Here is a 55,385-nt window from a genome sequence, read left to right on the forward strand (position 1 = left end):
ATTCGGCGGCGGGTCGGCCGGTAGCGGGTCGAGTCGGTCGGCGCTGGCTGGTGCTTCGGCGGTGGCTTTGACTGGGCTGGCGGAGGCTTACCGGCCTCGGCCGGTCACGCCGCTGATGCCGTGGCGGTTCACCGGCCGACTGGTGAAGCCGTACGTGATCACCGCGCGCGGCCGGTCCTGGGACGACCAGATGGTGGCGGTGGCGCGGACCGCCGCCACCCGCCAACTCGAGTTCGACGACGCGATGGGCGCGATCGGGCTGGCCGTGGTGGTGCTGCACCTGAATGACGCCGGGATCAACCTGGTCGTACAGAGCTGGGCGAAGGACTTCCAGTCCCGGCTGAGTATCTTCCGCGGCATCGACGTCGACGATTTGCGTCCGGCCCCGATCGGGGTAGCTCCCTGCGTCTGGGAGCAAGAGGTGCTCAGCCACGAGCGAGCGTCGTACGTCAACCACATCCTGAACGCCGAGGTCGACGTCGACACCTGGCTCGACGACTGCCTGGACACCCGCCCCGCCCCTCGCGCCAACGGCATCCCTTCCGGCACCTGACGGCCCGCGAATCCGTACCGTGGTAGGGCGAACGCTACCCGTGATGAGCCGACCGGAATCGGCAGCGGATAGTCTCGAGCCGACCGCAGCGCGCAATCGCTTGATTCAAAAAGAGATTCTCAGCACTTGAGTGCTACTCACTTTTCTCTGCGATCGGTTTAAGCTGACCCCGGTATTCGCGCGGACGAACTGGGGAGGGCCTTTGTCGTGACACACGTCGATGACCGGAAAGGGCCGACCAGGGCACGACGTGCCGGTGGCCGGTCGGGCAGTCATGCCTCCGGGCCGACGGTGCCGAGCCGGGGCGACAGCCGGGTGACCGCCCGGGCCGGTGGCGGTGTGCCGCAGATCGACCTCGTCGCCGCTCAGGCCGAGACCTTCGCGAACCACCACGACGGCTCCCACGCGAGCGGTCGGGCCGCCGGCCGGCCCCGAAAGAAACCGAACAGGTCCCACAGCGCGGTCGGAGCCGCGATCGTCGCGGGCGCCGCGATGGTCGCGACCTTTGCGTTCATCCTCACCAACGGCAACTCGTCACCGCCGACGAGCGAGGCCAACCTGCCCCCGGCGGTGGTGCCCGAGTCGTCGGCCCCGTCGGCCCCCGCGGAGCAGCCGAGCGCCAATCCGGCGCCGGCGGCCAGCACCGGCAAGGCAGACCGGCAACCGCCCAGCACCGAGCCGACCACCGTGGCCGCGCCGAACACCGGGCAGCAGTCCCCCGCCTTCAAGCGTGGCCAGTGGATCGCCGTGCTCGACACCTACCCGACGGATGCCGGACTTGAAGCCGACCAACTCGCCAAGGAACTCGCCGGCAAGCTGATCAAGGCCGGTGTCCCAGCCAGGGCCATGCTCGCCGACGGCCAGTACCCGGGGATCACCAACAGCACCCTGGAGCCGGTCACCGGCACCTGGATCGTGTACCTCGGCCCGGTCACCTCCGCCGAGATCGCACTCACCACCTGCCAGTCACCCAAGACCCAGCGGGCCTACGCCAGCCTGGCTTGTCCGACCTACGAGCCGGCTGCCGGCTGATCCGTCGCCAGCCGGGCGTGCAGGTGGGAGTCGTGCCGCCGCCCGTCCAACTCGACGTAGTACTCGCGCATGGTCCCTTCCAGCAGGAAGCCGGCCCGAGTGGCGACCCGGCACGACCCGACGTTCACCAGCGCGTGGTCGAGCGACAGCCTGTGCAGCCCCAGCCCGCCCTCGGCACGCGGCTGGAACGACCACCTCGCGGCGGCGTCCAGGGCCCGCGCCGCGATTCCCCGACCTCGCGCGACCGGACTGACCCAGTACGCGACGACCGCCTGGTCCGGAACCCGGTAGACGTCCCGCACGCTGACAGACCCGAGCAGTACGTCGGTGGTCGCCTCCGCGATCGCGAAGACCGCGTTGTTCCGCGACCAGCCGTCGATGCGTGTCTCGAGCCACTTCAGCGCGCGCTTCTCGGAGGGAGTGCGTAGTACGGCGGTGCCGGCGGTCCAGCGCAGTACATCCGGGTCGGTGAGTGCCTGAGCGACCGCTGGTTCGTCAGCGACGGTCAGCGGTCGCAGGACGAGCTCGTCGACCTCGATCCGAGCGGGGGTCAGCGCCACTTACTGCTTGTGGGGCTCGTTGACGTGCAGGAGCGGTGCCTGGTGGGCGTGGTCGCCCAACTGCTGGACGCCGGTGACCAGGCCGCCGGTCAGGTCGCCCGCGGCGAAGGAGGTCTGCATGGCCAGCGCGGCCAGACCGGCCGAGCTGTCCGACAGCTGGCGCTTGGCGTTGGCCCCGGTGACGATCTCCAGCCGGCGCCCGGCCGGGTCGACGTACACCAGCACGCTGTTGTCCGGGTCGTCCAGCTCGTTCAGCAGCTCGAGCGCGAACGGCCGCGACTCGGAGTCGGCGCCGCCGACGTAGACGGAGAAGTGCAGCCCCGAGGACGTCTCGGCGTGCCGGACGGCCCGCTCGAGGTCGTGGAGCTGCTCAGGGGTGAACGCGTCACCAGCTGGCACTTGCGCCTCCGGTCGTACGGGCGACGCCGGTGCCGGCGGTCGCGGAGTTGGGGCCGGCGGGGAGCTCGGGCAGGTTGGCCGGGTCCGGTTTGGTCGCCGTCGGTCCACCGATCCAGACCGGCGGCGCCCACCAGGACAAGCCCGGCCGGTACCGCGGGCCCTGCGCGATCGAGGGCGCGAACACGAGCAGCGCCAGCACCGCCACGACCAGCGCCGGAATGCCGACGAACACCAGCAAGGTGTGGCCGGAAAGCTGAATGATCACGTGCCGAAGCCTAGCTGGTACGCCGCCTCCGGCTGACGGAAGCCCAGGCCGAACCCGTGAGGTCCGGCCTGGGCTCCGGAGTTTCACCAGCTGTTGTTCGACATGTCCTGGCCGAGGATGACCTGGTCGAACGTGTTGCCGTCGTTATCGTCGGTGTAGGCGACGGCCACCTCCGACCACGGGGACACCGCGACCGTCATCTGCTCCTGGCGCCCGGCCGTGAGCTGGCTGAGCTGCTGGCCCGACAACCTGCCCGCATCCGAGCCGTCGGTGCCGAATCCCCGGACCCAGACATCGAGGTCCGTTGCCTGCACCGTCCAGCCGACGACGGTGTTCGCCTGGTCGTCCACTCCCACCACCGGGCCCTTACCCCCGGCAGCTACTTGCACCTCGGAGAAGCGCGGTGTTCCGACCGAGCCGAACGTGCGCGTCCAGGCGCCCGCAGTACCGGTGTGGTCGGACTCCCAGGCGACGGCGAAGTCGCCGTTGAAGTTGGCAGCCACTGTCGCGTGCGTTTGCTGACCGTCCACGTTGGCGTTCGCAGTACGGCGGGAGAGGCTGGCTGCTCCGTTGGTGCGGGCCAAGCGGATCAAGCCGACGTTGTACGAGGCGTTGGCGTCGCCGTCCTCGTCCCACACAACGACCGCGTCACCCGATGCCGAGACGGCCACATCCGGGTTGTGGTGCTGACCTGTGGTCTGGGAAGCCGTGACCTCCCAGGCACGGGTCGTCGGACCGGTATACCCCGCTGCCTTGACCGTGGCCGGAGTACCGGTCTGGATGTCCTCCCACGCCACGGTGAAGGCGACAGCGCCACCAGCGGGTGCGCCGTCCGGGTCGACGGCTACTCGCGGGTTGATCTGTTGCCCGGTCGCGCTGCTGTTGGCGCTGCCCGAAGCGGTGACCGTGCCTGCTGTGTTCACCACCCGGTACGGGACGTTGTAGTAGCCGTTGCCGTCCGGGTCGTCGGACCACACCACGACCGCGTTGCCCTTGTCGTCCAGGCCCACATCCGGGTTGAGGTGGCGCCAGGTGGTCACGCCGCTGCCGCCCCCGGCGGAGAGCTTGACCTCGTACACGGCCGCGCCGTTGCGGAACAGCCGTAGGTAGATCTCGCTGTGTGCGTTGTCCGGCGCGTTGGTGCTGTCGCGGTCGTCCTCCCACACCACGGCTACGTAGCCCGTGCGGTTGGAGGCGATCGAGGGTGCGTCCTGGTCGCCGGTGGCCACACTGTTCGCGGTCAGCCAGGTGGGTGTCGCGATGGCGGCACTCGCGCCGGCAGCGCTGAACACGAAGGACGACGCGACCACCACGACGGTTGCGAGGAGCTTCTTCATCGGTCTGTTCCCCTCATACCGTCTGGAGGCCGGGCCGGCCCTCTTCGATCACGAACGACCGGGCGGTCGTCGCGGCGGCACCGTGCTCGGACACCTTCGCCACGGCCCGGAAGTCGGCGCGCAACTGGGCCGGGCTGATCGTCGTCCGGACGTAGCCGCGGCGGTTGTTGTAGAACTTCAGCCACGGGTTGGTGCCGACGTCGGGAATGGTGGTGGCGCCGTCGCCGTCTCCACTGGAACTGACCGAACTGGTGACCAGTTCGCTGCCGATGACGGCGGAGTTGGCGTTGTTGTAGTCGGCCATCAGGTTGCTCGCCCACGCGCGGTGCACATCGCCGGTGAGGACGACGGGGTTCCGTACCGCGCGGTCGACCCAGCCCTGCTGGATCCGGGCCCGGGACGCGCGGTAGCCGTCCCACGAGTCCATGCTGGCGCCGCTGGCGTTGAAGCGCCGGGCGAAGAACACCTGCTGCCCGATGATGTCCCAGGTGCCACTGTGCTGACCGAGACCATCGAGGAGCCAGCTTTCCTGAGCATTGCCCGGCAGGCTCCGCGTCGCCAGGTCCGCATCCGAGCAGACCTTCCACCCGTCGCCGCAGGCCTGGTCGCTGCGGTACTGCCGGGTGTCGAGCATGTGGAAGGTGGCAAGGTTCCCCCAGGTCAGCCGGCGGAACAGCGGGATGCTGGCGCCGTTGCTGGCCTGCGCCGGGCGCAGCGGCATGTTCTCGTAGTACGCCTGGTAGGCCGCTGTCCTTCGCGCGGTCCACTGGGCGGCGGTCAGCGCCGGAGTACTGTCCGCTCGGATGTTGCCGGCGTGGTTGTTCTCCACCTCATGGTCGTCGGGTACGACGATCCACGGCGCGACCGCGTGCGCCGCCTGGAGATCAGGATCCGACTTGTACTGCGCATAGCGGCGCCGGTAGTCCGCCAGCGTCACGATCTCCGTGGTACCGGCGTGAGTCCGGGGCCGGCCGGTCGCGGCGCCGTACTCGTAGATGTAGTCGCCCAAGTGCAGGATGACGCCCGGGTTGTCCTCGGCGATCCGGCGGTAGACGGTGAAGTAGCCCTCCTCGTAGTGCGAGCAGGAGGTGAAGGCCATCACCAGGTTGCGCCCGGTGGTGCCGAGCGCGGGAGCGGTACGGGTCCTACCGACGGGCGAGAGGTGGCCCTGGGCACGGAATCGGTAGTAGTAGTCCGAGTCGGCGTTGAGGCCGCTCGCGATCACGTGGACCGAGTGGGCGGCCGCGTAGGTGGCAGTGACGGAGCCGGACGCGACGAGAGTGGTGAAGCGGTCGTCGGTCGACACCTGCCAGTCGACGACCACATCGGCGTTCGCCATGCCGCCATGGCCGTCGGCGTTCAGCGGCGCGTTGGCCAGCCTGGTCCACAGCACGACACTGCCGGCGTCGGGTTCACCTGAGGCGATCCCGAGTTGGAAGGGGTACGGCACCGCGGCGGTGGCGGCGATCACGGTTGAGCGGACGGGCAGCGCGGTAGCACCGGCTGCGGCGAGTCCGCCGAGGACGAGAGTCCTGCGGCTGATGGGTTGCATGGGGCATCACCTTCGGAAGTGTGAGGGGCGGGAGACGGCGGAGGATGCTCAGCAGCCGCCGCAGTTGTAATAGGTGATGTCCCAGTGGTTGCCTTCGTTGGCGTAGATGTTGCCCGCGCCGGACCGCCACTGCTGGGCGCCGTCGCCGCGGTCGGCGATCCGGGTGAAGGTGTTCCGGATGTAGTTGCTGACGCAGGTGTAGACGGAGATGTCGACCTTGTAGCCGTTGCGGTGGCTGTAGGTGCCGCTGGCATGGCCGACCTCGGTGCCACCGGTGATGTTCACCGCGCAGCCACTGGCCTGCTTGAGGGTCCGTACGCCGTACACGGTGGTGTCGTTGATGTTCGTGAACGACGTGCAGGTGGAGACGTTCCAGTCGGAGCAGTTGCCGGTGGACGACCAGGTGATGCCCGCGGCCCGGAAGATCGAGGCGGCTTGCGAGTGGGTCATCTTGGTGACGGCCGAGGCCTGATCGACCGCGATCACGCCGGGCAGCAACCCGGCGATGACGGCGACCAGGGGTACGAGGACGCGGCGTACCAGCGTTTTCATGGCGACTCCTTGAAACTCGGGGCGGAAGGTTTCAAGGAGGGCAACTCCCCGGAAAGATACTAACGAAACGTGAACACTTGACCACTCAGAGGAGCCGGCCGGGGGCAGCCGGCCCGGCTCCACGATCGGGGACGTCAGCAGGATCAGAACCGGACGTCAGAGCACTGGTAGAACGCGTTCGCGGTGTCGTTGATGGTCCAGACGGCCAGGATCATGTGCCGCCCGGTCCGGTTCGGCACCCGGCCGGTGTGCGCGATGTCGTTGGCGGGGCGGCCGCCGTTCATCGGCACGGTCAGGAACGGCGCCAGTTCGAGCGCCGAGCGGGTCAACGGGGCGCTCTGGTTCCAGCCCGCCTTGGTGATGTAGTACTTGAAATCGGTGGTGCTGTGCGGTGCGGTCAGGCGCCAGCGGAAGGTGTAGGTCGCGCCGCTGGTCAACTGCGTCGTCGGCCACGCGCCGCCGCGCTGGTCGTCCAACTGAGCGAACTGGGACAAGCCCGCGGAGCAGAGCTTGCCGTCGGCCGGCCCGCTGCCCGGGAAGCCCTTCGGCCCCTCGGTGCTCTGCGGTTCCCATTGGATCTGACCGCAGTTCTGCACGGTGCCGTTCGCGCAGTGCTTGGCGCGACTGGTCGGTGCGGTGGTGTAGCCGTGGCCATAGGCCAGCGGCACTGACGTGGAGACGGTCAGAGCCAGCGCTCCGACAGCGACTCCGGCCAGGCTGAGTTTTCGTGCTCGCAGCATGCGGACACTCCTTCTGATTCCCGGTGAAAGTGGGGGCGGCAGGGAAAGAAGGAAGGCGCCTTCGTTGACATTAGATAACAACCATTCAAATCTATTGTCAACGGTTCGTGAGGGGTTGCTTACGGAAAGCTAGGACGAGAGCGAGCCGATCAGTCGGCGCAGGCGGTTGTTGGTGGGCAGGTCCTCGATCAGCACCGGTACGCCGTCCGGTCCGCCGAGCGGCACCCGCCAGTTCGGGTACTCGTCGGTGGTGCCCGGCTGGTTCTGCGTCCGGCGCTCGCCCACCGCGTCGGTGAGGGCGACCCCGACGAGCTTGGCCGGCGTGTGCGCGACGTACCGGTGCAGGGCTTCCACGATCCGCTCGACGTCGCCGTCCGCGTTGCCCAGCAGGTGCCGCTCGCGCAGCGCGTTCAGCCACGAGTCGCGATCGGCCTCGTCCACCGCGAGTTCCTCGGCGACCGGACGGGTCAGCAGACCCAGCCGATCGCGCAGGTCGACATGGTCGCCGGCCAGGTATCCCGCGGTCGGCGGCAGGTCGTGCGTCGTCACCGTGGCCAGGCACAGCTCGCGCCACCTCTCGGGTGGCAACGGGTTGCCCTGCGCGTCCCGCTCGAACCACAGCACCGAAGTACCGAGTACTCCGCGCTCGGTGAGGTAGTCCCGCACCCACGGCTCGACCGTGCCGAGGTCCTCCCCCACCACGACCACACCCGCACGCGCCGCCTCCAGGACGAGGATCCCGATCAGGGCCTCGTGGTCGTAGCGCACGTACGTGCCCTCCGTCGGCCGCTCCGGCGACGTCACCCACCAGAGCCGGAACAGCCCGAGGATGTGGTCGATCCGCAGCCCACCGCCGTGCCGGATCACCGCGCGGACGAGATCCCGCCACGCGGCATACCCCGTCTCGGCCAAGGCGTCGGGTCGCCACGGCGGCTGCGACCAGTCCTGCCCCTGCTGGTTGAACGCGTCCGGCGGTGCGCCGACGTGGATGCCCGCCGCGAGCACCCGCTGCAGGGCCCACGCGTCAGCGCCGTCGGGATGGACGCCGACGGCCAGGTCGTGCAGCACGCCGAGCGACATGCCGGCCGCCGTGGCCCGCGCCTGGGTCCGGGCCAGTTGCTCGTCGAGCTGCCACTGCAGCCAGCAGTGGAACTCCACCGCGTCCGGGTTGTCGTTGCGGAAGGCAACAACAGCCGGGGCGGCCGGATCGCGCAGCTCGGCCGGCCACTTGCTCCACTCGGGCCCGTGCACGTCGGCGATCGCGGCCCAGGTGGCGAAGTCGACCAGCCCCTGGCCCTCGCGGTCGCAGTACGCGCCGTACTCCGCGATCCGGCCGATCGACGGGCGGACCCCGAACAGCAGTTGCAGGGCTTCGCGTTTGGCGGCCCAGACGGTGTCCCGGTCGAGCGCGGTGGCGTCCTCGCTCAGCGCGCGGGTCTGCAGCGCCAGCGTCCGGACCCGGTCGCGCTCGGCCGGCGCCAGGTCGCCGTACTCGTCGATGTCCTCGATCCGCAGGTACAGCGGGTTCGCGAACCGGCGGGAGGCCGGCAGGTACGGCGACGGCTCCATCCGCCCGGCGGTCTCGGCGGCGTGCAAGGGGTTCACCAGGACGAAGCCCGCGCCCAGGTCGGTCGCGGACCAGGCGGCGAGGTCGGCCAGGTCGTGCAGGTCCCCGATCCCCCACGACCTGCGGGAGCGTACGGAGTACAGCTGCAGGACCCAGCCCCAGGTGCGCTGCAGCTTCTGCGGCTCGAGCCGCTGCGGGGTCACGATCACCGTGCCGGTGAAGACCTCCGGGTTGCCACCGATCCGCGCGCACAGGCGGTGGTAGCCGAGCGGCAGGTCGCCCGGCAACTGGTACGTCGCCTCGCCGACCTGTACGCCGTCAACCCACTCGGGCTCGACCCAGTGCTCCTGCTGCGGGATGTCGCGGCGCTGGCCACCGTCCTCCAGGTCGACCCACACCTCGGCCGTGGAACCGTGCGGCAGATGTACTGCGAACCAGGGCGTCCATCCCTCGCGCATCACCAGCGTGGGCGGCAGTGTCCGGCGCCAACGGGCCAACTGGTACTCAGCCAGGGCGTTCGCGGCACGGTCGGGTGTGGACGCGTCGACGCCGAGCGCGGCCAGTACGGCGGAGACGACCTCGGTCGAGACCAGTACGTGTTTCCCTTGCCAGTCCCAGTACTCGGTCGCCACTCCGTGCGCGACGGCAAGCTCGACAAGGGCTGGAGTGGGAGCAGTCACGCGTGCGAGTCTGCCGTATCCCGGCCCGTACGGCCGAACGCAGCGCGCCGCGAGGCTCGCGGAAGTCACCGCCCGCAGGCGCCCGGGCACTGGCCGTTCCGTTGCGTCAAGTCCTGGCATAGGGGGCTGCCGGACCGCGCCCGGATGCCCTTACTCTTCGGTGAACGCATCGCGCATGGGGGAAACTTGCGCCGCCACGAGGGGGATATCCATGCACGAACCGCTGCCGCGCGGAATCAGTCGCCGTACGACGCTGGGCTGGCTGGGCGCGCTCGCCATCGGTTCTGTCGCCACGGGGTGCCGGGGTAGTGCTGCCGACAGTGGTCCGCAGCTAGGCGACTACACCCTCTCCGACTGGGTCGCTGACCGCGGCGACAGCTACCTGGTCGGCCACCGCGGCGCGGGCGACGTGTTCCCCGAGCACTCGATGGAGTCCTACCAGGCAGCAGTGGACTGGGGTGCCCAGGCGATGGAGATCAGCGTCGGCATCACCTCCGACGACGTGCTGGTCTGCATGCACGACCTCACCCTCGAGCGGACCACCAACCTGACCGGCGACCTGCGCACCGTCAGCTACGCCCAACTGAAGGAGGCCTGGCTCGAGGTACCGCGGCTCGGCCCGCGCTGGGAGATCGACAAGACCAGGGTGCCGCTGTTCGAGGACGTACTGCGCAAGTTCGGCGGCCGGGTGATCCTGGCCGTCGAGGCCAAGGACGACCAGGCGCACGCACCGATGATGGCGATGATCGCCAAGTACCGGCTGGAGCGGTCGGTACTGGTGAAGACCTATTACAAGAGCCGGCGCATCGCTGAGGCGAAGGCGCACGGACTCGGCGTCTTCGCGTACTTCACCACACCCGACGAGATGACCATCGAGTCGATCCAGGCACTGGCCGCCCAGTTGTCGCCGCGCACGGACGCCATCGTGGTCCCGAACTCCGGACCTGGCGGCTACCTGGCGGCATCGCTCGCCGAGACCGCCGTGTCGACCGGCATCCCGATCTGGCCCTATCCGCTGCACCGCCGGGCCGACGTCAAGCACTACCAGGCCCTCGGGATGCCCGGCGCGGTCACCTCGAACATCGGCTACCTGCTCGGCAGGACAGAGCCCGCAGTGACCGATCAATGGTCAAGCGGCGCCCTCGTGTCCGGCGAACTCACCCGGGATCCCTACAACGACCGGTTCGCGGTCAGTTGGGCCCGGGGCGGCGTGATCGTGCTGCCCGCCCGGAAGACGCAGCACTTCCTGACCCTCGGCAACCTCGGCGAGATCACCTCACCGGTCTACTCGGTCGAGTTCGAGGCCTCGTACTCGATCCTGCCCGCCGACCCGACCGCGAACCTCACGCTCGCCTTCGGCCACGCCGACGACTCGTACTACGAACACCGACTGGCCGCCTCCAACGGCTACCACGCGATCCTGCAGGCCAACGGCGAACTCGGGCTCTACGCGCACAAGGTCGGCGAGCCGGCCGGGACCAAGTTGGCCACCAAGAAGACGGCATCACCGTTCCGGGGCGAGTGGCTGAAGTTCCGCCTGGACGTGACACCGACCCGGCTCACCTTCAGCCGGCTGGACCTCAACCAGCCCGCCTTGGTCACGGCGCTGGACAAGTCGTACCGCGGCGGCTACCTGCACCTCGGCCGGGCATCCACCGACGGCAGCCTGGCACTGCGCGGTCTGAAGGTCACTCGCACGCCTTGACGGCGTCCTCGGCGCAGCCCCAGCCCAAGGTAATCCCGCTGCCACCGTGCCCGTAGTTGTGCACCACAGGGACTCCGGGGATCAGTTGCTCGTCGCGCTCCAGCCTCACCTCGGGCCTGCCCGGGCGGAGCCCGACCAGGGCCTGCAGCACCTCGGCCTCGGCCAGAGCCGGAACCAGGTCGCTGCAGCGGCTGACGATCGACCTGGTCGTCTCGTCGTCGACAGTGGTGTCCCACACCCCGGCATCCAGCGTGCCGCCGAGGATGCAGTCCTCCGAACGCGGGTGGATGTAGGCCCGACCGGCAGGATGGGTCTCGTCCCGCACAGACAAGGTCAGGCCGGGGTTGACCACTCTGACGATCTGCCCGCGGATCGGGTACGCGCTGTCGTCGCCGACGAGTTGCCCTGCGGCAAGACCCGCACAGTTGACGATCACGTCGGGCTTGAGATCCAGGAGTTCGTCGAGCGACCCGATCCGCCGTACGACCTGTTGGCCGCCGCCATCGACGTACTGGCGGTGCAGCCATGGCAAGTAGGTCGGCATCTCGACCAGGGGAACCACGAAGCGCAGCCCATGCGAGTAGCCGCCTGGTAGCTCGTCTGCTCGCGCAGGGCGGAGGTCTCCGACCGCGTCGGCCCACGGCTGCGGACCCGGCTCCTGGCGGTAGACCACAAGGGACTCACGCATGACGACACCAGGCACGCCGCGTGCCGCCTCAGCCGCCAGTACGCCGTACGTGGTGCTGCCCCAGCGCGCGACCTTGTCCGCAGGGCCCGCAGAGGTGGGGAACCACACTGCGGCCGCAAGGTGGGAGGTGGTCGCCTCGGTGGCGTGGGCGCTGACCAGGATCACTTCGTCGCCGCGCTCCCGAAGCAGGGTGGCAGTGGACAGGCCGCTGATGCCGGCGCCGAGTACGACAACTCTCATCCCGGCAGTCTCCGCTGCCGACGGCTCAAGACCAGTACTGCGACCAGCAGCGCGGCACTAGCGATCACCAGGCCGATAGCCACTCCGGCGACGTTGTCGGTCAACTGGAAGAGCGCTGTCGGCCAGATGACCAGCAAGATGGAGCACCCGACCACGGCGTACGCGGAAGCGTGGCGGCGGCCGTACGCGAACAGCAGCGCGGCTGGTCCCGCCGTACCGACGGCCAGTGCCATCACCTCGCCGCGCTCCTGGATGAGCCAGCAGATCGACGAACTGAACATGGCGGCGCCCGCGAGCGACCAAGCGGTCACCTGGTCGCGGACCAGACCGAGCATGGCCATCACGAACGCCACCAGGATGAACCCCGTGCCGGCGATCCCGGCGGAGTTCGACGCCTCGGGGTCCGGTGTGAGCACGTCCGCGGTGATCACCAGCACACCGACGGCCAGGATCGCGAATGTTGCCACCAGCAACGAAGATCCGGCCAGCCACCAGATCCCGAGCACCGCGAGCGCCAGGGCCACGGCGACCCCGACCACCCGTCCGGTCTCGCCTTCGATGGCGACGTAGGCGGCGAAGCCCGCGACGCAACAGCCGAGCGAGGCGAGCGCCGAACTGAGCCGCTCATTGCGGCGGAGCAGGGCCAAGACGACAGCGGTGCCGAGCAGGACGACGGCGGCGCTGGTCCCGGTGGTGATCCGGGCGCCGCGGCCCATCTCACCCCAATTGGCCACCGTGAGAAGGGCCACAGCGCCGAGCAGCAGAACGCCGCCGATGTAGCCGAGGACTTCGGTCAACGCAGACGGCGGTCGGCTCGGCTCCAGCGGCGCCAGCGGCGCCAGCGGCGTACGAGGGGTCCGAGGCTCGCGCGCGCGGGCTTCGACAGCACGTGAGGAGCCGGCGGCAGGGGGTGAGGAAACAGCGGTCGCTGAGTCTGCCTGGGAGTCCGCATCGGCGTCGGCGGCCTGACGCAGGGCATCGGCCTGGTACTGACGCAGGACCCCCGCGCTCACCAACCTGGTCAGCTCGTCATCCAGCCGGCTCGGCATGACCGTGCGTTCCTCCTCGGGTCCTGTGTCAACTCGGGTCCCCGAACTGCTCGGGTCGGGGTTGCAACGATCCTGGCGGCGATCACTACAGTAGGGCGGCGAGATGCCTATTCTGCTCAGTTACCCCGTGTCCCTGCTCAGTCACCCCCTGTTTTCCGTCCCCGGCGCCTTCCCGACGTTCTTCCGCCGGGGCAACGACGGCCAGCTCGAAGTGACCGATCAGATCATCATGGTCCCGGCCCGCATCCTCGGCCTGATCGTCGGCTTCATCGTGATCCGCTGGCTGCTGCACAAGGCGATCCGGCGGTTCGCCAGGAAGACCGGGAACGGCGCCGTCGCCGGTGTGCTGGCCAAGTCCAGGCGCGGCCAGGAGTTCGTCGAGCAGACCCTGATGAGCGAGCGCCGGACCCAGCGCGCGGAGACGATCGCGTCGCTGCTGTGCAGCACCGTGACGATCATCCTGACCGCGGTGCTGGTGGTGATGGTGCTGGCCGAGCTCGGCTTCAACATCCTGCCGGTGGTCGCGTCCGCGAGCATCATCGGCGTCGCGCTCGGCTTCGGCGCGCAGACGCTGGTGAAGGACTTCCTGGCCGGCATCTTCATGATCTTCGAGGACCAGTACGGCGTCGGCGACCTGGTCGACATGGAGAAGGCCACCGGCGTCGTCGAGGCCGTCGGCCTGCGCGTCACCCGGCTGCGCGGCGAGGACGGCACCACCTGGTACGTCCGCAACGGCGAGGTCCTCCGCGTCGGCAACCTCACCTCCCGCGACCCCAATGCCCCCGCCACCTCCTCCACCGGCGTAGGCAGCGCAGCAGAAGCCGCCGACCACCCACCCCACCTAGAACAGCCGGCTGAGCCCCGCCCAGCCGAGACCACCAGCACCACCCCTGCTCCCCCCAGCGCAGGCCCCCGAGGCCACACACCGGACGCCTGAGAACCCAGAAACGACAACGACGCCGGTCACCCGAGGGTGGCCGGCGTCGCGTAGTACTGGGTGGGTCAGGCGGTGAAGGTGACGTCGAGGGTGATCTCGGTGCCGGTGAGGGCCTGGGAGACCGGGCAGTTCTTCTTCGCGTCCTCGGCGTACTGGGCGAACTCGTCCGCGGTCAGGCCGGGGACCTTGCCGTTCACCGAGAGCCTGCTGCCGGTGATGCCCTTGCCCGGCACGAAGCTCACCGCGGCGGTGGTGTCGAGCGACTCCGGCGCGTGGTCGGCCTTGGCCAGGATGTTCGACAGCGCCATGTTGAAGCAGCTCGAGTGCGCTGCCGCGATCAGCTCCTCGGGGCTGGTCTTGCCGTTGGCGGTGTCCTCGGTACGAGCGGCCCACGTCACGTCGAAGGTGCCGAGGCCCGACGACTCGAGGTTGACCTGACCGGCCCCCTCCAGCAGCGAACCTTCCCAGTGGGCCTTGGCGGTGCGAGTAGCAGCCATGCTCTTTGTCTCTCCTCGAAGATCAGTTGCCGGACACGTCGATCGCGCCGGGGTACTGCGGTTCGTCGGTGTTCACCATGCTGTGCGCGGCCATCACCAGGTAGGTCCAGATCTCCTGGTCCCGGTCCGGCTCCAGCCCGATCTCGTCCAGTGCGGCCCGCATGTGGCCCAGCCAGCGGTCCCGTGCGCTCGGGGTGACGGCGAACGGGTTGTGCCGCATCCGCAGCCGGGGATGACCGCGCTGCTCGGAATAGGTGCGCGGCCCACCCCAGTACTGCTCGAGGAACATCCGGAAGCGCACCTCGGCCGGGCCGAGGTCCTCCTCCGGGTACATCGCGCGCAGCTCCGGGTCGGCGGCGACACCGCGGTAGAACGCGGCCACCAATCGGTGGAAGGTGTCGGCTCCCCCGACGGCGTCGTAGAAACTCTGTGGCTCGCTCATCGCTCCCAGTGTCTCAACTCGCCGAAACGTGCCGACCGAGGGCTGCCCGCTCGGCGTCGCTCAGCGGCCGTTTGGCCTGCGTCCCGGCGTCCACGGCGACGATCACCGACACCGCTTTGGCGTACACGATCTCGGTCTCGCCGCCCCGATCGACGATCCGCGAGCCCAGCGTGTACGACGTACTGCCGACCGCCTCGACCCAGACGTCGACGTCGTACGGCGGGTGCCGGAGCAGGATCGGCCGCAGGTAGTCCACGGTCTGGCTGGCCAGCACGCAGGGGTACTTGCTGAAGTAGTCCTCCGCGTCGGCCCCGACCACCGACGCCAGGAACAGGATCCGGGCCTCCTGCAGGTAGTCGAAGTAGCGGACGTTGTTCACATGGTCATAGGAGTCGATGTCGGACCAGCGCACCAAGACCGGGTGGGTGAACCTCACGCGCCCTCCAACTTCGACAGGGCCGCACGCTCGACCGGGGTGATTCGGCGCAATCGGTTGGCGGCGAAGTCGAACGGGACCAGCCGGGTCCGCGCCTCGACGTACGTCCGGCGCGGTTCGACGTCGAGGATCTCGTAGTCGACCATGAACGAGGCGGCTCTGATCTCGCTGATCCACAGCTCGATCCGGACCGGCTCCGGCCGGAACACCAGCGGAGCGCGGTAGTGCACCTCGTGCCGGGCCACCAGCAGCCCGGTCTCCAGGTCGTCGGCACCCAGCTCCTTGGCCGTCCGGAAGAGGAAGTCCACCCGGGCGTCCTGCAGGTAGTCGACGTACCGGCCGTTGTTGACGTGGCCGAGCGCGTCCATGTCGCCCCAGCGCAGCGGACAGTGATAGACGTGTCGATTGTGAGCCTTGCCGTGATCATCGCTGTGATCATCCACACGGCGATCATCCCATCCGGGCCACAGCGGGGCCGACCTGGCGTCGGTAGGGTGCTTCCGGACCGTGTCATCAGGTGAGAACCGGGTTGAGTGAAGGAGTTCGGCGGATGAGCGAGCAGCAGCGGGTAGCGATCGTGACCGGGGCAGCCCGGGGAATCGGTGCGGCCGTGGCGCAGCGCCTGGCCGCCGACGGCAACGCGGTCGCGGTGCTGGACCTGGACGAGGCGGCCTGTGCCGGCACCGTCGAGGCGATCACCGCGGCCGGCGGCAAGGCCGTCGCGATCGGCTGCGACGTGAGCAAGTCCGACCAGGTGACCGCAGCGGTCGCGCGGGTCGCGGCCGAGCTCGGCGCGCCGACGATCCTGGTGAACAACGCCGGCGTACTGCGCGACAACCTGCTCTTCAAGATGTCCGAGGACGACTGGGACACGGTGATGTCGGTGCACCTGCGCGGCAGCTTCCTGATGTCCAAGGCGTGCCAGGCGCACATGGTCGAGGCCGGCTACGGGCGGATGGTGTTCCTGTCCTCCACCTCGGCGCTGGGCAACCGCGGCCAGGCCAACTACGCCTCCGCGAAGGCCGGCCTGCAGGGCCTGGCCAAGACGCTGGCGATCGAGCTGGGCAAGTTCGGCATCACCGCGAACGCGATCGCGCCGGGCTTTATCGAGACCGACATGACGGCGGCCACCGCGGCCCGGGTCGGCGTCGACTTCGAGGAGTTCAAGAAGGCGACCGCCGCGACCATCCCGGTGAACCGGACCGGCAAGCCCGAGGACATCGCCGCCGCCGCGTCGTTCTTCTGCGGCGAGGAGGCCGGCTTCGTCTCCGGCCAGGTCCTGTACGTCGCCGGCGGACCCCGAAACTGACACGGCAACCGAGGCTGGAGACCGACAGATGACGCAAACCTTCACCGGGGTCGACGAGGTCGTCCACGCGGTCGGCACCCAACTCGGCGAGACCGCGTGGCTGGAGATCACCCAGGAGCAGGTGAACCAGTTCGCCGAGGCGACCGGTGACCACCAGTGGATCCACGTCGACGTTGCCCGCGCCGCGAAGGGCCCGTACGGCGGCACCATCGCCCACGGCTACCTGACGCTGTCGTTGATCGCCCGCTTCGGCGAGGAACTCTTCTCGGTCGAGGGCGTCACCGCGAAGCTCAACTACGGCGTCAACAAGGTCCGCTTCCCCGCCCCGGTTCCGGTCGGCTCCCGCGTCCGTGCCAGCGCCTCGATCGCCGGCGCCCAGGAAACCCCGGCCGGCGTCCAGGTCTCTCTCCAGTGGGTCATCGAACTGGAGCACTCCACCAAGCCCGCCTGCGTCGCCGAAACCGTTGTTCTGCTGGTTCGTTAGAGCGGACAGATGAGTACTGAGTGGGTTGCCGTTCGCTGGTAACCCAGCCAGTTGTTGACGGCGAGCATTGGTTCGTTGCCGTCGTAGTTCGCGGTGAAGGCGCCGACGACACCAGCGTCGGCGGCGCGGTGCAGCGCCGCGCACTTGACCAGCTTGGCGAGCCCGCGGCCCTGGTACTCCGGCATCGTCGCGGTCATCTGCGACCAGATCTTGTGGTGGTCCCCGTTGCCGAGCGTGAAGCCGATCACCCGCTCACCGTCGAGCGCCGCAACGCTCAGATCCAGCACCATCCCCGGCGCGTTCCAGACGCCCGCCAGCCAGTCGTCGTACGGCCGGCTGGTGATCTTCGCATCTCCGGGCTTGGTGCGCTGAGCAACCTCGTCGGCCTGGTGGACAGCCCGCGGATCCACCTCGTTCAGCGGCACCAGCCGCACCCCGGCCGGCACCTTCGGCAACGCCGGCGCCCGCCGCGGCTCGATCCCCGCGTAGTGCACCTGCCGGGTCTGCGCATAGCCCCAGCGCGCAGCCCACGGCGCCGACGCCGGATCCGCGAACACCCGCACACTCTCGGCCCCGGCCTCCTTCAGATGAGCATGCGTCGCGTCCAGCAGGCCTGTCCCGGCTCCCCGCCCACGATGGTCCGGATGCACGAGCACCCGCAGTACGGCGCTGACCGGGTCGGAGCCGGCGATCAGCGCGGCCGAGCTCCAGCCGACCAGCTCGCCGTCCTCGACGGCGGTGAGGCAGACCCGGGCCCGCGAATCCCCCGCCTGGCTGATGGCGGCCCGCAGGCCGCGCGCCGAGGTGACCAGATAGGGCTCGATGAGCTCGTAGAGCGCCGCGGCTGGCTCCGCGTCCTCCAGTACCGCCGGCCTGATCTCCATCCGGACTCCTTCGACGAGTTGTCCGGAAGATAACGCGATTCCGGGGCTCCTCAGGACCCGAGCGGGTCAAACGTTATGCAACTCAGAACTTTCTCAACAGTCCGGTCTGGGTCGCCACCCGGCGGTAGCCGAGCCAGTTGTTGACGGCAAGCATCGGGCCGTTCTCGTCGTCGTTGGAGGTGAACGCTCCGACGATCCCCGCGTCGGCACAGCGCCGCAGCGCCTCCCACTTGGCCAGCTTGGCCAGCCCACGGCCGCGGTACGCCGGGATCGATCCGGTCATCGCCGACCAGGCCCGGTCGCCGTCGGTCTCGATCGCCGCGAAGGCCGCCACCTCGTCACCGGCCATCGCGGCGACGCTGAGCGCCTTGTCCAGCCCGGGCGCATGCCAGATCTCTTCCAGCCAGTCGTCGTAGTCGACCGCGTCGGTCGGCGAATCACCCGGTTCGTCCAGCGACGCCACCGCGTCCGCGGCGTAGGCCTGGCGCGGATCCAGCTGGTCCATCGTCACCAACTCGATCCCCTCGGCCTGTGCCGGGCGCTCCGGCAGCTCGCGCGGATCGACGCCGGCGTAGTGCATCTGCCGCGTCCCGTCGTACCCGAACTTCTTCGCGAACTCGACACCCTCCGCTGTCGCGAACGTCCGCGCCCGTACCGCACCGATCCCGCCCAGATGCTCGTGCAACCTCTGCGCGAGTGCCCCACCGATCCCCTGCCCTCGGTGCTCGGGATGCACGTAGATCGTGACGCCGGCCTGGCCTGCTTCGCTGGTCCAGGTGTTCAGACCCGCGGACCCCCAGCCGACGATCTCCCCGTCGGCCACCGCGACCAGCGCCAGAACCCGCGCGGCCGGGGGCTGCACGGCGATCATGTACCGCGCGGTCGCGGCCGACATGACCAGGTACGAGAAGGTGGCGCGCCGCAGTGCGGACACCGCCTCGGCGTCCTCCGGTACCGCGGGCCTGATGTCCATTCCCGGACGATAACGAGCCACGATCGCCACCCGCCAGGCATTTACCGGGCGCGGCGGCGCGGCCCGGTACGCAGTACCGGGGTAGTTGGAACGCGATCGCAACAGCTGTGCGGTGGCTGTGATTCTGTCCAGAGCCGACCGGGCATTAGGGTTGGCCGGTGCCCGTGATCGCGACCTCATCGCTGACGAAGCGATACCCGCGTGTGACGGCCCTGGACGAGCTGACTGTCGAGGTGGGGTCCGGCGTGACCGGACTGGTCGGAGCCAACGGTGCCGGCAAGTCGACCCTGCTGAAGATTCTGCTCGGACTGATCGCCCCGACCGCCGGAAGTGCCATCGTGCTGGGACACGACGTGGTCACCGGCGGCGAGGCGGTCCGCGCCCTGGTCGGGTACATGCCCGAGCACGACTGCCTGCCGCCCGACGTGTCCGCGACCGAGTTCGTCGTGCACCTCGCGCAGATGTCGGGCCTGCCCGCCACCGCCGCCCGCGAACGAGCCGCCGACGTACTGCGGCACGTCGGGCTGGACGAGGCTCGCTATCGCCCGATGGGCGGCTACTCCACCGGCATGAAGCAGCGGGTGAAACTCGCGCAGGCGCTGGCCCACGACCCCAAGCTCGTCCTCCTCGACGAGCCCACGAACGGCCTCGACCCGGCCGGTCGCGACGAGATGCTCACGCTGGTCCGCCGGATCGGGACCGAGTTCGGCATCCCGGTGCTGATCACCTCGCACCTGCTCGGCGAGCTCGAGCACGTCTGCGACCACATCGTCGTCCTCGACGGTGGCCGGCTGCTCCGCTCGGAGTCCAAGGCCGCGCTGACCGGCGAGACCGGCGTACTCGCTGTCGAGGTCCGCGACCTCGGCGGGCGTGACCGCCTCGGCGCCGCGCTGGAACGAGCGGGCGCCCGGGCCAGAGCCGACGGGCCGCTGGTGCTGGTCGAGATCAGCGGCGAGGAGACCTACGACCTGGTCCGCGACACGATCGCCGAACTGGAACTGGGACTGGTCCGGGTGGAGCCGCACCGGCACCGGCTGGAAGAGGTCTTCAGTGTCTGACCAGCAGCGGTCGGGGGTCATCCACGACATCGGCTACCGGCACTACGACGGACCGCGGCTCGGCCGGTTCTCGATCTGGCAGGCGCTGGTGGTGTCGAGCCTGCGGCACGCCTACGGTCTCGGCCGGTCCGGCAAGTCGAAGGTGATGCCGATCCTGCTGCTGGCCATCATGGTCGTGCCGGTGGCCATCATCGTCGGCATCGAGACCGCGCTGAAGTTCGACGAACCGCCGCTGACCCAGGTGCAGTACATCTTCTTCCTGCAGGCCGTGATCGCTCTCTACCTGGCCTCGCAGGCGCCGCAACTGTTCTCCCGCGATCTGCGCTACCGCTCGATCGTGCTCTACCTGGCCCGGCCGCCGCGCGGCACCGACTACGCGCTGGCGAAACTGACCGCGCTGGTGCTGGCGCTGATGATCCTGATGTGCCTGCCGATGGTGATCCTGTACGCCGGTGCGCTGCTGGCGAAGTTCGACTTCACCGACATGACGAAGGAGTTCCTCAGCGGCGTGGTCGCGGCGTTCCTGCTGTCGGTGCTGCTGGCCGCGATCGGCGGACTCATCGCGGCGGCCACTCCCCGCCGGGGTTTCGCCGTCGCCGCGATCATCGCCGTCCTGATCGTGTCGTTCACGGCCGTCGTCACCACCGGCGCGATCCTCGACCCGGAGGGCACCACCCGCGACCCCGCCGCCCGGTACAGCAACCTGGGATCGCCGTTCACCCTGGTGGACATCTTGTCGCGGTTCATCCTGCGCGGTGGCGGCGACTGGATGCCGACCACCCAGCAGGGCCTGATCTTCGCCGCCGTCTACGTGCTGCTGGTGGCGGGCTGCGTCTGGGGCGTGCGGGCGCGCTACGCGAAGGTGGCCCGCGGATGAGCGTGATCCAGATCGAGAAGGTCTCCCGCTGGTACGGCAACGTGGTGGCGGTCAACGACGTCACGATGACGATCGCTCCCGGTGTCACCGGACTGCTCGGCCCGAACGGCGCCGGCAAGTCGACGCTGATCACGATGATGGCGGGCTTCCTGCCGCCGTCCACCGGAACCGTCACGCTCGACGGTGTCCCGGTCTGGCGCAACGTCGCCGCGTACCGGCACATCGGCCTGGTGCCCGAGACCGAGGCCGTCTACGACAGCCTGACCGGATCCCAGTTCGTCCGCGCCAATGCCGAACTGCAAGGGCTGGAGAGCCCCGGGACCGCCGCCGAGGCCGCGATCGCGACCGTCGCGATGGAGGATGCCGCCGGGCGCCGCATCGCGACGTACTCCAAGGGCATGAAGCAGCGGATCAAGATGGCGGCCGCGCTCGTGCACGAGCCGTCCGTGTTGCTGCTCGACGAGCCGTTCAACGGGATGGATCCGCGCCAGCGGCTGCACCTGATGGATCTGCTCCGCAAGATGGGCGCCGACGGCCGGACCGTCCTGTTCAGTTCGCACATCCTGGAGGAGGTGCAGCAGGTCGCGACCCATATCGAGGTGGTCGTGTCCGGCCGGCACGCGGCCTCCGGCGACTACCGCGCGATCCGTACCCTGATGACGGATCGGCCGGTGCTGTACCGGCTGCGCTCCTCCGACGACCGCCGGCTCGCCTCCGCACTGATCGGCGACCCCTGTACTTCGGGCGCCGACCTGGACGGATCCGCGCTGCAGGTCCAGGTGGTCGACTTCGAGCGCTTCAGCCGCCTGCTCCCCGGACTGGCCCGCGAACTGGGGATCCGGCTGCTCGAGGTCGCGCCGACGGACGAGTCCCTCGAGAGCGTCTTCTCCTATCTCGTCGGGAGGCGCTGACGATGAACGCGACGGTCGCGCGGCTGACGATGTCCACCTTGTTCGGGCACCGGCGTGGTCTGCTGCTCTTCATCCTTCCCGGGGTGCTGCTCGCGCTGTGCGTGCTGCTGGCCCTGACGCTCGACGACACCGCCGGCTTCAGCGCGGCCTTGTTGCAGATGTTCGGGCTGGCGGTGATCGTGCCGCTGATCTCCCTGCTCGCCGCGACCGGTGCCCTGGCGAGCGAGATCGACGACGGCTCGATCGTCTACCTGCTGAGCAAGCCGATCAAGCGCTCCACCATCGTCTTGACCAAGGCACTGGTCGCGATCGGTGTGATCCTCGTTCTCGGCGCGGTGCCGATGACGCTGGCCGGGTTGATCCTCGACCACTCCGAGCCCCGAACGGCGATTGCCTTCGGCCTCGGTTCGCTGGTGGCCGGGATCGCGTACACCGGCATTTTCACCGCCCTGTCGGTGATGTCCGGCAACGCGGTCACGATCGGTCTGATCTACGCCCTGCTCTGGGAAGGCGTGATGGGCCAGTACGTCGACGGCGCGAAGGCGTTGAGCGTCCAGCAGTGGTCGCTCGCGGTGATCCGGAAGCTCAGCGCAGCCACGGAGGTCGAGTCCGCGGTGAGACTGCCGATCGCGACCATCCTGCTCATCGCCGTCACCGCCATCGGCCTCACCCTGGCCATCGCGCGACTCCGCTCGCTCATCCTGTCCACCGCGGAGTGATCTTGGTCCGGTTCTCTCCGGCATCTCGCTTCGGATATTTAGACAGTATGCTGTCATGACGGGTGTAGGCTGTCATTTATGAACAGCTCACCCGCAGGCATCCTCGCCGGCCTGATGGTCTCCGACGCGCCACGACCCGAGTTCGCCGACGCCCTAGCTCCGTTCGCCCCGTTGATCGGCAGCTGGGACCTCGACGTCAAGTACTACGACGACTCCGGCGAGGTGATCCGCGAGACCAAGGGCGAGTGGCACTTCGGCTACGCGCTCGACGGCCGGGCTGTCGCGGACATCTGGATCACCCCAAGCCGGACTCAACGCGCCCTCGACGGCGATGGCGAGTGGGGCCTGACCGTCCGCCTCCACGACCCCGACCTGGGTGCCTTCCGCTCCACCTGGCTAGGCCCCAAGCATGGCGTCGTGATGACGTTCATCGGCCACCCGGGCGCCAACTCCATCACCTTGGAGGCGCGCGAACCCAAGTCCGCCAAGACCCGCTGGATCTTCACAGACATCTCCGAAACCGGCTTCCACTGGCGCAACGAAGACGAGGACGAAGCCGGCAAGATCACCGTCCGCCAACGCTTCTTCGCCAGCCGCCCTCAGCTGTAAGCCGCCGGCCTGCGGGCGGTGCAGGAGTCGGCGAGAGGTTAGCTGTAGACCTCGACGGCTGCTGAAGCCAAGCGCAGGAGGTCTTCTCGAAGGTCCACCGGCTCCAGCACCTCCACGTCGGCACCGAATGCCAGTAGTACGCCGCAAGCCGCCTCCCGCACACGGAAGCGCATCGCCACATGCGGCCAGGGGTCCTCCGGAGCTGGCACATCGCGGGCCTGCTCGCCCTTCGCCAGCATCGGCGTCGCGACCCGCCTGACCAACTCCGCTCGTCCCGGCCGCACCCGGACCACCACATCAACCCCAGCCGGCAGAGTGCGCTCCAACCCCTCACGGAGCCGCTGCCACTCCCCCTGCAGATCAAGGTCCTCCGGCCGAACGGCAACCTCGTCGAGTACGTCGACCTGCTCGACCCGCGACACCCGGTACATCCGCGAGACCCCGCGATGAGCCGCCACGAGATACCACCGCCCGGCCTGCTCCACGAGCCCCCAGGGATCGACAGTACGGCGTACTGGCCGTCCCGCGCTCGCCGACGCATACCTCAAGCTCACCCGCCGACGGGTCACCACAGCCTGCCGGAGCGCGGGCAGTGCGCCAGTGTCCTCAGCCTCCGCGAACCACCGACGCCGATCGACCACGATCGCGTCCGACAACACCGCAGCATCGTCCTGCAACTGCATCGGCAAGGTAGCTGACAGCTTCCCCATCGCCGACTGCAACGCATCCCGCATGCCGAGCTCCTCCGACAGCGAAGCCCTGCCGGACCAGGCGAACAGCGCCTGCGCCTCCCGCGGAGTCAGACCACTCACGTCAGCCCGATAGCCCGGCAGCAGCACGCACCCACCGTTGCGCCCGCGCTCGGTATAGACGGGCACTCCCGCGGCCGACAGTGCTTCCATGTCCCGCATCACCGTGCGCGTTGACACCTCCAGCCGCTCGGCCAGCTCCCGCGCACTCAGCCGAGGATGCCGCTGCAGCAAGAGGATGATCTGCAGCAATCGATCGGCTCTCATACAGCGAAAGATATATGACAGAAGATGTCCGATATAGAGGACGAGAGTGGTTCCGACACCAACTACTGGAGGAATCGTGACGGACCCACGCCCGATGCTCATGCTCGCCCTGGACCAGACCCAGGCGATGATCGACACCATCGGCGCTGACGAACTGCACCTGCCGACCCCGTGCTCGGAGTACGACGTCCGCACGCTGCTCGGCCACCTGATCACGGTGGTCAGCCGGATCGACCTCGCCCTGACCGGCAACGACCCGCTGTCGATCCCGACAGTCACCACCGGCGTGACGGATTTCGTCACCACCTGGAAGGAGCGGCGGGCCGCTGTCGACGAGACGCTGTCGGATGCCGCTGTGCTCACCCGCATCTGCAAACTGCCCTGGGCAACTCTCCCGGGCGCGGGTGCCATCGCCGCCTACACAGGTGAGCTCACCACGCACTCGTGGGACCTCGCGAAAGCGACCGGCCGTACTGATCTGCTGGACGACGCGCTGGCCGAGTACTGCCTGCCGCTGGTCCAGCAGTTCATCCCCGCCGAACCCCGTGGCGGCCAGGTGCCGTTCGGACCCGTAGTACCGGTGGGTGCCGGCGAGTCGCCATACAACCGGTTGGTTGCCTGGGAGGGACGCCGGCACTAGCGACTAGCCGACGATGCCGCCGTTGAGGGTCAGGCCACCATCGATGGTGATGGTCTGGCCCGTGATCCAGGAGGCCTCGTCGGAGAGCAGGAACCACACGAGCGACGCGACGTCCTCGGGCCGGCCGAGCCGCTTCAGCGGGTAGGTCGCCGCCACCTTGTCCTCGCGTCCTTCGTACAGAGCGCCGGCGAATTTCGTCTTCACCACCGCGGGCGCCACCGCGTTGATCCGGATCTCCGGCGCCAGTTCGACCGCCAGTTCGCTCGTCACCCGGGACAGCATCGCCTTGGTCGCGCCGTACCAGCCGATGCCGGGTGACGGCGCCAGGCCGGCCACGGACGACAGGTTGACCACAGCACCGCCATGCCTGCGCATCCATGCGTCGCTGCAGGCCTTCACCCAGGCAATGGTCGCCAGCACGTTCGTGTCGACCATCTTGGCCGCCACGGCACTGTCGACATCCAGCAGCGAGCCATAGATCGGGTTGATGCCGGTGTTGTTCACCAGCAGATCCACAGACCCGTACGTCGCTACGGCCGCGGCTACCACGCTTGCGCGGTGCTCTGGGTCCGCCGCCTTCCCCTGGACGGCCAGGGCGTGCTCCCGGCCGCCGAGGGACTCCACTGCCTCATCCAGCGTCTCCTGCGTGCGCCCGGTGATCACCACCCGGGCACCGTCGGCCACGAGGCGCTTGGCGATCGCCAGCCCGATCCCCCGGGAGGCGCCGGTGACGATCGCCGTACGGTCCTTCATCCCCGTCGTGGAGGGCAGGCTCATCAGCTGAGGCGCTCGAGGATGACGGCCATGCCCTGGCCACCACCGACGCACATCGTCTCGAGCCCGAACTGCTTGTCCTCGAACTGCAGCCCGTTCACCAGCGTGGTCATGATCCGCGCACCGGTGGAACCGAACGGGTGGCCGAGCGCGATCGCGCCGCCGTGCACGTTCAGCCGGTCCTCCTCGATGCCGAGTTCGCGGGCCGAGCCGATCACCTGGACCGCGAACGCCTCGTTGATCTCGACCAGGTCGATGTCACCGATGCTCATCCCGGCGCGGGCGAGGGCCTGCTTGCTGGCCTCGACCGGACCGAGGCCCATGATCTCGGGCGACAGGCCGCTCACGCCGGTGGAGACGATCCGGGCCAGCGGGGTCAGGCCGAGCTCGCGCGCCTTGGTGTCGCTCATGATCACCACGGCCGCGGCACCGTCGTTCAGCGGGCAGCAGTTGCCGGCGGTGACGGTGCCGTCGGGCCGGAACACCGGCTGCAACTGGCTGACCTTCTCCAGCGTGGTGCCGGCCCGCGGGCCGTCGTCCTTGCTGACGACCGTGCCGTCCGGCAGCGTCACCGGAGTGATCTCGCGCTCGAAGAAGCCGTTGCCGATCGCCTGCTCGGCGAGGTTCTGCGAGCGGACCCCGAACGCGTCCTGGTCGGCCCGGCTGATCCCCTTGAGCGTCGCCACGTTCTCCGCGGTCTGGCCCATCGAGATGTAGATGTCCGGCATCAGCCCGTCCTCGCGCGGGTCGTGCCAGGTGTCGTTGGTCTCGGCGTACTTCTCGGTCCGCTGGACCGCGTCGGCGAAGGCCTGGTTGAACGAACTCGGGTCACCGACACCGGCCGACCCGAAGTTCTTGTACCGCGAGACGCACTCGACGCCGGCGCTGACGAAAACGTCGCCCTCACCGGACTTGATCGCGTGGAAGGCCATCCGCGCGGTCTGGGTGGACGACGCGCAGAACCGGTTGACCGTGGTCGCGGGCGTGTTGTCCCAGCCCAGCTGTACCGCGACCCGACGGGCCATGTTGCCGCCGTGCTCGTCGTGCGGCTCGGCGCAACCCAGCATCAGGTCCTCGATCTGGTCGCCGGTCAGCCCTGCCTTGGCGACCGCCGCCTGGATCATCTGGACGGCCAGGTCGTCCGGCCGGATCTCCTTGAGCGACCCCTTGCCGGCCCGGCCGATCGGCGAGCGCGCGGTGGAGACGATGACTGCTTCAGGCATTTCGCTGTCCCTTCAGAGGCCCTGCGGCCTTCACAGGCCGAGGTCGCGGCCGATCAGTTCCTTCATGATTTCGTTGCTTCCGGCCCAGATCTTGGTCACCCGGGCATCCCGCCAGGCCCGCGCCACGCGGTACTCGTTCATGTAGCCGTAGCCGCCGTGCAGCTGGACGCACGCGTCCAGGATCTCGTTCTGCACGTGCGCGCTCCACCACTTGGCCTTCGCCGCGTCGACCGCGGACAGCCGGTCCTCGTCGTGCGCGACCACCGCGTTGTCCACGTAGGCCTGGGTCACCTCGGCCTTGGTGACCAACTCGGCGATCAGGAACTTGTTGTACTGGAACGAGCCGACCGGCCGGCCGAACGCCTTGCGGCCCTTCACGTACTCGATCGTCTCGTCCAGGATCTGGGTCGCGTGCGCGATGTTCGACACCGCGGCGCCGATCCGCTCCTGGGCCAGCCGCTCCATCATGTGGATGAAGCCGCGGTCCACCTCGCCGAGCACGTTCTCGTCGGGGACGAACACGTCGGTGAAGAACAGTTCCGACGTACCGGACTCGGTCTGGCCGACCTTGTCCAGCTTACGGCCGCGGGTGAAGCCGTCCATCCCCTCCTCGATCGCGAACAGGGTGATGCCCTTGGCGCCCTTGCTCGGATCGGTCCGGGCCGCGGTGATGACCAGGTCGGCCATGTCGCCGTTGGTGATGAAGGTCTTCGACCCGTTCACCACCCAGCCGCCGTCGGCCTTCTTCGCGGTCGTCTTCAGCGCGGCCAGGTCGGAGCCCCCGGACGGCTCGGTCATCCCGATCGCGGTGATCAGTTCGCCGGAGCAGAACTTCGGCAGCCAGCGCTGCTTCTGCTCCTCGGTGCCCAGATCCACCAGGTACGGCGCGGAGCAGTCGTAGTGGATGCCGAAGCAACTCGACAGCGAGGCGGAGACCTTGGAGACCTCTTCGGCGAACACCGCGTTGAACCGGTAGTCCCCGACGCTCGACCCGCCGTACTCCTCGGGCACGTCCAGGCCGAGGAAGCCCTGCTTGCCGGCTTCGAGCCAGGCGGCCCGGGCGATCGTCTTCTCCTCGAGGAACTGCTCCATCCGCGGCACCAGCGAGCGGTCGCAGTACTCCTTGGCGCTGGCCCGGAACGCGTGGTGGTCCTCGTTGAAGATGATGCGCTGCATCGGTGGGCCTCCCGAGTTTGAGACGGATCACGCCGCGTCGTCGATCTCATGCATTGCTAAGCGCTTGCTTAGCTTCGCGAATCTAGGGCAAGGTGTCAACGTGTCCGCAGTCACCAGTCCCCTCGTCTGGGAGCACGTCCAGCCCGCCGCGGCCCGGCGGCTGCTCACCGGCGCCATCGACGCGTTCGCCGAGCGCGGCTTCCAGGCCACCACCACCCGCGACATCGCCTCCCGCGCGGGGATGAGCCCGGCCGCCCTGTACGTGCACTACCCGTCGAAGGAACGCCTTCTTTTCGAGATCAGCCTGTACGGCCACCGCGCCGCGCTCGAAGTACTGCGGGACGCCGACAAGGGCGACGGCCCTCGCGACCGGCTGAGCGGGATGGTCTCGGCGTTCACCACCTGGCACGCCGAGCACCACACGATCGCGCGGGTGGTCCAGTACGAGTTGGCCGCACTGACTCCGGAGCACCTGGCCGAGGTGGCGGCGATCCGGCGAGCGATCTCAGCTCAGCTCGAGCAGGCGATCACCGACGGCATCGCGGACGGCTCTTTCACCGTCGACGATCTCCCCGGCACCACCCTCGCGATCCTGTCCCTGTCGATCGACGTGGCCCGCTGGTACTCCCCCACCCGCCGCACGCCGTCCGACCTGGGCACCCTCTACGCCGACCTGGCTCTCCGGATGCTCCAGGCCTGACCCCCTTCCGCACGTGCGAAGGCCCGGCTCCCTTTCGGGGCCGGGCCTTCGAGTGGAAACGTCGTACCGGACTCAGCCGGCGACGGGTCAGACCTGCAGCGCGGCCTGGACGTCCAGGTGGATGTCCACCTTGTCACCGATCAGCAGCTTGCCACCCTCGAGCGGCACGTTGAAGTCGATGCCCCAGTCCTTGCGGCTGATCGAGGCGGAGGCCTCGAAGCCGATGATCGTCTGGCCGTACGCGTTCTGGTCCACGCCGAGGAACTCGACGGCGAACTCGATCGGCAAGGTGGCGTCCTTGATGGTCAGCTCGCCGGCCAGGATGTAGTCGTCGCCCTCGGGCTTGAAGGCGGTGCTGGCGAAGGTCATCTTCGGGCTGTTCTCGGCGTCGAAGAAGTCACCGGACTTCAGGTGTCCGTCGCGCTGCGCGTTCCGGGTGTGCACGGAGCCCAGCTCGACGGTGACGTTGGCGGTCGACTCCTCGAGCGAGTCCTTGACGACGATCTCGCCGCCGAACTCCTCGAAGGTGCCGCGGACCTTGGTCATCAGGTGACGGACAGTGAAGCCGATCTCGCTGTGCGCGGTGTCCAGCGCGTAGGTGCCGGCGACCAGGCCGGGGATCGCGGTGGTGGCGGTGATGGTCTCGCTCATGGAGGGTTCCTCTCGAGGGGGTCTGTCTAGGTGGGGCGACGCGGTCGCGAGGTGAAGTTCAAATTTCAACCTTCGACCCGACAGTAGTAAGGAACTGTTTAAAAGTCAATTACATTCCCGGTACACTGTGTGCGTGACGATGACGACTGGGACCCGGTGGCTCGACTCCGAACAGCAGGTGGCGTGGCGCGCGTACCTGCTGGGTACTGCGCGCCTGATGGCGAAGCTCGACGACGACCTTCGCCAGTTCGGCCTGGGCATCAACGACTACGAGATCCTCGTCCGGTTGTCGGAGGCTCCTGACCGCCGGCTCCGGATGGCGGAACTGGCCGACCGGCTGCACCAGAGCCGCTCGCGCCTGACCCACACCGTCGGACGCCTCGAGGCCGCGGAACTGGTCCGGCGTACCTCGTGTAAGAGCGACAAGCGCGGGGTCTGGGCCGAACTGACCGACGCCGGCTTCTCGCTGCTCGAGCAGGCCGCGCCGTACCACGTGGACGGCGTCCGGGAGAACCTGGTCGACCTGGCCTCACCCGAGGACTTCGCCGCCGTCGGGCGGGTCTTCGACGCCGTCTCCGAGCACATCGGCCAGCGCTGAGCCCCGCAGTACCGGCAGAGCTGTCCGCGCGGGTGAGCTGGTCGTCGTCCCGTACCAGCAAGCCTTCGACGCCGTCGGCCTGCGCGCACCCGCGGAACACTGGATCTGGGACGGCATCCACCCCCACGTACGCCGGCCAGCGAATCCTCGCCGACACCTGGCTCGAAGCCGTCGCCGCCAACCGTTGTCTCTTCACCTAGCACCCATTGCCTCACCTTGCTGCGAGCGCATCATGGACAGGTGGGTTCGGATCTGGTCGGCCGCGAGGACGAGCTGGCGCTGCTCGGCGGCCTGATCGCCAGACTGCCGACGACGTCGTCGGTGGTGATCGTCACGGGTGAGGCGGGCATCGGCAAAACCGCGTTGCTTCGCAGCGCCTTGGACGATGCCACCGCCGCGGGCCTGCGGGTACTGCGCGGAGCGTGTGCGCCGATGTCGGGCGCGGTGGCGTACGGGGGTCTCGACCCGGCGTTGTCGTCGGTACGGATTGCCGCCCGCGAGGCGTACGCGTCAGCCTCCGAGGGGCGGGCTCGAGCCGTCGAGTCGATGCTGACCAAGCTCGGCGAGCTCGCCGACGACGGTGTCGTGCTGGTCGTCGAGGATGTTCAGTGGGCGGATACCTCGACCCTGGACTTCTTGGCGCACCTCAGCCGCAACCTGCCCGAGTCGGGGTTGCTGGTCCTGCTCAGCTGGCGGGATGAAGACACAGATGCCGAGCACTCGCGATGGCTGGGTGAGCAGCTGCGCAATCCCATGATCATCGATCTGCCCCTTCGGCGGCTGACGCTCGAGGAGACCCTGCGGCAGCTGTCCGGCCATCCCGCGGAGATCGGCGCGGCTGTGTACGGCCGCAGTGCGGGGAACCCCTATCTCAGCGCCGAACTGGCCCGCGGTGGTGCGCGGCTGCCTGCGTCGTTGCGGCAGGTTCTGGGAGCGAGGCTCGACGCGGTTCGCCCGCCGGCTCGCACGGTCGTCGGTGTTGCCGCGACGTTTGGCCGGACCCTGACCGACGACGAACTGCTGGTCGCCGCCGCAGGCGACGAGGATGCCGTCACCCAGGCGTATGAGGCGGGCCTGATGGTGCGTGACCCTGAGCATGGATCGACCGCTCGTCACCCGGTGCTCGCCGAGATCGCCTACGAGCGGCTGCTGGCAGCCGATCGCCGGTTGCTGCACACGCGAATGGCGGAGCACCTGGCGGCGTCCCTTTCCGGGCATCCGAGTGCGGGCGCCGTCGCCGAGGTGGCCGCGCAGTACGGGGGCTCGGGAAACGCGGATCAGGCACTCGGCTGGGCGGTCCGAGCCGCGAAGGCAGCCGAGCAGGGTTACTCGATCGCGGAGGCCGGTCACTGGTACGCCGTCGCGGCGTCGCTGGGGGATCCCGGCCTCGACGCCCGCCCTCAGGTACCAGCCAAGTTGGAGTTGCTCGATGCGGCGGCCTCCCATCTCGGCGCGGTCGGCCAAGTGGACAGGGCCATCGCGCTGCTGGACTTCGACCTCTCCGCAAGTCCGGATGCCGCCGAACCGGGAGCCGCCGACCTGGTCGCGCGCGCGGCACTGACGCGGAGCTGGTTGGGAACGGTGCTGGGAGACACCCAGCGCGCGTTGCGCGATGTCGAACTGGCCGAGCGACTGACGTCGTCAGCGGACCAGGTCACCTGGGCACGGATCCATGCGCGTCGCGCGATGGCGCTGGGAACGTGTTCTCGGTGGGAGGAGGCGGTGGTCTCAGCGACGACGGCGCTCGACCTCGGAACCAGCTGCGCCGACCTCCGAACGGTGAGCACCGCTCATTTCCTGCTGGGGGTCGCGGCGGCCCTGGCCGGCCATACCCCTGAAGCCTTCGAGCACCACGAGGTGGCGCTCGCGACCGCCCGGCAGGCCGCTGAACCTGAGCACCTCGCGATGGCGGGCATCGGCCTGACCGATCTTCACTGGCGGCTCGGTGAGGCGGATCAAGCGGCCCGGGTCGCGCGCGTGATCCGGGCCGAGGTGCGTCGACTCATGCTGGGTCGGCACTGGCTCGAGGACATCATCGACACCAATGTCGTCCTGGCGCTCTACGAGTCGGGTCGGTGGGACGAGGCGCTGACGTGGCTTGCCGATCCGTCGGTGTCGTCGAAACTGGGTCTGCTGCAGGCAGCCCTGGCCCAGGTTCACCTGGCGCGCGGTGAGATCGCGGCCGCCGAGGCGATGCAGGCTCAGGCAGCGTCCCTGGCCGAGCGGGACCAGCCATTGTTCTTGGGGATGTACGGCCAGGTCCAAGCGAGCCTTCTGCTCCAGACCGGTCATGCTGACGAGGCGCTCGAGTTGGTGTTGTCGATCGCCGAGACGGTGTCCGGGACCCCTGACGAGGTCGACGAGGCGGACCTGTTGCTGGTCGGGCTCGCTGCCGCGGGCGCGGTCGCCGCGCCCGCAGCTGTGGAGCGGCTGGTCTCGCTTCTCGGCGACGCGACCGGGGGCAGAATCGCGGCCGCAATGACGTCGGTGGTCGATGGCGAGCGGTCGCGCGCCAGGGGCCTGCCACGGGCCGAGCCGTGGCTGATCGCAGCGGCCGAGTGGGCCACACTCGGCCGGCCGTACGACGAGGCGCGGGCAAGGCTCCGCGCCGCCGAGGCACTACTCGAGCAGCGGACCGGCTCCGACGCTCGACGCATGGCTGCGGAGGAACTCGGTGCCGCGCGTCAGTTGGCGAAGAACCTCGGCGCGGCGCCTCTCCTCGAGGACATTGACCACCTCGCACGACTGGCGCGGGTCGATCTCGGGCCACGCCCGGACCGCCGCCGGGCCGGCCGCCCGGCCCACCGCCCCGGCGACCCGGCCTCGGACACCACCGCGTGGCCGCCGCCGCTGACAGAACGCGAACAGCAGGTACTCGGCCTGCTTGCCGACGGTCTGACCAACCGTGAGATCGGCAACGCGCTCTTCATGAGCCCCAAGACGGCCAGTGTGCACGTCACCCATCTGATGGAGAAGTTCGGCGTCCACAGTCGAGTCCAGGTCGCCGCCATGGCCGCCCGCCTCGGCCTCGACAGGCAGCCCCCGCCGTCCTGACCCTGCCCGACCCATCAATCGGCGGCGACCACGGGACTCAGGCGACGTGTGCGCGGCGACGTCGATACAGCCACAGTCCGGCGACGGCGACACCGGCGCCCCCGAGCGCCGATGCGCCGGCCTGGATGACCTCGACGCCAGTGTCATCAGAGGACGTGCCGACCGCCGCTCCCTCCAAGGCGGCGACCTCGTCCTGCGAATCGGCGTACACCGAGACCGGCGGATCGTGCGGCACCAGCCCGCACCCGTAACGCTCTTCCGGAACCCTCGCAGAGGCATCGACCGCCCCGAGCATCGTGACACCAACTGCGAGGGCGACGGCGGCGACGACGGAACTTCGGCGCTTCATGGCTACTCCTTGGCGAGCTTTCCTTCGGCGAGCTTTCCTTGTCCTCACCACACTCATCGTCCGCCCACCCCCGCCACATCGTCCGCCCACCCAACCCTCGTCCCCCCAAGTCCTTAGCCACCACCCCCGGCCTCCTTAGCCACTGCCCCAGCCACTCCTCAGCCACTCCTCAGCCACTGCCCCAGCCACTCCTTAGCCACTGCCCCAGCCACCTGCGCCAGCCACTTCTTAGCCACCTGCGCCAGCCAGTTGCAGCGACCTTTATTCCGCTCTCCGCTCCCGTCCACATCGAAGGCGTAAGCGCTTGGCGTCCGGCGGCGCGCCATCCTCGGCCAGGTTCCAGTCCGTTCTGCTCTGGAAACGCGAAGGGCTCACAACCTGGGTGGTTGTGAGCCCTTCGCGTTGGTGCAGGTCAGTCGCGGGTGAGCTTGCGGTAGGTGACGCGGTGCGGGCGAGCCGCCTCGGCGCCGAGGCGCTCGATCTTGTTCGCCTCGTAGGCGGCGAAGTTGCCCTCGAACCAGAACCACTTCGACGGGTCCTCGTCGGTGCCTTCCCAGGCGAGGATGTGGGTCGCGACGCGGTCCAGGAACCACCGGTCGTGGGAGATCACCACGGCACAGCCCGGGAACTCCAGCAGCGCGTCCTCGAGCGACTGCAGGGTCTCGACGTCCAGGTCGTTGGTCGGCTCGTCGAGCAGCAGCAGGTTGCCGCCCATCTTCAGCGTCAGGGCCAGGTTCAGCCGGTTCCGCTCACCACCCGACAGCACGCCGGTCGGCTTCTGCTGGTCCGGGCCCTTGAACCCGAACGACGCGACGTACGCGCGGCTCGGCATCTCGAAGTTCGCGACCTTGATGTAGTCGAGCTCGTCGGACACCTGCTGCCAGACCGTCTTCTTGGGGTCCAGACCGCCGCGGGACTGGTCGACGTACGAGATCCGGACCGTATCGCCGAGCCGCAGGCTGCCCTTGTCCGGCGTCTCCTCGCCGACGATCATCCGGAACAGCGTCGACTTGCCAACGCCGTTCGGACCGACGATGCCGACGATGCCGGCGCGCGGCAGCGAGAAGCTGAGGCCGTCGATCAGCTTGCGATCGCCGAACCCCTTCTCCAGCTTGGAGACCTCCAGCACCGTGCTGCCCAGCCGCGGGCCGGCCGGGATGTTGATCTCGTCGATGTCGAGCTTCTTGGAGCGCTCGGCCTCCGCGGCGAGCTCCTCGTACCGGGCCAGCCGGGACTTGCTCTTGGTCTGCCGGGCCTTCGCGTTCGACCGGACCCACTCGAGCTCGCGCTCCAGGATCTTCTGCCGCTTCGCGTCCTTGCGGCCCTCGACGACGAGCCGCTCCTGCTTGGTCTCCAGGTACTTCGAGTAGTTGCCCTCGTACCCGTAGGTCTTGCCGCGGTCCATTTCCAGGATCCACTCGGCCACGTTGTCCAGGAAGTACCGGTCGTGGGTGATCGCCAGTACGGCGCCCGGGTACTTCTGCAGGTGCTGCTCGAGCCAGAGCACGGACTCCGCGTCGAGGTGGTTGGTGGGCTCGTCCAGCAGCAGCAGGTCAGGCTGCTGCAGCAGGAGCTTGCACAGCGCGACCCGGCGGCGCTCACCACCGGAGAGGTTGTCCACCAGCGCCTCGGCCGGCGGGCACCGCAGCGCGTCCATCGCTTGCTCGAGCTGCGCGTCCACGTCCCATGCGTTGCGGTGGTCCAGCTCGGTCTGCAGATCACCCATCTCGGCGAGCAACGTGTCGTAGTCCGCGTCGGGATCGGCCAGCTCGGCGGAGATCTCGTTGAAGCGGTCGAGCTTCTTCTTGGTGTCGCCGACCCCTTCCTCGACGTTCTCCAGCACGGTCTTGCCCTCGGTCAGTGGCGGTTCCTGCAGCAGGATCCCCACCGTCGCGTCCTCGGCCAGCCGCGCCTCACCGTTCGAGGCATGGTCCAGGCCCGCCATGATCTTGAACAGGGAGGACTTGCCGGTGCCGTTCGGCCCGACAACGCCGATCTTCGCTCCGGTCAGAAAGTTCAGCGTGACGTTGTCGAGAACGACCTTGTCGCCGTGTGCTTTCCGGACGTTGCGAAGCGTGTAGATGAATTCCGCCATACCCCAGAGCCTATGCGCTAGCCCCTCCCCGCTCCCAACCGGCGCCAATCAGCGAGCTGAGAGCTGAGCGACGAGGGCTCAGGCGGCCTCCTGGGATCGGGTGGTGAGTTCTTCCGCGGTGAAAGGGTTCTCCTCGCGGGCGTCGGATTCCGCGGCGCCGGACAGGTCGCGCATTTCGACGTCGAGGGGCGCGCCGTGCTCCGCGTGCGGGCGCGGTGGGTTCTTGGTGAAGGACGTCATGCCGCGGGTCAGGTCGTGGCCGACGGAGAAGGCGTCGATGACGGTTCGTTCCTTCTTCTCGCCGTTGTCGACCCACTCGGTTGTTTTCAGGCGGCCGGTGACGACGACCGGGTCGCCACGGCGGACCGAGCCGTTGACGTTCTCGGCGAGCGTGCGCCAGCACTCGACGGTGAACCAGGTGGTGGTCCGGTCGACCCACCCGCCGGTCGCCTTGTCGAACTGGCGTGGCGTGGCGCCGAGCCGGAACGACGCCAGCGCCACCCGTCCCGGCACCTCCTTGAACTTCACCTCGCCGCCGACCCGGCCCTGCACGGTCAGATAGGTCTCTCCGACGCTCATGTCGCACACCTTTCGTCAGGTCACAGAAGTGCTGTCACCAGAGAAGATGCACCGATCGCCACCCGATCCACGGGCTGAATTTCCCCGCTGGGGACAACTGCTATCTCAGGCTTGACTTATATAAGCGATGACCGGCATTCTGGGAGCCGCAGCACCACGCCGAGCCGCAGCGAAACGACCGAGAGGAAACTCCAGTGATCGACATCCTCGAGCACATCAACGCGATCCACCGCCAGGTCAGCGTGACCGGCGAGGAGGTGCGGGTGGTGCTCCGGCGCAGCTACCAGGCCGAGGTCGAGGAGGTCTGGGACGCGCTGACCGACCCCGAACGCATGCGCCGCTGGTTCATGCCGATCAGCGGCGAGCTGAAGGTCGGCGGCAGCTTCCAACTCGAGGGCAACGCGGGCGGCGAGATCCTCGAATGCGAGCCGCCGGAGCGTTTCAAGGTCACCTTCGGCGGCCCGACCAGCCTGGTCGAGATCAAGCTGACCGCGGGACCTGACGACACGACCGAGCTGCAGATGGATCATTCGGTCCCCGCCGAGTACGCGGGCGGCGCCGGCGGCGCGCTCTTCGTCGGACCGGGCTGGGACGGCGGCCTGCTCGGCCTCGCGCTCTACCTCGAAGGGCAGATCGCCGAGGAGGACGACCCCCGGGAGATGGCGAACGCCCCCGAGGCCGTGGAGTTCACCAAGGAGTCCGTCCGCGCCTGGATCAAGACCGTCCGCGAGTCGGGCCTGGCCACAGAAGAGGAGCTACGCGCAGCCGCTGAGCCGGCGATCGCCCAGTTCGCCCCCGGCTCCTCGTTCGACGACTTCAGCTAGCCCGTACTACGAACTGCCGCCACCTGGCGGGCCGCAGTACGCAGCGAAGCGCGGTCTGTCAGGTGGCGCAGTGGATGCACCTGTGAGTGGTCGGGCGGGCCATGAGCCGCTCAGGCGCGATGGGATTGCCACAGAGTTCGCAGCGCCCATACTCGCCGGCCAACAACCGAACCAGCGCATCGTCGAGGTCCGCCAGATGCTTGCGGGCGTCTTCGAGGAACACGGTGGTCTGCGAGCGTTCGAAGGCGATGGTGGAGCCTTCAGGGTCGTGTTCATCATCAGTTGCCACTAGGCGTGCGGCCTCGACGATCGCTTCCAGATCGCGGCTGAGCCCAGCGATTCGTTCCGTCGTGGCCGCGCGGTCGGCCGCCAGCAGCTCGCGCAGCTCCTGATCCCTGTTTCCGGCCATCCCCCCACGATGCCACCATCCGGCAAGTGTCCTCACCGTCACGCTTGGCGGTGTTCGACTACGTGGTCGTCAACAACCTGGTCCGCGGCAGGGGCGGTCCGCCGAGGCGCAGATCCTCATCCGTGACGGCCACCCACACCGACGTCACCGTCTACCGTGTTGCGGGGCGCCACCTGGCGCAGGGGGGCAGCCGCGGGAGGTCAGCCGCGGGCGACGGCCAGCTTGTCCCGGCAGGTCGTGTACGCGTCCAGCTCCTCGCGGGCGGGGGCGACGACGTGGCTGTCGGCTACCTTCTCCAACTCCGACCGGAGGGCCTTGGCGACCAGGCGGGCGCGGCGGTTGGCTCCGCTGGCGGCGAAGAGCCTGCAGGCGAAGGAGACAGCGACGCCCAGAACAGCTCCGCCGATCAACATGATCGTCGCGTACGGGATCCCGTTCCACCTCGGCAGTGGCGGGTCGTTCAGCTGCAGGTAGCCGAAGAACGCCAGTGCCAGCAGCCAAAGTGCGCCGCCCAGTGCCATCAGGAACAGCAGCCACTGCAGGAAGCGCGCTACGCCCCACCACCCCGGAGTGTTGCTGGCGCCGAGGTCCGTGCGCGCTACGGCTTGGTCCAGCTCGTCGCCGAGGGACTCCTCGCGCTTGCGGATCGCAGTACGGACTGAGTCTGCCCACGGGCGCGACAAGCCGGCCGCTGCCTTGTTGGTGATGTTTCGGACTGCTGTGTCCATCCGAGCTCGCTGCACCGGCGTTGCCGCGGGCAACGACGAGCGGGCGATCGACACCTCGTTGGACGCCGACTTCCGCAGCGCTTTGCCTTGTTGCCTCGGCACCTGATCCAGGTGGAGCCTGCGCAGCGGGTCGGGCCGGAACCGGCCGAGCCACTTGGTGACGGGCCAGCCTGTCGCCGAACCAGCGCGCTGCAGGTACGACCGGCGTACGGCCTCGACCACTACCGGGACACCGCTGGCGTCGGCCAGAGCGTCCACCAGTTCGGTGATGTCGGACTTGGCGATCTCAGGCGTTTTCGCGTTGCCACACTGGCTTGCCATGCGGTCAGCGACGCGGTCGACGTCCGCTGCCAGCCGCTCCCGCGCGGCCCGCTTGGCGTTGACCCGCTTGACCAGCAAGCCCCGCAGGTCGTCCAGCCCCGCGCCACTCACCGCGGAGGTGGCGACGATCGTGGGGTTCTTGAGGCCGTCCGACTTCAGCAGCCGGGTCAGGTCGCTCATGCAGCTCTTCCGCTGCTCGTCGGTCAGCTTGTCCGCGTGGTTCAACGCGAACGCCATCACCGACGAGTGCGACGCGAACGGCTTGATGTAGCGGTTGTGCAGCGCCGCATCCGCGTACTTCTGCGGATCGACCACCCACACCAGTACGTCGACCAGTTCGACCAGGCGATCCACGATCAGCCGGTGCTCGACCTCGGTGGAGTCGTGGTCGGGCAGGTCCAGCAGGACCAGGCCGTCCAGGTCCTCCGACTGCGCGTCCTCCAGCGAGCTGCGGTGCTGGACCTGGTGACGGCGCGGGATCCCCAGCCAGTTCAGCAGTTCACCGGCGGGCTCCTCACCCCACACACAGGCCAGCGGCATCGAACTGGTCGGGCGGCGGGTGCCGATGGCGGCCAGATCCAGCCCGGTAAGCGCGTTGAACAGTGACGACTTGCCGGACCCGGTCGCACCGGCCAGCGCCACCACGGTCAGATCGCCGGACATCCTGAGCCGTTGCCCGGCCCGGTCCACAATCTGCGAGGCCTCGCTCAGGACCACCTGGTCCAGGCGTCCCCGGCCGGCCTCGGCGGCGTCCTCGAGCGCCTCGATCTTCGTCAGGACATCGGTAGAACCCCTCACCAGGCCCTTGACCGTATCCACAAGTCCCGTCACGTGCAGTCCTCCACCGCGCGCGCGGCCTCCGTCAGTAGCCTGGGTGCGTCGGGATCGACCGGATGCTGGTCGAGCACAGCCAGGTAGCGGGCGAATTCGGCATCCATCAGGGCATGAACCCTACCGTCAAGATTCTCACGCGCCTTGGCGGCCAGGCTGCGCACGGCCTGGTCGCCGAAGATCGCCTCGAGCAACTTCTGGCCGACCACCGCGGTCCCGGCACCGACGCCGAGCTCCGCGCCGGTCGGGATCCCCGCAGTACTGGCGAAGACGACGACCATCAGCGACAGCCCGAGGCCGTTCACGCCGTACGAGAGGATGCGGGCGGTCGAACGCTTGTCAGCGCCTTCCTTGCGCACAAGTTCGAGCACGTAGCCCTGCCACTCGCGCACTGCCCGGCTCGCCTCGGCGGGGAACTCCTTGGACATCCGGCCCATGTCACGGTCGCCGGAGGCAAGCAATTGCCGGCCGGCCGCCGTGGACTGCCAGGACTCCTCGGCCCGCTCGGCGGCCGCCTCGGCGTGCTCGCGCAGCAGCGACTCCAGGCCGGACTCCACCGCGTCGTTGAGGTCCCGGGTCGGCGGCGGCTTCCCGACGACCGCAGTACGGACCTTGTCGCGGATGCGCCCGACGTTGGTCTGCAGACCCTTGAGCAGCTCACCGGTCCCGACGAACTCCTGCCAGCGTGCGAGCACCTCGCCGCGCAGCATCGTGCCGTCCTGGGTGGCCTTGGCGACATCCTTGACGGCCCGGTCGTACGCCGTCTCGGCCGTCGACCGGAGCTCCACCACCGTGTCGGCCTGGGCCCGGACGGCCTTGGCGAACGCGGGGGTCTTCTTCGTCATCGCGGTGACCGCGCCCTGCAACGTCCGCCGTACGACGGCCGACCGGGCCTCGGCGTCCGCCGCCAGGTCAATCAGCCAGTCCTTGATCGAGGCAACCACCTCGGACGGCAGCATCCCGTTGCTGTCGACAACGGTCTCCTTGATGGAGAACAGCGGCGAGTCCCCCAGGCCACGCTCGAGCAGCATCTGTGCGAGGTGCCCGGTGATGTCGTCGATCGTGTCGGCTGGCGCGCGGTCGAGCACCACGGCAACCGCCGTACTGCGGTCCGACGCGCTCTGCAGGAACTCCCACGGCACGGCATCGGCGTACCGGGCGGCGGTGGTCACGAACAACCACAGGTCCGCCGCGGCGAGCAACTGGGTGGCCAGATCGCGGTTCGCCTCGACCACGGAGTCGATGTCCGGCGCGTCGAGCACCGCGAGCCCCGGCGGAATGGTGTCAGCGGCAACCAATCGGATCTGCCCGGGATCCTCCGTCCCACCCGGACTGTCCCCACTGGACCGCGCCATCCCCGGCAGCACCCGATCACCGGTGAACCACTCGGCGTCGGCCGGGTTGTGGATCAGGACGGGTGAGCGGGTGGTCGGCCGGAGCACGCCCGGCTCGCTGACAACCTGCCCGATCAAGCTGTTCACCAGAGTCGACTTGCCGGCCCCGGTCGACCCGCCGACCACGGCGAGCACGGGAGCCTCGAGCTGCACCAGGCGAGGCAGGATGTAGTCATCCAGCTGATCCAGCATGACTTTCTGCTGCTGGCGCGCCTCGTCGGCCCCCACCACATCCAACGGCAACATGCTGGCCGCGAGCGCACCACGCAGCTTCATCAGCGCGGTGATCAGCGCCATAGCCGCCTGCTCAGTAGCCTGCTCCTCAGCCGACTTCTCACGCACCACAACCGCGGACTCGGCTTCACCCTCAGAGCCAGACTCCCCTACCGCACCACCACCGGCCTCACCGTCGGCGGCAGCATCACCCGCAACTTCGGCTCCGGCCCCGGCTTCGGCTTCGGCTTCGGTTTCGGTTTCGGTTTCGGTTTCGGCTGCAGGATCGCCCGCGGAATCGCTGTTGGCTGCGGCAGCTTCTGCGTCTGGGTCGTCTTCTGCTTCGGCGGCGGCTTCGTCAGCCTCAGCTTCGGCTTCTGCTTCGGCGGCGGCTTGCTCAGACACGCTGCTGTCGGACGGGTTGCTGTCCTCGTCGGCGGCTTCGTCAGCCTCTGCTTCGGCTTCTGCTTCGGCGGCGGCTTGCTCAGACACGCTGCTGTCGGACGGGTTGCTGTCCTCGTCAGCGACGGGCTCCGCAGAGCCCTCGCCGTCAGCACTCACCTCGGCGACAACGCCGGCCTCGTCACCGTTGGCGGCAACTACCTCGCGATCGGACGCCGCATCCTCGGCCAACGCCGCATCCTCAGACGCCGGATCGGCCGACGCTGCCTCATCGGAGACGTCCTCACCGGAGGCCACTTCCTCGGAAGCTGCTTCCTTGGCAGAGGCTCCCTCGACGGTTGCTGCCTCCGCGGCTGCTTCCTCCACCTCGGCGTCGTCTGCGGCTACAGCCTCCGGGGCGTCCTCGGGTGCTACCTCAGCGTCAGCGGCCGACTCGGCATCTGCCTCTGCGGCGGCGGGCTCTACGGTCGCCTCATCCTGACCCTGGACCTCCGCGCTGACCTCCTCGCCAGCGACGTCGATCTCCTCGTCGGGGGCGCCGGCCACCTGGTCAGCGTCGTCAGCGGTCAGCTCCGAGTCCGCCGTCTGCGACTCAGCCTCGTCCTCGGCCTTTGTCTCCGCAGCGCCTTCCGAGGTGGACCCAACAGCGGCGTCGGCCTGCTCGTCCTCCGCAGCGTCATCGCCAACGGCCATCGCCTCGGCGACGTCGTCCTCCTCGGCGAGGTCATCCTCGGCGACGTCGTCCTCCTCGGCGAGGTCATCCTCGGCGACGTCGTCCTCCTCGGCGAGGTCATCCTCGGCGACGTCATCCTCGGCAGCATCCGCCTCGTCCGGAGCTTCGGCGGTCGCCTTCTTCTTTGCGCCTGATTGTTTCGGGAGACCGATGATGATCTCGCCGTACTCCAGCGGGAAGCCGTCCGGTGACTCTTCCGGCTCGTAGGTAACGCCTACCTTCGGCTGGTCGTCTGCGGACTCAGCCTCGGACTCGGCTACGGTCGACACCTCGGCAGCGTCCTCCGCAAGCTTCTCGTCGGCGAGATCCGCAGCAGGCGTCTCCTCAGCAGGCCCAACAGATGCCTCGGCAGGTGTCTCTGAGGCATCCTCGTCAGAGACAGCTTCCTCCGAAGCAGCCGGCTCAGCTTCGGCTTCCTTGTCAGCTACCTCGGCATCTGCCGTCGCAGCTTCAACATCCGTTGCCTCAACCTCGACCGGCGCCGCGTCAGCTACCTCCGGCTCCGGCCCAGCCTCCGCGGGCTTCCCGGCCGGGACCTCAGCAACCGGCGCGGCAGCAACCGCCGCCGGCGCGGGTTCCGGAGTACTAGAAGCCTTGCGTTTGCGGCGGCGCCAGAAACCCTTGCCCTTGGCATCGGGTTCGGTGATCAGCTTCGCCAGCTCGTGGGCAGCCTGATCCTGGGCCGGAACCTTCGGCTCTCCCGAACGCTCCGAACCCTCCCCAGCTGCTGACCTGGTGTCAGCCACGGCTACCGTCCACGAGCACAGAGTGCCCGTTCGGACGGCGCAGAAGCAAAGTCATCTTCATCCCCGTTTGGCGGCGTGGACGGGTGGCAGTCACTGCGACGGTGGATAGGGACCGTATCCTCCGGGCGGTCCGGGTGGACCAGGGGGTCCCGGTGTGTAACCGGGCTGGGCCCCTGGGTAGCCGTTCTGGCCCGAGGGATAACCCGACTGAGGCTGTGCATAACCCCCTCCTCCAGGCGGGTACCCGCCGGCCGGCGGTCCACTCTCGAGCTGCGGCTGACCGAGCGGAACCCGTGGTGGCCCGGCCTGTGCGAACGCCGGCATCGGCGGGAACGGCACGCTCGGGCGCCGGGCCCGGAGCTCGTCCAGCAGTTTCTTCTCGGTGGCGAGCGCTTCCGGGCCGATCACCTGGCGGACGATCTTGTCTCGCAGGTAGGCCAGTTCGGTCGCGTTCTGCTGGAACGCCTTCGCCGCGGCCTCGGCCTGGGGGCCGTACCGCTTGGCGTTCTGGCGGAGCGCCTTGCGGCCGCGCAGGGTGGCGATCAGCGGCACGTCCTGCGGGCTCAGCCAGCCGAACCGCACGTAGTCGTACAGCCGGGACGCGATCATCTGTCCCTCACGGGACCGCATCACCAGGGCGAACACGACCATGCCGATGAAGATCGGCACCATCAGGAACAGGTAGACGGTGATGAAGCCGCCGCCTCCGGCCCAGCTCGCGCCGCCGTTCCAGAGCCCGTGGGCGAGCACCGCCGCGAGGTACCCGACGATCGGGGCGAGGTAGCGCACCGCGGTACTGCGGTGCCGTACCGCGATGCCGATCCCGATCGCGGTGAACGAGGTGAAGAGGGGGTGGGCGAACGGCGAGATCAGTCCGCGGATCACGAACAGCACGAACGCGCCGCGCAGTCCCGCGTCGCTGCCGGCCTCTTCGGACAACTCGTTGAAGATGCGGCCGTAGTACAGGATGTTCTCGGTGAACGCGAAGCCGACGCCGACCATGCCGGCGTACACGAGGCTGTCGAGGATGCCGTCGAACTCCTTGCGGCGCAGCAGCGCCAGCAACAGGATGATCGACCCCTTCGCGAACTCCTCCACCGGTGGCGCGACGAACACCGCGGACCGGCTGCCACCGCTGCCGGACTCGTGCATCCACTCCGACACCTGGGTGTTGATGAAGATGGCCGCCAGGGTCGCGATGAACGCGCCCCAGCACAGGGCCACCAGAATGTACTTGGTCGGCTCCGGTTCGTAACGGTCCAGCCACAGGTACAGCGCGATCACCGGGATCACCGGGATGAACGCGAAGGCCAGCCCCCACATGAACCCGCCGGCGCCGGTGGACTGCGCCACGATGGCGAAGATGCCGAGCCCTGCGATCGCGAAGGCGACCGCCACGATGACACCGATCAGGATGCCCTGGTTCCGCCGCTGACCGGGCACCGGATGGGTGCCGAGGGTGTTCGGCTGCGGGTACTGCCCGGGCGCGCCGACGGCCAATCCCGCCGGTTGCGGCGACTCGGGCGTACCTCCTGAGGGGTAACTCATGCCCGCAGCCTAGTTGTAGAGCCCTCAACTCGGCAGGACCGGCCACTCGGCGTTACCGGGATGGAACGACAACCTTGTACTTCGCAGTAGCCAAACCCCGTCCGTACTCCGTACGCGACGCGAGGGGAACCGGGGAGCGTGATCGGCCCCCCATCTGAGAGACTCTGATCCGTGCCGCGGCCCAGCCCCGGCCATGCGCCCGTAGCTCAGCTGGATAGAGCGTCGGACTTCTAATCCGTTGGTCGCAGGTTCGAATCCTGCCGGGCGCGCCATGTGATGTCTCAAGACATCGGCGACAGCTGAACCCACGATTCGTGGGTTCAGCTGTTGGTCTGTTTGGGGTGTTTGCGGGTGGGGCCGGGTGGTTTCCCGGTGGGTTGGTAGTCCTTGGTGGGGTCGAGGATCAGGTCGCGGAGGAGTTCGCCGGTGGCGGCGTCGACGACTCTGATCTGGAGGTCCTGGGCGAGGATCAGGACATGGGTTCGGGCGTGGGTTCGGCCGATGCCGATGTGGTGGAGCCGGCCGTTGACTCGGAGGGTGACGACGCCGGTGTGGTCGACGCGGTCGGTGCGGACCCGATGATGGATTTCGCCGGTCCGGTCGCTGCTGGGTTCGGCCTTCGGGCGAGCGTGGTAGGTGGTGGCGGGGGTGGCTCGGTGCGGCAGGGACCGGTGCGGGCGGTGCTGGTTGTAGAGCTCGGTGAAGGTGTCGAGCAGCGCCTGGAGCTCGGTGATTGAGGCCGGCTGGACGGGTTGGGCGCGTAGCCACTTCTTCAGGGTCTGCTGGAAGCGTTCGACTTTCCCGCAGGTGGTGGGATGGTTGGGCCGGGAGTTCTTCTGGGTGATGTTCAGTTTCCGCAGTTCGGTCTCGAGGCCGTTGCGTGACAACACCGCGGCGTGGTGGTGCTCAAGGTGCCAGCCGATGGTCTCCGCGCCGGCGTCCAGCCCTGCCTCGGCCAGCTGTTTGCGCAGCGTGAGTACCAGCTCGACCGTCGCCGCCGGCGTGGCCCGCGGGGACGTCGTCGGCCGCCGGCTGCGTGGTTCGAACGCCGCCTCACCCTCGACCAGATACCTGGCCTTCAGCTTGTAGACCCAGGCCCGATGGACCCCGTAGCGCGCGGCGACCTCAGCCGCGGTCTGACCCTCCACGACCAGGGAGGTGATGACCAACCGAGCCTTCGACATGCCCGAGCATCCAGCCCACCCCCCGCTGTCGCCGATGACCCGAGACACGTGTCGCCTATGTCTTGAGACACCTGTCGCCTATGTGTTGAACCACAACACTGCCGGGCGCGCCATCCCTGACCAGGATCCTCGTCAGCCGGCTCATCGAGAAGTGGTTCGGGGTCGCCGGGCTCGAGGACACGACTCGGGAACGCTACGGAGGGTTGAACGGCCCGCGATGGATCCTGCTGGCAGCGGCGTATCTGCGAGGGCAGAAGATCGGGAGCACGTACTGACCTCGATGGTCATCCGCTTCGACGTGGGGATCTACGACGGCCTGTGCGCCTTGCTCGACGTGACCCTGTCACCCGGCCTACGCACGTACGATCTGTCCAACGGCGGCATCGAACTCCCCCAGTCTGGCGGCTTCCTCACCCCGTATGCGGCGCGACTCGAGAAACTCCAGCAGGACATCGTCTCTGGCCGGATCGACGTGCCGAACGCGCCAAAAGGCCTCGTTGGTTCACCCGCAGTCGACGCCGCAGCAGGGCCGGGCTGCCCATGAGGGTTGTGACCCGGCATTGTTGCGAGGTCGTCTTCAGTCGCCCGCCCAAGTGGCCCATCGAAACCGGGGCCGAATGGCCCACCGATCGCGGGCCACGACTGCGTACGGTCGAGGCGAACCCAGCACAACGACCACTGCAAGGACATTCATGCGTGCCATCACTGTTCAGGACCGCGAGGCCGGCGACTACGGGCTGTCCCTGACCGAGCTGCCCGATCCCCACGCCGCCGAGAACGACGTCATCGTGCAGGTCCATGCCGCCGGCTTCACCCGAGGAGAGCTGGACTGGCCCGGCACCTGGACCGACCGTGCCGGCCGCGACCGCACGCCAAGTGTCCCCGGCCACGAACTGTCCGGTGTGGTCGTCGAGCTCGGCTATGGCACTACCGGTCTCACGGTGGGTCAGCGGGTCTTCGGGCTGACCGACTGGGCTCGCAACGGTTCGCTCGCCGAGTACGCCGCCGTGGAGGCCCGCAATCTGGTACCGCTGCCCGCCGGCGTCGACCACATCGCCGCGGCCGCCCTGCCGATCTCCGGCCTGACGGCCTGGCAAGCGCTGTTCGACCACGCTCACCTGCAGGCAGGCCAAACCGTCCTCATCCACGGCGCCGGTGGTGCCGTCGGCTCGGTCGCCGTACAACTCGCCCTTGAGACCGGAGCCCACATCATCGGCACCGGCCGGGCCTCCGACCGGGACCTTGCCGGCACCCTGGGCGTCCACGAGTTCCTCGACCTGGACGGCGACCGCCTCGAGGACGCCGGCGAGATCGACGTGGTGCTCGACGTGATCGGCGGCGAGATCCGCGACCGCTCCACCGCCCTGTTACGCCCTGGCGGCACCCTCGTCACCATTGCCGATCCGCCTACCATCCATCCCCGCGACGGCCGGGCCATCTTCTTCGTTGTCGAGCCCAACCGCGAACAGCTGGCGCAGCTGGCCGCTCGCCTCCGCGATGGGCGGCTCACACCGCTCGTCACGGCCGTCCGCGACCTGGCCGGCGCCCCCGACGCCTTCGCAGAGCGCACGCGCGGCAGGATCATCATCACGGTGAAATGACACGGTTATCGGGAAGCCCGGGACACAGGAAATGGCACCAATCCGGCACGCCCGCACGCTCCAGCGGATGCCACGGACGTCGTGTGCGGCATTCGCGCCATCCAGCACCGCCCCTGCTCCGAGCAGTCCGATGAGACCCCTTGTGATGTCTGATCGCGGCGCGTGCCGGTTCGGGCACCCGTAATTACTGCGGCGTTTGGTCAACTTCGGGTCCCACGAGGGCATCTAACAGGTGTCTCAAAGGGGGGACTTATTGTGAAATTGATTCACGCCATCCGTAAGCCGATTCGCCGACCGATCCGCACCGCCTTTGCCATCCTGGCCGTTGCCGCCATCCCGGCGGGCGCGGTCGCTGTGCCGGCGTTGGCCGGCCCGTCCAAGGCAGCAGCGGGCGCCACGACCACCGCTGCTGCCACCAGCAAGTGCCCCACCGGCTGGGGCTCATTGCCTGAGGCAAGCAAGTTCCGCGGCTCCGGGCTGCTGACGAATGTTCGGACCGGTCGGCACGCGTGCTTCGATCGCATCGTGTTCGACGTCAAGGGAAAGCCGTCCTGGTTCCTCGTGCGCTACGTGAAGGATGTCTCCACCGTGGGACAGGGCAAGCCCGTGCCGCTGCGCGGAGGCGCCAAGCTGGAGATCATCCTCTCGGTGCCGTCGTACGACGACACGGGCCGCAGCACGTACAACCCGGCGAACTACAACGAACTGACCAACGTGCGCGGCTACCGGACCTTCCGGCAGGTCGCGGATGCGGGCAGTTTCGAAGGCGAGACCACGATCGGGCTCGGCGTCCGTGCCCGCCTTCCGTTCCGCGTCTTCACCCTCGCCGGCCAAGGCTCCACCAGCCGCATCGTGGTGGATGTCGCCCACCGCTGGTAACACTCGAGTCCCTGGACCTGCTGCCTCTGCGCAGCAGGTCCAGACCCATGTCCCCCTCGGCCCGAAGCCGAACTGGAATCACCGGCCGAATTGACAACTTCAATCCCCCTCGGCGCATCTAACAAGTGTCCTAAGGGGGCATCGTGAAGTCTTTTCACACCGTCCGTTCTGTCAATCCCCGGCTACCAATCCGCGCCACGTGCTCGCATTCGCCGCCGTACCGGTGGGAGCGGTCGCTGTCCCGGCGATCGACGGCGCCGACTCTGCACCGACTGACCTGTTCCTGTCGTATCCGACACCTCTGCACGGGGCTTCCGGTCTGACTCGTCACCTGCGAGGGCTGGAACGGCGAGGGCTGGAACGGCGAGGTCTACCTCAGCAACCCCGTCGTCATCGCCGGACCGAAGCCTTGACCAGGCGATCCCGTCAGCGCAACGTGGAACGTGGTACGCGGAGACCGTCGGGGATGGGACATGACTGGATCGCCGCGGCGCCACAGTGAAGCGGCTGTTCGTGCGCGGTAGTCCTACCGCCCAGCCCGGGGAGGTCACCATGCTCAGCAAAACTTCTGGACGACGGGTCGCGGCGGCGGCTGCGTCATTGATCGGGCTGTTCGCGGCTGTCGCGTTCGCAGGCCCAGCCTCAGCGGAGGCAGAGCAGTCCTACTTCTTCGAGGAAACCGCTTCAGCCTTCTGGGCGGTACCGCACCAGTGCGCCGATGGCACCACGGTCCAGGCGACTCTGTTGGTCATCACCACGCGCGACTTCGAGGCACCCGAGACCGAGGACGCCGACCCGACGGCCAGAGTGCAGTACCAGGCCGTCTGTTCCGGTAGTTCCTTCAGCTGGGTCGGGATCTTGCCGGCGACCATCACCAGCACCGAGAACCTGAAGAGTGTCGACGCCACCGGCTCGGGAACCGTCAGGGACAACTCCGGTGTGTTCCACCAGGTTTCCTTCGATGTGACCTACACGGCCGTCGGTCCGCTGGAGACAGAGGTCGACTCGAATGTGGCCGAGGGCTTCTCGGTCAACACCAGCACCCGCAAGGAGCGGGAAGCGGTCGCAGACGGTCTGGTGATCTTCGACGGCACCGTCCTGGTCGACGGTGCCAACAACCACCCGACCCGCCCCGCCCCGTTCATCCGCACCGACGAGGAGCGGACCACCCGTATGCCGTAGCAGACATCTCATCTGTGGGTTTCCTGGAACGACGACACCTCGAGGGCATCGCGCGTCGATGACTACGGGTGATGAGCATCCGCGTGGCGGAGTCGTTCTCTGTTCGAGTGCCGCGGCAATTCGCCGAGACATCGCCGACCCGAACATCGCGGTGGCCAGCAGGACGTTTCCAGAATGCCGACGGCATAAGCCCTTGCCACCAGTTCCGCGCGGGACTGCGCGTCAGTCCTGCGGAACATGCTGGTCAGATGGTGGGCAACCGTATCGGCGCTGAGGTGGAGCAGCCGGCCGATCGCGGGGTTCGGTAGTCCGGTCGCTGCCAGGACCAGCACGTCAACCTCCCGCTCGGTCAAGTGCTCCTTATCGCAGCAGCAGCCAAGCTGATTTTCCATTTCCGGCACGCTTCCGCCCCCTTGCCGGCGCAGGCGACGACGCCACTCACCCCGCACTGTCCCCACTGTCCAGTCTGCGGCTCCTTGTTGGTACTGGTGGAGCCCCGGTTTGCAGCTTGTTGCAGTGACCACCGCGCCGCCCAGCTCGGCAGAAACATGCCGACAGGTCTACAGAAGTTGAGGATGTGGATCTTGGTCGTCGGCTGGAAGGTGAGCGAGTCAAAGCCCGATCGACAGGGGGAACACTCATGTGGAAATCGCCTGCCCGCCCAGTGCGACGGCTACTGGTCCTGACCTTGCTCCTCATCGCTGCCGTCGTGCTGCCCAACTCGCCGGCCGGTGCCGCCACTACGGTCCCGAGGCAGCACGAAGGCTCAGACCAAACCCGCGCAGCAACCATCGCAACGCACCAGCGGCCACCCCTCGCCGGGGCACCCGGCATCGAGTTGGTGCCCGCCTTCGACGACGACCTTCCGAAGGGCAAGGCCACCTTCGACGTCCCGGCCAAGACGGCCGGAGCGACGGCTGCCTGGAGTTGCTCCGTCTACGTGTCGGATCCCGTCCGGTCGTACTACGACATCGAAGGCGAAGGCGACCAGATATGTTCTGGCACCGGGTGGTCACCGCAACGCCTGGCTATCAGCGTTCAGCGCCAACGCTGGTACGGCTGGCAGACTCTCGACACCGAGTACACGGCCTACACCAGCGCCTACTGGGTAAGCGATGTCATGTGGTACGACTGCTACAACAGCGGCACCTGGACGTACCGTGTAGTTGTCACCGGCTATGCGGCCGGTGGCCGATACGGCAAGACGGTGCAGTCAGCGAACTACTTGCGCACGACCTGCTAGTCGAGGAGACCACCGTGGCACACGGCGCAGTCCGGCGGAGCGGACAGTTACTCGGCTGGCTCCGGCTCGAACTCGCCGGAGCGCGGATCGGCATCCGCGAGCGGCTAGGTCGGCTCCGTCACCGAAACCAGGCAGCCGGCCCGCGCCCCGACCGGTACATCCCGGCCTACGACCCCCGGCTTCCCCGCGGCCAGGCAACCCACGGCCCAGACGACTGACCACCACTCTCAATCATCTGGGCGAGGTCGCTCGGCGGTTGACGAAGCTTGAGCACGTCCTGCAAGCAACTCGGGCCTCAACAGGCGCCGGGAGGCGAGGTACTGCGCCTTGCTGGGCAGTACCTCGCCGGTGGCGGGTGTCAGTTGTCGGGGGTCAGGCGTACTCGGCGGAGGAGTTGAGCGTTGAGGGCTACGACGATGGTTGAGGCTGACATGAGTACGGCGCCGATGGCTGGGCTGAGGGTGACGCCTGCCCAGGCCAGGACGCCTGCTGCTAGTGGGATAGCTAGCACGTTGTAGCCGGCCGCCCAGGCCAGGTTTTGGATCATTTTGCGGTAGGACGCCTTCGAGAGGCGGATGACGCCGGTTACTCCGCGCGGGTCGGATGAAGCCAGCACTACTCCGGCTGATTCGATTGCCACATCGGTGCCGGCGCCGATGGCGATGCCGACGTCGGCGCGGGCCAGGGCCGGTGCGTCGTTGACGCCGTCCCCGACCATCGCGACGGTCAGGCCGCGGGCCTGCAGTTCGCTGACGGCCTTGTCCTTGTCGGCTGGGAGGACCTCGGCGAACACCTCGTCGATGCCGTCACGGAAGCCGAGGTCGGCGGCGACCGCGCGGGCCACCGGCTCAGCGTCGCCGGTGATCATCACGATCTTCTCCACCCCGATGGCGCGCAACTGCTCGACTGCCTGCCGGGCCTCCGGGCGGACCTCGTCCTCGAGCGCGACCGCGCCGACGATCGACGTACGGTTGCCGTCGAGCTTCAGCAGATAGAGCACCGCCGCTCCCCTGCTCGACCACTCGTCGGCCTGCTTGGCGAAGTCCCCGGTCACCTGGACGTTCAACTCCCGCAGCAGCGCCGGTCCCCCGACGGCATAGCTCGTGCCGTCGACGACTGCCTGGACACCTCGCCCAGTCAACGACCGGAAGTCAGTCGCCTTGCCGCGCGTACTGCGCTCGTCGGCCGCTCGGACGATCGCCCGAGCCAGCGGGTGCTCGCTGTCGGACTCCACAGCACCAGCGATTCGCAGTACCTCGTGCTCGTCGCCGGCGACGCCGGTGACAACGTGCTCGCCCTTGGTCAGGGTGCCGGTCTTGTCGAACAGCACGGCCTGGACGGTCCGCATCCGCTCGAGCGCGAGCCGGTCCTTGACCAGGATCCCGGCCTTGGCCGCGACCGCGGTGGACAGCGCGATCACCAGCGGGATGGCCAGCCCGAGGGCATGGGGGCAGGCGATGACCAGGACGGTCACGGTTCGCACGACGGACTCGTCGAGGGTGCCGAAGGCCCACCACGCCAGGAAGGTGATCGCTGCGGCAGCGGTGGCGATGTAGAAGAGCATCGCGGCGAACCGGTCAGCCAGTACTTGGGCGCGGCCGCTGGATTCCTGTGCCTCGGCGACCAGCCGCTGGATACCGGCCAGGGCGGTGTTCTCGCCGACCGCGTCGACCTGGACCCGGATGGCCGAGTCAGTGGCCACGGTGCCGGCCACCACGCGGTCGCCGACGCTTCTCGACACCGGCCGCGATTCGCCGGTGATCATCGACTCGTCGAGTTCGGCGGCGCCGTCGACGATCGCGCCGTCAGCCGGTACCCGGGCGCCGGAGCGGACCAGGACGACATCGCCGACGCCCAGTTCGCTGATCGGCACCGAGGTGATCTGGTCGCCCACCACACGCTCTGCCTCGTCGGGCAGCAGCGCCGCGAGGGCCGCGAGAGCGCCCTGGGCTTGCCCGATCGCCTTCATTTCCTGCCAGTGGCCCAGCAGCATGATGGTGACCAGGGCAGCCAGTTCCCACCAGAAGTCCAGGTCGAACGTGCCGAGGCTGGTGGCGAGCGACGCGACGTACGCGACGGTGATCGCCATCGAGATCAGCAGCATCATGCCCGGCGCCCGGTCGCGGGCCTCGCGGACGCCGCCGACCAGGAACGGCCAGCCGCCGTAGAAGAACACGAAGGTCCCCAGCACCGGGCCGACCCAACTCATGCCCGGGAAGTCGAGGGTGTAGCCGAACCAGTCCATCACCATGTGGCTGGTCGCCACGATCGGCAGCGTGAGCAGCAGGCTCAGCCAGAACTTCCGCCGGAACATCTCCGGGTCGTGCCCGGCGTGCTTGTCATGCCCGCCATGCGCCCCGTGACCGCCGTGCTCGGCGTGACCACCGTGCCCGGCGTGCGCGCTGTGATCGGCGTGGGCCTCAGTGGCCACGTGGCCGTCATGGCCGGGCTCGTCGTGCTGACCGTGCTGACGGTCCGCCTGCGATGCGTTGGTCGCCTTGTCCATGGCGAGATTCCTTTCGCGGGTCGGTGGGCGGCCAGTGCCGCCACCACCTCGCAACACGATACCCCATGGGGGTATTCCGTCAAGCGAGAAATATTTCGGCGAAATCCTGATCGCCGCGGTCAGGCAGTCGCCCGCAGGCCCGCCAGCGTGACGGCGACGAGGCGACGGACAGCCTCCTCCGAGGTCAACTCGCCGGCCGCGGCCAGCGCGTGCAGGCAGTAGGAAGCGAGTTCCGCCGGCACCACGTCCGCGCGAAGTCGACCTGCCGCGGCCGCGCCGGCGATCACGTCGCGGAAGAGATCGACGAGTTGCCGCTGGGCGGCGCCGACATGCTCCTCCCGGTGCAGCAGCGCGGAGAGTTCCTCGGTGCCATGACGCCCTCGGTGGTGGCAGATCATCGCGTATCCCTCGAGTACCGCCTCGAGTTGCCGGCCAGGGTCGGGGGCGCGGTCGCGCAGTACGGCCAGATGCGCGAGGTGGTCGCCGACATGCCGGTCGTGGTTCGCGACGAGGATCGACTCGACGTCGGGGAAGTACTTGTACAAGGTCGCCCGCCCGACACCAGCGCGCTCGGCGATCTGCGACATCGTCACCGCCAGTACGCCGTACTCGGCGGCCAGTTTCCAGGTGGCGTCGAGGATCGCTTCGCGTACAGCCAGGCGGTGCGCCTCGATCGTGTCGTTCCACAGCTTCGGCATCCCTTGAGCATACGCATCGACGCACTATCGACAAGTTGTATTGATATGTACATTGTGTCTCATAAAAGCACACCAACTCCGGAGGCCGCGTGATGTCCGATCCGTCCAGTCGTACTACGCCTCCTGGCGCGCCACGCTGGGTCAAGTGGACCCTGGTGATCATCGGCGTCCTGGTGGTGCTGTTCGTCGTCGCGCAGATCGCCGGCGTCGGGGGCGAACACGGTCCCGGACGGCATGGCGCCGAGTTCGTCCTTACCACCGCAGCTCACGAGGGTTCCTGGCGATGACGCCGCGCCCCGGCGTACGCAAAGCGGTCCTGGTGACGCATGTGACGACCTCGGTGGGGTGGCTAGGAGCGGTCGCGGCCTATCTGGCGCTCGACTTGACCGCGGTGTTCAGCGCGGATCCTTCGACCGTGCGAAGCGCCTACGTCGCGATGGGCCTGATCGCCGAGCGGGTCATCGTCCCGCTCGCGTTGGCCGCCGTGGTCGTCGGGGTGATCAACGCGCTCACTACGCCGTGGGGCCTGTTTCGCCACTACTGGGTGCTGCTGAAGCTGTTGCTCACCTTGTTCGCCACCACGATCCTGCTGATCGAGTCCCAGACGATCAGTTCGCTGGCCGACGCCGCCGCGTCCGGCGATGATCCGCGGGGGTTGCCGGGTACGTTGCCGCACTCGATCGGCGGCTTGGTGGTGCTGTTGATCGTGTTGATCGTGTCGGTCTACAAGCCGCGCGGCCTGACGAAGTACGGATGGCGGCAGCAGCAGCGCGGCCGGCGGGAACCAGCGCCCTCGCCCTGACGACGGCGAGGGCGAGGGCGGCGGCGCGTGCCGAAGCGCGCCAAGTGCGTTCCGGCACGCGCCTGTGCGCCAGCGAGTCCGTCAGCCGGCCGGGATCTGTCCCAGCAGGCGCTTCAGAGTCGCGATCTCCTTGGTCTGACTGGTTTCGATCTTCTTGGCCAACTCGATCGCGGTCGCGTTCTTACCGGTGCTCTGTTCGGTCTTGGCCATCGCGACCGCGCCCTCGTGGTGTTTGATCATCAACTGGGTCCACATCCGGTCGAACGCCGAACCGTCGGCGTTGCCGAGGTCCGACATCTCGTCCTCGGTCATCATGCCGGGCATCGGCTCGCCCCCGTGCCCGCCGTGGTCCGGCGTCGGGACCGGTTCGCCCCAGCCGACCAGCCAGGCCGTCAACTGCTTGATCTCGGGATCCTGCGCGGCCTTGATGCTGGTCGCGAGCTTCTTCACCTCGGCGGTGGTGGCGAGGTAGCCGGCCATGTTGGCCATCTGGATCGCCTGCTGGTGGTGCGGGATCATGTGGGTCGCGAAGTCGACGTCGGCGTCGTTGTGTTCGCCGGCCGACGCGGACGCCGTACCGGTCGCTGAGGTGGCCGGCTTGTCGCCGTGGTTCATCCCCGGCATCGAGCCGGAGTCGGAGTCATCGCCACAGCCGGCCAGGGCCACGGCGGAGATCAGGACCAGCGCCGTCGAGGCAGCACTGGTCCACTTCGGGTGTCGCATCATCATCGTCCTTGATTGTCGAAGCTTCGTCGGTGTCCGCGAAGGCGGGCAGCACGTATCAGGGCGCGCTCATCCGCCGGCCCGAGCTCAGGTCCGTAGTACGCACAGCTTCGACAGCGATGGTTGCAGCCAAGGTGGCGAGCGGCTCGGCAACCGCAGGCGATGCACCGGCGCACCCCGGCCGACACTGAGCGCTGCCTTCCGCCGAACGGCGGCCAGCACCACCCAGGCCGCGAGCGCCAGAGCGGTCAGAACAGCCAGGCACACATCCATCGCGTGATGCCCGGACTCGTCGACCGCTCCGACAGTGACGCCAATTTGGGCTGCGAGCGGAGGATGTACTGCGCTCGGCCGGGTCGCCGCCGTGGTGTGCACGTGGTCAGCGGTGGCCACGTTCGCGAGACTTGCCATGCCGTGCGGCAGCGCGATGGTGGCGTCGTGGTTTCCGGTCAGTCCGTGCATGGCGAAGACGCCGGCCAGCAGGCCGACGACGGTGAGGAGCCTGGCA

Annotated in this window: 58 protein-coding genes and 1 tRNA gene (1 of these 59 only partly in view); 25 read left to right on the forward strand and 34 right to left on the reverse strand. The window is 68.4% G+C overall.

Annotation, left to right across the window (positions count from 1 at the left end):
* Positions 1-553: hypothetical protein (locus ABD255_RS30715; protein ID WP_344220184.1), on the forward strand; the 553-nt coding region annotated here is incomplete at its 5' end.
* Between the two features lie 207 nt (positions 554-760).
* A complete protein-coding gene (locus ABD255_RS30720) occupies positions 761-1,585 on the forward strand; it encodes a hypothetical protein (protein ID WP_344220187.1) in 825 nt (274 codons plus the stop codon).
* On the opposite strand, the gene ABD255_RS30725 is transcribed toward ABD255_RS30720, so the two are convergent.
* The 8 genes from ABD255_RS30725 to malQ all read right to left on the reverse strand — a co-directional run bounded on the left by ABD255_RS30725 (position 1,564) and on the right by malQ (position 9,237).
* Positions 1,564-2,145 (reverse strand): GNAT family N-acetyltransferase, encoded by a 582-nt coding sequence (locus ABD255_RS30725; RefSeq protein ID WP_344220189.1) that lies wholly within the window; start codon positions 2,143-2,145, stop codon positions 1,564-1,566. The genes ABD255_RS30720 and ABD255_RS30725 overlap by 22 nt on opposite strands.
* Positions 2,146-2,544 carry a DUF5130 family protein gene (locus ABD255_RS30730; RefSeq protein ID WP_344220193.1) on the reverse strand — a complete coding sequence of 133 codons (399 nt, stop codon included), beginning with the start codon at positions 2,542-2,544 and terminating at the stop codon, positions 2,146-2,148.
* A complete protein-coding gene (gene ctaJ / locus ABD255_RS30735) occupies positions 2,531-2,809 on the reverse strand; it encodes an aa3-type cytochrome oxidase subunit CtaJ (protein ID WP_344220195.1) in 279 nt (92 codons plus the stop codon). The genes ABD255_RS30730 and ctaJ overlap by 14 nt, the downstream gene beginning before the upstream one ends.
* An 83-nt stretch (positions 2,810-2,892) precedes the next feature.
* A complete protein-coding gene (locus ABD255_RS30740; protein WP_344220197.1) occupies positions 2,893-4,146 on the reverse strand; it encodes a hypothetical protein in 1,254 nt (417 codons plus the stop codon).
* A gap of 13 nt (positions 4,147-4,159) precedes the next feature.
* Entirely contained in the window at positions 4,160-5,698 is a 1,539-nt protein-coding gene (locus tag ABD255_RS30745; protein WP_344220199.1) for an alkaline phosphatase D family protein, read from the reverse strand.
* A gap of 48 nt (positions 5,699-5,746) precedes the next feature.
* On the reverse strand, positions 5,747-6,250 hold the full coding sequence (locus tag ABD255_RS30750; protein ID WP_344220201.1) for a hypothetical protein: 504 nt from the start codon (positions 6,248-6,250) through the stop codon (positions 5,747-5,749).
* Between the two features lie 143 nt (positions 6,251-6,393).
* Complete coding sequence (locus ABD255_RS30755; protein ID WP_344220202.1) at positions 6,394-6,990, reverse strand: lytic polysaccharide monooxygenase auxiliary activity family 9 protein; 597 nt, start codon at positions 6,988-6,990, stop codon at positions 6,394-6,396.
* Positions 6,991-7,119: 129 nt separating this feature from the next.
* Positions 7,120-9,237 (reverse strand): 4-alpha-glucanotransferase, encoded by a 2,118-nt coding sequence (gene malQ / locus ABD255_RS30760; RefSeq protein ID WP_344220204.1) that lies wholly within the window; start codon positions 9,235-9,237, stop codon positions 7,120-7,122.
* A gap of 211 nt (positions 9,238-9,448) precedes the next feature.
* Between malQ and ABD255_RS30765 the strand changes: the two genes are divergently transcribed.
* Complete coding sequence (locus ABD255_RS30765; protein WP_344220206.1) at positions 9,449-10,942, forward strand: glycerophosphodiester phosphodiesterase; 1,494 nt, start codon at positions 9,449-9,451, stop codon at positions 10,940-10,942.
* On the opposite strand, the gene ABD255_RS30770 is transcribed toward ABD255_RS30765, so the two are convergent.
* Both ABD255_RS30770 and ABD255_RS30775 read right to left on the reverse strand, forming a co-directional pair.
* Positions 10,926-11,870, reverse strand: a complete 945-nt coding sequence (locus ABD255_RS30770) for an FAD-dependent oxidoreductase (protein WP_344220208.1) — start codon at positions 11,868-11,870, stop codon at positions 10,926-10,928. The genes ABD255_RS30765 and ABD255_RS30770 overlap by 17 nt on opposite strands.
* Positions 11,867-12,919: a hypothetical protein gene (locus ABD255_RS30775; protein WP_344220210.1), complete on the reverse strand. Its 1,053-nt coding sequence runs from the start codon at positions 12,917-12,919 to the stop codon at positions 11,867-11,869. Before ABD255_RS30775 ends, ABD255_RS30770 begins: the two co-directional genes overlap by 4 nt.
* 103 nt (positions 12,920-13,022) lie before the next feature.
* Here ABD255_RS30775 and ABD255_RS30780 point away from each other — a divergent pair, with 103 nt between their 5' ends.
* Positions 13,023-13,856, forward strand: coding sequence for a mechanosensitive ion channel family protein (locus ABD255_RS30780; RefSeq protein ID WP_344220212.1), 834 nt, complete (start codon positions 13,023-13,025; stop codon positions 13,854-13,856).
* A 65-nt stretch (positions 13,857-13,921) separates the two neighbouring features.
* On the opposite strand, the gene ABD255_RS30785 is transcribed toward ABD255_RS30780, so the two are convergent.
* Genes ABD255_RS30785 through ABD255_RS30800 form a run of 4 tightly spaced genes read right to left on the reverse strand, consistent with a single transcriptional unit; the run spans position 13,922 to position 15,674 of the window.
* Entirely contained in the window at positions 13,922-14,353 is a 432-nt protein-coding gene (locus ABD255_RS30785) for an OsmC family peroxiredoxin (RefSeq protein WP_344220214.1), read from the reverse strand.
* Between the two features lie 22 nt (positions 14,354-14,375).
* The gene (locus tag ABD255_RS30790; protein WP_344220216.1) at positions 14,376-14,795 is read right to left on the reverse strand and encodes a globin; all 420 of its coding nucleotides are present in this window, start codon (positions 14,793-14,795) and stop codon (positions 14,376-14,378) included.
* A gap of 13 nt (positions 14,796-14,808) precedes the next feature.
* Positions 14,809-15,231 (reverse strand): acyl-CoA thioesterase, encoded by a 423-nt coding sequence (locus ABD255_RS30795; protein ID WP_344220218.1) that lies wholly within the window; start codon positions 15,229-15,231, stop codon positions 14,809-14,811.
* The gene (locus ABD255_RS30800; protein ID WP_344220220.1) at positions 15,228-15,674 is read right to left on the reverse strand and encodes an acyl-CoA thioesterase; all 447 of its coding nucleotides are present in this window, start codon (positions 15,672-15,674) and stop codon (positions 15,228-15,230) included. Before ABD255_RS30800 ends, ABD255_RS30795 begins: the two co-directional genes overlap by 4 nt.
* Before the next feature lie 107 nt (positions 15,675-15,781).
* Between ABD255_RS30800 and ABD255_RS30805 the strand changes: the two genes are divergently transcribed.
* Positions 15,782-16,540 carry an SDR family oxidoreductase gene (locus tag ABD255_RS30805; protein ID WP_344220222.1) on the forward strand — a complete coding sequence of 253 codons (759 nt, stop codon included), beginning with the start codon at positions 15,782-15,784 and terminating at the stop codon, positions 16,538-16,540.
* Between the two features lie 28 nt (positions 16,541-16,568).
* Positions 16,569-17,024 carry a MaoC family dehydratase gene (locus tag ABD255_RS30810; protein WP_344220224.1) on the forward strand — a complete coding sequence of 152 codons (456 nt, stop codon included), beginning with the start codon at positions 16,569-16,571 and terminating at the stop codon, positions 17,022-17,024.
* Here the strand turns inward: ABD255_RS30810 and ABD255_RS30815 are convergent.
* Together ABD255_RS30815 and ABD255_RS30820 are read right to left on the reverse strand one after the other, a co-directional pair.
* Positions 17,021-17,908, reverse strand: coding sequence for a GNAT family N-acetyltransferase (locus tag ABD255_RS30815; RefSeq protein WP_344220226.1), 888 nt, complete (start codon positions 17,906-17,908; stop codon positions 17,021-17,023). The two genes, ABD255_RS30810 and ABD255_RS30815, sit on opposite strands and share 4 nt — an antisense overlap.
* 82 nt (positions 17,909-17,990) lie before the next feature.
* Entirely contained in the window at positions 17,991-18,881 is an 891-nt protein-coding gene (locus tag ABD255_RS30820) for a GNAT family N-acetyltransferase (RefSeq protein ID WP_344220228.1), read from the reverse strand.
* A 158-nt stretch (positions 18,882-19,039) separates the two neighbouring features.
* Here ABD255_RS30820 and ABD255_RS30825 point away from each other — a divergent pair, with 158 nt between their 5' ends.
* From ABD255_RS30825 to ABD255_RS30845, 5 genes are all read left to right on the forward strand, one after another.
* Positions 19,040-19,939 carry an ABC transporter ATP-binding protein gene (locus tag ABD255_RS30825; protein ID WP_344220230.1) on the forward strand — a complete coding sequence of 300 codons (900 nt, stop codon included), beginning with the start codon at positions 19,040-19,042 and terminating at the stop codon, positions 19,937-19,939.
* Positions 19,932-20,816: an ABC transporter permease gene (locus ABD255_RS30830; protein ID WP_344220232.1), complete on the forward strand. Its 885-nt coding sequence runs from the start codon at positions 19,932-19,934 to the stop codon at positions 20,814-20,816. Before ABD255_RS30825 ends, ABD255_RS30830 begins: the two co-directional genes overlap by 8 nt.
* Complete coding sequence (locus tag ABD255_RS30835) at positions 20,813-21,727, forward strand: ABC transporter ATP-binding protein (protein ID WP_344220234.1); 915 nt, start codon at positions 20,813-20,815, stop codon at positions 21,725-21,727. The genes ABD255_RS30830 and ABD255_RS30835 overlap by 4 nt, the downstream gene beginning before the upstream one ends.
* Before the next feature lie 2 nt (positions 21,728-21,729).
* Entirely contained in the window at positions 21,730-22,446 is a 717-nt protein-coding gene (locus tag ABD255_RS30840) for an ABC transporter permease (RefSeq protein WP_344220236.1), read from the forward strand.
* Positions 22,447-22,524: 78 nt separating this feature from the next.
* On the forward strand, positions 22,525-23,055 hold the full coding sequence (locus ABD255_RS30845) for a hypothetical protein (RefSeq protein WP_344220238.1): 531 nt from the start codon (positions 22,525-22,527) through the stop codon (positions 23,053-23,055).
* A 38-nt stretch (positions 23,056-23,093) separates the two neighbouring features.
* Here the strand turns inward: ABD255_RS30845 and ABD255_RS30850 are convergent, their stop codons facing one another.
* Entirely contained in the window at positions 23,094-24,071 is a 978-nt protein-coding gene (locus tag ABD255_RS30850) for a helix-turn-helix transcriptional regulator (RefSeq protein ID WP_344220240.1), read from the reverse strand.
* A gap of 76 nt (positions 24,072-24,147) precedes the next feature.
* Between ABD255_RS30850 and ABD255_RS30855 the strand changes: the two genes are divergently transcribed.
* The gene (locus ABD255_RS30855; RefSeq protein WP_344220242.1) at positions 24,148-24,711 is read left to right on the forward strand and encodes a TIGR03086 family metal-binding protein; all 564 of its coding nucleotides are present in this window, start codon (positions 24,148-24,150) and stop codon (positions 24,709-24,711) included.
* Positions 24,712-24,714: 3 nt separating this feature from the next.
* On the opposite strand, the gene ABD255_RS30860 is transcribed toward ABD255_RS30855, so the two are convergent.
* Genes ABD255_RS30860 through ABD255_RS30870 form a run of 3 tightly spaced genes read right to left on the reverse strand, consistent with a single transcriptional unit; the run spans position 24,715 to position 27,884 of the window.
* Positions 24,715-25,488: an SDR family oxidoreductase gene (locus tag ABD255_RS30860; RefSeq protein ID WP_344220244.1), complete on the reverse strand. Its 774-nt coding sequence runs from the start codon at positions 25,486-25,488 to the stop codon at positions 24,715-24,717.
* The gene (locus tag ABD255_RS30865; protein ID WP_344220246.1) at positions 25,488-26,708 is read right to left on the reverse strand and encodes an acetyl-CoA C-acetyltransferase; all 1,221 of its coding nucleotides are present in this window, start codon (positions 26,706-26,708) and stop codon (positions 25,488-25,490) included. Before ABD255_RS30865 ends, ABD255_RS30860 begins: the two co-directional genes overlap by 1 nt.
* A gap of 30 nt (positions 26,709-26,738) precedes the next feature.
* Positions 26,739-27,884, reverse strand: a complete 1,146-nt coding sequence (locus ABD255_RS30870; protein ID WP_344220248.1) for an acyl-CoA dehydrogenase family protein — start codon at positions 27,882-27,884, stop codon at positions 26,739-26,741.
* A gap of 100 nt (positions 27,885-27,984) precedes the next feature.
* Between ABD255_RS30870 and ABD255_RS30875 the strand changes: the two genes are divergently transcribed.
* Complete coding sequence (locus tag ABD255_RS30875) at positions 27,985-28,584, forward strand: TetR/AcrR family transcriptional regulator (RefSeq protein WP_344220250.1); 600 nt, start codon at positions 27,985-27,987, stop codon at positions 28,582-28,584.
* 87 nt (positions 28,585-28,671) lie between these two features.
* Here ABD255_RS30875 and ABD255_RS30880 read toward each other — a convergent pair whose 3' ends face one another.
* Positions 28,672-29,235, reverse strand: coding sequence for a YceI family protein (locus tag ABD255_RS30880; protein WP_344220252.1), 564 nt, complete (start codon positions 29,233-29,235; stop codon positions 28,672-28,674).
* Positions 29,236-29,374: 139 nt separating this feature from the next.
* Between ABD255_RS30880 and ABD255_RS30885 the strand changes: the two genes are divergently transcribed.
* Both ABD255_RS30885 and ABD255_RS30890 read left to right on the forward strand, forming a co-directional pair.
* Positions 29,375-29,833 carry a MarR family winged helix-turn-helix transcriptional regulator gene (locus tag ABD255_RS30885; protein WP_344220402.1) on the forward strand — a complete coding sequence of 153 codons (459 nt, stop codon included), beginning with the start codon at positions 29,375-29,377 and terminating at the stop codon, positions 29,831-29,833.
* 240 nt (positions 29,834-30,073) lie between these two features.
* Positions 30,074-32,887 carry a helix-turn-helix transcriptional regulator gene (locus ABD255_RS30890; protein ID WP_344220254.1) on the forward strand — a complete coding sequence of 938 codons (2,814 nt, stop codon included), beginning with the start codon at positions 30,074-30,076 and terminating at the stop codon, positions 32,885-32,887.
* A gap of 37 nt (positions 32,888-32,924) precedes the next feature.
* Here ABD255_RS30890 and ABD255_RS30895 read toward each other — a convergent pair whose 3' ends face one another.
* The 3 genes from ABD255_RS30895 to ABD255_RS30905 all read right to left on the reverse strand — a co-directional run bounded on the left by ABD255_RS30895 (position 32,925) and on the right by ABD255_RS30905 (position 35,910).
* Positions 32,925-33,236: a hypothetical protein gene (locus tag ABD255_RS30895; RefSeq protein WP_344220256.1), complete on the reverse strand. Its 312-nt coding sequence runs from the start codon at positions 33,234-33,236 to the stop codon at positions 32,925-32,927.
* A 412-nt stretch (positions 33,237-33,648) separates the two neighbouring features.
* On the reverse strand, positions 33,649-35,331 hold the full coding sequence (gene ettA, locus ABD255_RS30900) for an energy-dependent translational throttle protein EttA (RefSeq protein ID WP_344220258.1): 1,683 nt from the start codon (positions 35,329-35,331) through the stop codon (positions 33,649-33,651).
* A 78-nt stretch (positions 35,332-35,409) separates the two neighbouring features.
* Positions 35,410-35,910 carry a single-stranded DNA-binding protein gene (locus ABD255_RS30905; protein WP_344220260.1) on the reverse strand — a complete coding sequence of 167 codons (501 nt, stop codon included), beginning with the start codon at positions 35,908-35,910 and terminating at the stop codon, positions 35,410-35,412.
* A 194-nt stretch (positions 35,911-36,104) separates the two neighbouring features.
* Between ABD255_RS30905 and ABD255_RS30910 the strand changes: the two genes are divergently transcribed.
* Complete coding sequence (locus ABD255_RS30910) at positions 36,105-36,734, forward strand: SRPBCC domain-containing protein (protein ID WP_344220262.1); 630 nt, start codon at positions 36,105-36,107, stop codon at positions 36,732-36,734.
* A gap of 58 nt (positions 36,735-36,792) precedes the next feature.
* Here ABD255_RS30910 and ABD255_RS30915 read toward each other — a convergent pair whose 3' ends face one another.
* The 4 genes from ABD255_RS30915 to ABD255_RS30930 all read right to left on the reverse strand — a co-directional run bounded on the left by ABD255_RS30915 (position 36,793) and on the right by ABD255_RS30930 (position 44,059).
* On the reverse strand, positions 36,793-37,143 hold the full coding sequence (locus ABD255_RS30915; protein ID WP_344220264.1) for a TraR/DksA family transcriptional regulator: 351 nt from the start codon (positions 37,141-37,143) through the stop codon (positions 36,793-36,795).
* 200 nt (positions 37,144-37,343) lie between these two features.
* The gene (locus tag ABD255_RS30920) at positions 37,344-39,023 is read right to left on the reverse strand and encodes a GTPase (RefSeq protein ID WP_344220266.1); all 1,680 of its coding nucleotides are present in this window, start codon (positions 39,021-39,023) and stop codon (positions 37,344-37,346) included.
* Positions 39,020-42,511 carry a dynamin family protein gene (locus ABD255_RS30925; protein WP_344220268.1) on the reverse strand — a complete coding sequence of 1,164 codons (3,492 nt, stop codon included), beginning with the start codon at positions 42,509-42,511 and terminating at the stop codon, positions 39,020-39,022. The genes ABD255_RS30920 and ABD255_RS30925 overlap by 4 nt, the downstream gene beginning before the upstream one ends.
* 90 nt (positions 42,512-42,601) lie before the next feature.
* Complete coding sequence (locus ABD255_RS30930; protein WP_344220270.1) at positions 42,602-44,059, reverse strand: PrsW family intramembrane metalloprotease; 1,458 nt, start codon at positions 44,057-44,059, stop codon at positions 42,602-42,604.
* A 195-nt stretch (positions 44,060-44,254) separates the two neighbouring features.
* Between ABD255_RS30930 and ABD255_RS30935 the strand changes: the two genes are divergently transcribed.
* A tRNA-Arg gene (locus ABD255_RS30935) sits at positions 44,255-44,331 on the forward strand.
* A 48-nt stretch (positions 44,332-44,379) separates the two neighbouring features.
* Here ABD255_RS30935 and ABD255_RS30940 read toward each other — a convergent pair.
* Entirely contained in the window at positions 44,380-45,243 is an 864-nt protein-coding gene (locus ABD255_RS30940) for an integrase core domain-containing protein (protein WP_344220272.1), read from the reverse strand.
* A gap of 280 nt (positions 45,244-45,523) precedes the next feature.
* On the opposite strand from ABD255_RS30940, the gene ABD255_RS30945 reads away from it, so the two are divergent.
* The 4 genes from ABD255_RS30945 to ABD255_RS30960 all read left to right on the forward strand — a co-directional run bounded on the left by ABD255_RS30945 (position 45,524) and on the right by ABD255_RS30960 (position 48,905).
* The gene (locus tag ABD255_RS30945) at positions 45,524-45,787 is read left to right on the forward strand and encodes a hypothetical protein (protein WP_344220274.1); all 264 of its coding nucleotides are present in this window, start codon (positions 45,524-45,526) and stop codon (positions 45,785-45,787) included.
* A gap of 148 nt (positions 45,788-45,935) precedes the next feature.
* Positions 45,936-46,844 carry an NADP-dependent oxidoreductase gene (locus ABD255_RS30950; protein ID WP_344220276.1) on the forward strand — a complete coding sequence of 303 codons (909 nt, stop codon included), beginning with the start codon at positions 45,936-45,938 and terminating at the stop codon, positions 46,842-46,844.
* A 255-nt stretch (positions 46,845-47,099) separates the two neighbouring features.
* A complete protein-coding gene (locus ABD255_RS30955) occupies positions 47,100-47,723 on the forward strand; it encodes an AMIN-like domain-containing (lipo)protein (RefSeq protein WP_344220278.1) in 624 nt (207 codons plus the stop codon).
* Between the two features lie 552 nt (positions 47,724-48,275).
* A complete protein-coding gene (locus tag ABD255_RS30960; RefSeq protein ID WP_344220280.1) occupies positions 48,276-48,905 on the forward strand; it encodes a hypothetical protein in 630 nt (209 codons plus the stop codon).
* Positions 48,906-48,967: 62 nt separating this feature from the next.
* On the opposite strand, the gene ABD255_RS43890 is transcribed toward ABD255_RS30960, so the two are convergent.
* The gene (locus ABD255_RS43890) at positions 48,968-49,297 is read right to left on the reverse strand and encodes a response regulator transcription factor (RefSeq protein ID WP_425554577.1); all 330 of its coding nucleotides are present in this window, start codon (positions 49,295-49,297) and stop codon (positions 48,968-48,970) included.
* 248 nt (positions 49,298-49,545) lie between these two features.
* Here ABD255_RS43890 and ABD255_RS30965 point away from each other — a divergent pair, with 248 nt between their 5' ends.
* Together ABD255_RS30965 and ABD255_RS30970 are read left to right on the forward strand one after the other, a co-directional pair.
* Entirely contained in the window at positions 49,546-50,148 is a 603-nt protein-coding gene (locus ABD255_RS30965; protein WP_344220282.1) for a hypothetical protein, read from the forward strand.
* Between the two features lie 14 nt (positions 50,149-50,162).
* On the forward strand, positions 50,163-50,366 hold the full coding sequence (locus tag ABD255_RS30970; RefSeq protein ID WP_344220284.1) for a hypothetical protein: 204 nt from the start codon (positions 50,163-50,165) through the stop codon (positions 50,364-50,366).
* A 140-nt stretch (positions 50,367-50,506) separates the two neighbouring features.
* On the opposite strand, the gene ABD255_RS30975 is transcribed toward ABD255_RS30970, so the two are convergent.
* On the reverse strand, positions 50,507-52,654 hold the full coding sequence (locus ABD255_RS30975; RefSeq protein WP_344220286.1) for a heavy metal translocating P-type ATPase: 2,148 nt from the start codon (positions 52,652-52,654) through the stop codon (positions 50,507-50,509).
* Positions 52,655-52,773: 119 nt separating this feature from the next.
* Positions 52,774-53,352, reverse strand: coding sequence for a TetR/AcrR family transcriptional regulator (locus tag ABD255_RS30980; protein WP_344220288.1), 579 nt, complete (start codon positions 53,350-53,352; stop codon positions 52,774-52,776).
* 92 nt (positions 53,353-53,444) lie between these two features.
* Here ABD255_RS30980 and ABD255_RS30985 point away from each other — a divergent pair, with 92 nt between their 5' ends.
* Both ABD255_RS30985 and ABD255_RS30990 read left to right on the forward strand, forming a co-directional pair.
* The gene (locus ABD255_RS30985; protein ID WP_344220291.1) at positions 53,445-53,639 is read left to right on the forward strand and encodes a hypothetical protein; all 195 of its coding nucleotides are present in this window, start codon (positions 53,445-53,447) and stop codon (positions 53,637-53,639) included.
* Positions 53,636-54,154 carry a DUF2269 domain-containing protein gene (locus tag ABD255_RS30990; protein ID WP_344220293.1) on the forward strand — a complete coding sequence of 173 codons (519 nt, stop codon included), beginning with the start codon at positions 53,636-53,638 and terminating at the stop codon, positions 54,152-54,154. Before ABD255_RS30985 ends, ABD255_RS30990 begins: the two co-directional genes overlap by 4 nt.
* An 81-nt stretch (positions 54,155-54,235) precedes the next feature.
* Here the strand turns inward: ABD255_RS30990 and ABD255_RS30995 are convergent, their stop codons facing one another.
* Positions 54,236-54,877, reverse strand: a complete 642-nt coding sequence (locus tag ABD255_RS30995; protein ID WP_344220295.1) for a DUF305 domain-containing protein — start codon at positions 54,875-54,877, stop codon at positions 54,236-54,238.
* 87 nt (positions 54,878-54,964) lie between these two features.
* Positions 54,965-55,385 carry the 3' portion of a DUF6153 family protein gene (locus tag ABD255_RS31000; RefSeq protein WP_344220297.1) on the reverse strand. The gene runs 38 nt beyond the window's last position, so the window shows 421 of its 459 coding nt (coding positions 39-459); its start codon lies beyond the right edge, outside the window; the stop codon is at positions 54,965-54,967.

It is taken from the genome of Kribbella sancticallisti (assembly GCF_039530625.1).
GTDB classification, from domain to species: domain Bacteria; phylum Actinomycetota; class Actinomycetes; order Propionibacteriales; family Kribbellaceae; genus Kribbella; species Kribbella sancticallisti.

Coding starts and splice junctions, on each gene's coding strand:
- ABD255_RS30740 (WP_344220197.1), bottom strand. CDS start 4,146: ATGAAGAAGCTCCTCGCAACCGTCGTGGTGGTCGCGTCGTCCTTCGTG.
- ABD255_RS30805 (WP_344220222.1), top strand. CDS start 15,782: ATGAGCGAGCAGCAGCGGGTAGCGATCGTGACCGGGGCAGCCCGGGGA.
- ABD255_RS30965 (WP_344220282.1), top strand. CDS start 49,546: ATGTGGAAATCGCCTGCCCGCCCAGTGCGACGGCTACTGGTCCTGACC.
- ABD255_RS30865 (WP_344220246.1), bottom strand. CDS start 26,708: ATGCCTGAAGCAGTCATCGTCTCCACCGCGCGCTCGCCGATCGGCCGG.
- ABD255_RS30790 (WP_344220216.1), bottom strand. CDS start 14,795: ATGAGCGAGCCACAGAGTTTCTACGACGCCGTCGGGGGAGCCGACACC.
- ABD255_RS30985 (WP_344220291.1), top strand. CDS start 53,445: ATGTCCGATCCGTCCAGTCGTACTACGCCTCCTGGCGCGCCACGCTGG.
- ABD255_RS30895 (WP_344220256.1), bottom strand. CDS start 33,236: ATGAAGCGCCGAAGTTCCGTCGTCGCCGCCGTCGCCCTCGCAGTTGGT.
- ABD255_RS43890 (WP_425554577.1), bottom strand. CDS start 49,297: ATGGAAAATCAGCTTGGCTGCTGCTGCGATAAGGAGCACTTGACCGAG.
- ABD255_RS30750 (WP_344220201.1), bottom strand. CDS start 6,250: ATGAAAACGCTGGTACGCCGCGTCCTCGTACCCCTGGTCGCCGTCATC.
- ABD255_RS30885 (WP_344220402.1), top strand. CDS start 29,375: ATGACGACTGGGACCCGGTGGCTCGACTCCGAACAGCAGGTGGCGTGG.
- ABD255_RS30785 (WP_344220214.1), bottom strand. CDS start 14,353: ATGGCTGCTACTCGCACCGCCAAGGCCCACTGGGAAGGTTCGCTGCTG.
- ABD255_RS30990 (WP_344220293.1), top strand. CDS start 53,636: ATGACGCCGCGCCCCGGCGTACGCAAAGCGGTCCTGGTGACGCATGTG.
- ABD255_RS30840 (WP_344220236.1), top strand. CDS start 21,730: ATGAACGCGACGGTCGCGCGGCTGACGATGTCCACCTTGTTCGGGCAC.
- ABD255_RS30940 (WP_344220272.1), bottom strand. CDS start 45,243: ATGTCGAAGGCTCGGTTGGTCATCACCTCCCTGGTCGTGGAGGGTCAG.
- ABD255_RS30995 (WP_344220295.1), bottom strand. CDS start 54,877: ATGCGACACCCGAAGTGGACCAGTGCTGCCTCGACGGCGCTGGTCCTG.
- ABD255_RS30950 (WP_344220276.1), top strand. CDS start 45,936: ATGCGTGCCATCACTGTTCAGGACCGCGAGGCCGGCGACTACGGGCTG.
- ettA (WP_344220258.1), bottom strand. CDS start 35,331: ATGGCGGAATTCATCTACACGCTTCGCAACGTCCGGAAAGCACACGGC.
- ABD255_RS30850 (WP_344220240.1), bottom strand. CDS start 24,071: ATGAGAGCCGATCGATTGCTGCAGATCATCCTCTTGCTGCAGCGGCAT.
- ABD255_RS30915 (WP_344220264.1), bottom strand. CDS start 37,143: ATGGCCGGAAACAGGGATCAGGAGCTGCGCGAGCTGCTGGCGGCCGAC.
- ABD255_RS30835 (WP_344220234.1), top strand. CDS start 20,813: ATGAGCGTGATCCAGATCGAGAAGGTCTCCCGCTGGTACGGCAACGTG.
- ABD255_RS30815 (WP_344220226.1), bottom strand. CDS start 17,908: ATGGAGATCAGGCCGGCGGTACTGGAGGACGCGGAGCCAGCCGCGGCG.
- ABD255_RS30980 (WP_344220288.1), bottom strand. CDS start 53,352: ATGCCGAAGCTGTGGAACGACACGATCGAGGCGCACCGCCTGGCTGTA.
- ABD255_RS30930 (WP_344220270.1), bottom strand. CDS start 44,059: ATGAGTTACCCCTCAGGAGGTACGCCCGAGTCGCCGCAACCGGCGGGA.
- ABD255_RS30775 (WP_344220210.1), bottom strand. CDS start 12,919: ATGCCGAGCCGGCTGGATGACGAGCTGACCAGGTTGGTGAGCGCGGGG.
- ABD255_RS30745 (WP_344220199.1), bottom strand. CDS start 5,698: ATGCAACCCATCAGCCGCAGGACTCTCGTCCTCGGCGGACTCGCCGCA.
- ABD255_RS30845 (WP_344220238.1), top strand. CDS start 22,525: ATGAACAGCTCACCCGCAGGCATCCTCGCCGGCCTGATGGTCTCCGAC.
- ABD255_RS30905 (WP_344220260.1), bottom strand. CDS start 35,910: ATGAGCGTCGGAGAGACCTATCTGACCGTGCAGGGCCGGGTCGGCGGC.
- ABD255_RS30960 (WP_344220280.1), top strand. CDS start 48,276: ATGCTCAGCAAAACTTCTGGACGACGGGTCGCGGCGGCGGCTGCGTCA.
- ABD255_RS30820 (WP_344220228.1), bottom strand. CDS start 18,881: ATGGACATCAGGCCCGCGGTACCGGAGGACGCCGAGGCGGTGTCCGCA.
- ABD255_RS30880 (WP_344220252.1), bottom strand. CDS start 29,235: ATGAGCGAGACCATCACCGCCACCACCGCGATCCCCGGCCTGGTCGCC.
- ABD255_RS30780 (WP_344220212.1), top strand. CDS start 13,023: ATGCCTATTCTGCTCAGTTACCCCGTGTCCCTGCTCAGTCACCCCCTG.
- ABD255_RS30860 (WP_344220244.1), bottom strand. CDS start 25,488: ATGAGCCTGCCCTCCACGACGGGGATGAAGGACCGTACGGCGATCGTC.
- ABD255_RS30765 (WP_344220206.1), top strand. CDS start 9,449: ATGCACGAACCGCTGCCGCGCGGAATCAGTCGCCGTACGACGCTGGGC.
- ABD255_RS30870 (WP_344220248.1), bottom strand. CDS start 27,884: ATGCAGCGCATCATCTTCAACGAGGACCACCACGCGTTCCGGGCCAGC.
- ABD255_RS30755 (WP_344220202.1), bottom strand. CDS start 6,990: ATGCTGCGAGCACGAAAACTCAGCCTGGCCGGAGTCGCTGTCGGAGCG.
- ABD255_RS30810 (WP_344220224.1), top strand. CDS start 16,569: ATGACGCAAACCTTCACCGGGGTCGACGAGGTCGTCCACGCGGTCGGC.
- ABD255_RS30770 (WP_344220208.1), bottom strand. CDS start 11,870: ATGAGAGTTGTCGTACTCGGCGCCGGCATCAGCGGCCTGTCCACTGCC.
- ABD255_RS30945 (WP_344220274.1), top strand. CDS start 45,524: ATGGTCATCCGCTTCGACGTGGGGATCTACGACGGCCTGTGCGCCTTG.
- ABD255_RS30975 (WP_344220286.1), bottom strand. CDS start 52,654: ATGGACAAGGCGACCAACGCATCGCAGGCGGACCGTCAGCACGGTCAG.